Source organism: Kitasatospora sp. NPDC004723 (assembly GCF_040609255.1).
Classification (GTDB): domain Bacteria; phylum Actinomycetota; class Actinomycetes; order Streptomycetales; family Streptomycetaceae; genus Kitasatospora.
Map to the genome: position 1 here is coordinate 56,128 of NZ_JBEXJT010000018.1, position 49,910 is coordinate 106,037.

Annotated in this window: 51 protein-coding genes, 2 tRNA genes and 1 pseudogene (1 of these 54 running past the window's edge); 25 read left to right on the forward strand and 29 right to left on the reverse strand. The window is 72.4% G+C overall.

The window, feature by feature from the left end; genetic code table 11:
- From ABZW10_RS19295 to ABZW10_RS19305, 3 genes are all read right to left on the reverse strand, one after another.
- Window positions 1-320, reverse strand: partial view of an LCP family protein gene (locus ABZW10_RS19295; RefSeq protein ID WP_355366892.1) — the beginning only. The gene continues 1,462 nt to the left of window position 1, outside the view; the window shows 320 of its 1,782 coding nt (coding positions 1-320); the start codon lies at window positions 318-320; its stop codon lies off the left edge, out of view.
- Window positions 321-550: 230 nt separating this feature from the next.
- Window positions 551-2,071: a hypothetical protein gene (locus ABZW10_RS19300; protein WP_355366895.1), complete on the reverse strand. Its 1,521-nt coding sequence runs from the start codon at window positions 2,069-2,071 to the stop codon at window positions 551-553.
- A gap of 34 nt (window positions 2,072-2,105) precedes the next feature.
- Window positions 2,106-2,942: a hypothetical protein gene (locus tag ABZW10_RS19305; RefSeq protein WP_355366898.1), complete on the reverse strand. Its 837-nt coding sequence runs from the start codon at window positions 2,940-2,942 to the stop codon at window positions 2,106-2,108.
- A 203-nt stretch (window positions 2,943-3,145) separates the two neighbouring features.
- On the opposite strand from ABZW10_RS19305, the gene ABZW10_RS19310 reads away from it, so the two are divergent.
- Window positions 3,146-3,427 (forward strand): hypothetical protein, encoded by a 282-nt coding sequence (locus ABZW10_RS19310; protein ID WP_355366901.1) that lies wholly within the window; start codon window positions 3,146-3,148, stop codon window positions 3,425-3,427.
- A gap of 73 nt (window positions 3,428-3,500) precedes the next feature.
- On the opposite strand, the gene ABZW10_RS19315 is transcribed toward ABZW10_RS19310, so the two are convergent.
- Window positions 3,501-3,573, reverse strand: a tRNA-Lys gene (locus ABZW10_RS19315).
- A gap of 401 nt (window positions 3,574-3,974) precedes the next feature.
- On the opposite strand from ABZW10_RS19315, the gene ABZW10_RS19320 reads away from it, so the two are divergent.
- The 7 genes from ABZW10_RS19320 (at window position 3,975) to ABZW10_RS19350 (ending at window position 11,600) form a co-directional block, all read left to right on the forward strand.
- A complete protein-coding gene (locus ABZW10_RS19320; RefSeq protein WP_355366904.1) occupies window positions 3,975-4,886 on the forward strand; it encodes an aromatic prenyltransferase in 912 nt (303 codons plus the stop codon).
- Window positions 4,887-5,029: 143 nt separating this feature from the next.
- Window positions 5,030-6,067, forward strand: a complete 1,038-nt coding sequence (mvk, locus tag ABZW10_RS19325) for a mevalonate kinase (protein WP_355366907.1) — start codon at window positions 5,030-5,032, stop codon at window positions 6,065-6,067.
- Complete coding sequence (gene mvaD, locus ABZW10_RS19330) at window positions 6,057-7,115, forward strand: diphosphomevalonate decarboxylase (protein ID WP_355366910.1); 1,059 nt, start codon at window positions 6,057-6,059, stop codon at window positions 7,113-7,115. The genes mvk and mvaD overlap by 11 nt, the downstream gene beginning before the upstream one ends.
- Window positions 7,112-8,266 carry a phosphomevalonate kinase gene (locus ABZW10_RS19335; protein ID WP_355366913.1) on the forward strand — a complete coding sequence of 385 codons (1,155 nt, stop codon included), beginning with the start codon at window positions 7,112-7,114 and terminating at the stop codon, window positions 8,264-8,266. The genes mvaD and ABZW10_RS19335 overlap by 4 nt, the downstream gene beginning before the upstream one ends.
- Window positions 8,263-9,354 (forward strand): type 2 isopentenyl-diphosphate Delta-isomerase, encoded by a 1,092-nt coding sequence (fni, locus tag ABZW10_RS19340; RefSeq protein ID WP_355366916.1) that lies wholly within the window; start codon window positions 8,263-8,265, stop codon window positions 9,352-9,354. Before ABZW10_RS19335 ends, fni begins: the two co-directional genes overlap by 4 nt.
- Window positions 9,351-10,412 (forward strand): hydroxymethylglutaryl-CoA reductase, encoded by a 1,062-nt coding sequence (locus tag ABZW10_RS19345; RefSeq protein WP_355366919.1) that lies wholly within the window; start codon window positions 9,351-9,353, stop codon window positions 10,410-10,412. The genes fni and ABZW10_RS19345 overlap by 4 nt, the downstream gene beginning before the upstream one ends.
- Window positions 10,413-10,415: 3 nt before the next feature.
- On the forward strand, window positions 10,416-11,600 hold the full coding sequence (locus ABZW10_RS19350) for a hydroxymethylglutaryl-CoA synthase (RefSeq protein WP_355366922.1): 1,185 nt from the start codon (window positions 10,416-10,418) through the stop codon (window positions 11,598-11,600).
- A 133-nt stretch (window positions 11,601-11,733) separates the two neighbouring features.
- On the opposite strand, the gene ABZW10_RS19355 is transcribed toward ABZW10_RS19350, so the two are convergent.
- The 12 genes from ABZW10_RS19355 to ABZW10_RS19410 all read right to left on the reverse strand — a co-directional run bounded on the left by ABZW10_RS19355 (window position 11,734) and on the right by ABZW10_RS19410 (window position 22,348).
- On the reverse strand, window positions 11,734-11,931 hold the full coding sequence (locus ABZW10_RS19355) for a hypothetical protein (RefSeq protein ID WP_355367116.1): 198 nt from the start codon (window positions 11,929-11,931) through the stop codon (window positions 11,734-11,736).
- Complete coding sequence (locus ABZW10_RS19360; protein WP_355366924.1) at window positions 11,928-12,599, reverse strand: hypothetical protein; 672 nt, start codon at window positions 12,597-12,599, stop codon at window positions 11,928-11,930. The genes ABZW10_RS19355 and ABZW10_RS19360 overlap by 4 nt, the downstream gene beginning before the upstream one ends.
- Window positions 12,600-12,650: 51 nt before the next feature.
- Window positions 12,651-13,133: a PhzA/PhzB family protein gene (locus ABZW10_RS19365; RefSeq protein ID WP_355366927.1), complete on the reverse strand. Its 483-nt coding sequence runs from the start codon at window positions 13,131-13,133 to the stop codon at window positions 12,651-12,653.
- Between the two features lie 53 nt (window positions 13,134-13,186).
- On the reverse strand, window positions 13,187-13,840 hold the full coding sequence (gene phzG / locus ABZW10_RS19370; RefSeq protein WP_355366930.1) for a phenazine biosynthesis FMN-dependent oxidase PhzG: 654 nt from the start codon (window positions 13,838-13,840) through the stop codon (window positions 13,187-13,189).
- Window positions 13,833-14,669: a PhzF family phenazine biosynthesis isomerase gene (locus ABZW10_RS19375; protein WP_355366933.1), complete on the reverse strand. Its 837-nt coding sequence runs from the start codon at window positions 14,667-14,669 to the stop codon at window positions 13,833-13,835. The genes phzG and ABZW10_RS19375 overlap by 8 nt, the downstream gene beginning before the upstream one ends.
- Before the next feature lie 211 nt (window positions 14,670-14,880).
- The gene (locus tag ABZW10_RS19380; RefSeq protein ID WP_355366936.1) at window positions 14,881-16,836 is read right to left on the reverse strand and encodes an anthranilate synthase family protein; all 1,956 of its coding nucleotides are present in this window, start codon (window positions 16,834-16,836) and stop codon (window positions 14,881-14,883) included.
- Window positions 16,833-17,456: an isochorismatase family protein gene (locus ABZW10_RS19385; protein ID WP_355366939.1), complete on the reverse strand. Its 624-nt coding sequence runs from the start codon at window positions 17,454-17,456 to the stop codon at window positions 16,833-16,835. The genes ABZW10_RS19380 and ABZW10_RS19385 overlap by 4 nt, the downstream gene beginning before the upstream one ends.
- 103 nt (window positions 17,457-17,559) lie before the next feature.
- Complete coding sequence (locus tag ABZW10_RS19390) at window positions 17,560-18,735, reverse strand: 3-deoxy-7-phosphoheptulonate synthase (protein ID WP_355366942.1); 1,176 nt, start codon at window positions 18,733-18,735, stop codon at window positions 17,560-17,562.
- Window positions 18,736-18,771: 36 nt separating this feature from the next.
- Complete coding sequence (locus tag ABZW10_RS19395; RefSeq protein WP_355366944.1) at window positions 18,772-19,260, reverse strand: PhzA/PhzB family protein; 489 nt, start codon at window positions 19,258-19,260, stop codon at window positions 18,772-18,774.
- A gap of 299 nt (window positions 19,261-19,559) precedes the next feature.
- Window positions 19,560-20,855 (reverse strand): FAD/NAD(P)-binding oxidoreductase, encoded by a 1,296-nt coding sequence (locus ABZW10_RS19400; RefSeq protein ID WP_355366946.1) that lies wholly within the window; start codon window positions 20,853-20,855, stop codon window positions 19,560-19,562.
- Window positions 20,855-21,178: a 2Fe-2S iron-sulfur cluster-binding protein gene (locus ABZW10_RS19405; RefSeq protein ID WP_355366948.1), complete on the reverse strand. Its 324-nt coding sequence runs from the start codon at window positions 21,176-21,178 to the stop codon at window positions 20,855-20,857. Before ABZW10_RS19405 ends, ABZW10_RS19400 begins: the two co-directional genes overlap by 1 nt.
- A gap of 246 nt (window positions 21,179-21,424) precedes the next feature.
- Window positions 21,425-22,348 carry a LysR substrate-binding domain-containing protein gene (locus tag ABZW10_RS19410; RefSeq protein ID WP_355366951.1) on the reverse strand — a complete coding sequence of 308 codons (924 nt, stop codon included), beginning with the start codon at window positions 22,346-22,348 and terminating at the stop codon, window positions 21,425-21,427.
- Between the two features lie 242 nt (window positions 22,349-22,590).
- Between ABZW10_RS19410 and ABZW10_RS19415 the strand changes: the two genes are divergently transcribed.
- From ABZW10_RS19415 to cydC, 4 genes are all read left to right on the forward strand, one after another.
- On the forward strand, window positions 22,591-23,886 hold the full coding sequence (locus ABZW10_RS19415) for a cytochrome ubiquinol oxidase subunit I (RefSeq protein WP_355366954.1): 1,296 nt from the start codon (window positions 22,591-22,593) through the stop codon (window positions 23,884-23,886).
- 60 nt (window positions 23,887-23,946) lie between these two features.
- Window positions 23,947-24,993: a cytochrome d ubiquinol oxidase subunit II gene (gene cydB, locus ABZW10_RS19420; RefSeq protein ID WP_355366957.1), complete on the forward strand. Its 1,047-nt coding sequence runs from the start codon at window positions 23,947-23,949 to the stop codon at window positions 24,991-24,993.
- Between the two features lie 149 nt (window positions 24,994-25,142).
- Entirely contained in the window at window positions 25,143-26,828 is a 1,686-nt protein-coding gene (gene cydD, locus ABZW10_RS19425) for a thiol reductant ABC exporter subunit CydD (protein ID WP_355366960.1), read from the forward strand.
- Entirely contained in the window at window positions 26,825-28,507 is a 1,683-nt protein-coding gene (gene cydC / locus ABZW10_RS19430; protein WP_355366963.1) for a thiol reductant ABC exporter subunit CydC, read from the forward strand. Before cydD ends, cydC begins: the two co-directional genes overlap by 4 nt.
- A gap of 51 nt (window positions 28,508-28,558) precedes the next feature.
- Here cydC and ABZW10_RS19435 read toward each other — a convergent pair whose 3' ends face one another.
- Complete coding sequence (locus tag ABZW10_RS19435; protein ID WP_355366966.1) at window positions 28,559-29,152, reverse strand: TetR/AcrR family transcriptional regulator; 594 nt, start codon at window positions 29,150-29,152, stop codon at window positions 28,559-28,561.
- A 44-nt stretch (window positions 29,153-29,196) separates the two neighbouring features.
- On the opposite strand from ABZW10_RS19435, the gene ABZW10_RS19440 reads away from it, so the two are divergent.
- Window positions 29,197-29,568, forward strand: coding sequence for a hypothetical protein (locus ABZW10_RS19440; protein ID WP_355366969.1), 372 nt, complete (start codon window positions 29,197-29,199; stop codon window positions 29,566-29,568).
- Here ABZW10_RS19440 and ABZW10_RS19445 read toward each other — a convergent pair.
- Entirely contained in the window at window positions 29,535-29,987 is a 453-nt protein-coding gene (locus ABZW10_RS19445) for a MarR family transcriptional regulator (RefSeq protein ID WP_355366972.1), read from the reverse strand. The genes ABZW10_RS19440 and ABZW10_RS19445 overlap by 34 nt on opposite strands.
- Before the next feature lie 237 nt (window positions 29,988-30,224).
- Between ABZW10_RS19445 and ABZW10_RS19450 the strand changes: the two genes are divergently transcribed.
- The 3 genes from ABZW10_RS19450 (at window position 30,225) to ABZW10_RS19460 (ending at window position 32,083) form a co-directional block, all read left to right on the forward strand.
- Window positions 30,225-30,833, forward strand: coding sequence for a hypothetical protein (locus tag ABZW10_RS19450; protein ID WP_355366975.1), 609 nt, complete (start codon window positions 30,225-30,227; stop codon window positions 30,831-30,833).
- A complete protein-coding gene (locus tag ABZW10_RS19455) occupies window positions 30,785-31,219 on the forward strand; it encodes a BBE domain-containing protein (protein ID WP_355366978.1) in 435 nt (144 codons plus the stop codon). Before ABZW10_RS19450 ends, ABZW10_RS19455 begins: the two co-directional genes overlap by 49 nt.
- Before the next feature lie 120 nt (window positions 31,220-31,339).
- Complete coding sequence (locus ABZW10_RS19460) at window positions 31,340-32,083, forward strand: SDR family oxidoreductase (RefSeq protein ID WP_355366981.1); 744 nt, start codon at window positions 31,340-31,342, stop codon at window positions 32,081-32,083.
- 374 nt (window positions 32,084-32,457) lie between these two features.
- On the opposite strand, the gene ABZW10_RS19465 is transcribed toward ABZW10_RS19460, so the two are convergent.
- From ABZW10_RS19465 to ABZW10_RS19495, 7 genes are all read right to left on the reverse strand, one after another.
- Window positions 32,458-32,895, reverse strand: coding sequence for a hypothetical protein (locus ABZW10_RS19465; protein WP_355366984.1), 438 nt, complete (start codon window positions 32,893-32,895; stop codon window positions 32,458-32,460).
- 429 nt (window positions 32,896-33,324) lie between these two features.
- Window positions 33,325-36,072, reverse strand: a complete 2,748-nt coding sequence (locus ABZW10_RS19470; RefSeq protein WP_355366987.1) for an ATP-dependent RecD-like DNA helicase — start codon at window positions 36,070-36,072, stop codon at window positions 33,325-33,327.
- A gap of 350 nt (window positions 36,073-36,422) precedes the next feature.
- Window positions 36,423-37,139, reverse strand: coding sequence for a hypothetical protein (locus tag ABZW10_RS19475; RefSeq protein WP_355366990.1), 717 nt, complete (start codon window positions 37,137-37,139; stop codon window positions 36,423-36,425).
- 22 nt (window positions 37,140-37,161) lie between these two features.
- Entirely contained in the window at window positions 37,162-37,848 is a 687-nt protein-coding gene (locus ABZW10_RS19480; protein WP_355366993.1) for a pentapeptide repeat-containing protein, read from the reverse strand.
- 76 nt (window positions 37,849-37,924) lie between these two features.
- On the reverse strand, window positions 37,925-38,095 hold the full coding sequence (gene amcA / locus ABZW10_RS19485) for a multiple cyclophane-containing RiPP AmcA (protein WP_355366996.1): 171 nt from the start codon (window positions 38,093-38,095) through the stop codon (window positions 37,925-37,927).
- Window positions 38,092-39,234: a cyclophane-forming radical SAM peptide maturase AmcB gene (amcB, locus tag ABZW10_RS19490; protein WP_355366999.1), complete on the reverse strand. Its 1,143-nt coding sequence runs from the start codon at window positions 39,232-39,234 to the stop codon at window positions 38,092-38,094. Before amcB ends, amcA begins: the two co-directional genes overlap by 4 nt.
- 205 nt (window positions 39,235-39,439) lie before the next feature.
- Window positions 39,440-39,868 carry an ATP-binding protein gene (locus ABZW10_RS19495; protein WP_355367002.1) on the reverse strand — a complete coding sequence of 143 codons (429 nt, stop codon included), beginning with the start codon at window positions 39,866-39,868 and terminating at the stop codon, window positions 39,440-39,442.
- 274 nt (window positions 39,869-40,142) lie between these two features.
- Between ABZW10_RS19495 and ABZW10_RS19500 the strand changes: the two genes are divergently transcribed.
- The 3 genes and pseudogenes from ABZW10_RS19500 to ABZW10_RS19510 form a co-directional block, all read left to right on the forward strand.
- The gene (locus ABZW10_RS19500) at window positions 40,143-41,408 is read left to right on the forward strand and encodes a helix-turn-helix transcriptional regulator (protein ID WP_355367005.1); all 1,266 of its coding nucleotides are present in this window, start codon (window positions 40,143-40,145) and stop codon (window positions 41,406-41,408) included.
- Entirely contained in the window at window positions 41,405-41,935 is a 531-nt protein-coding gene (locus ABZW10_RS19505) for a GNAT family N-acetyltransferase (protein WP_355367008.1), read from the forward strand. Before ABZW10_RS19500 ends, ABZW10_RS19505 begins: the two co-directional genes overlap by 4 nt.
- Before the next feature lie 153 nt (window positions 41,936-42,088).
- Window positions 42,089-42,445: pseudogene (locus tag ABZW10_RS19510) on the forward strand (tyrosine-type recombinase/integrase); the annotation flags it as partial.
- Between the two features lie 133 nt (window positions 42,446-42,578).
- On the opposite strand, the gene ABZW10_RS19515 reads toward ABZW10_RS19510, so the two are convergent.
- Both ABZW10_RS19515 and ABZW10_RS19520 read right to left on the reverse strand, forming a co-directional pair.
- A tRNA-Lys gene (locus tag ABZW10_RS19515) sits at window positions 42,579-42,651 on the reverse strand.
- A 55-nt stretch (window positions 42,652-42,706) separates the two neighbouring features.
- Entirely contained in the window at window positions 42,707-43,456 is a 750-nt protein-coding gene (locus ABZW10_RS19520; protein WP_355367011.1) for a nucleotidyltransferase domain-containing protein, read from the reverse strand.
- A gap of 154 nt (window positions 43,457-43,610) precedes the next feature.
- Between ABZW10_RS19520 and ABZW10_RS19525 the strand changes: the two genes are divergently transcribed.
- From ABZW10_RS19525 to ABZW10_RS19535, 3 genes are all read left to right on the forward strand, one after another.
- On the forward strand, window positions 43,611-44,381 hold the full coding sequence (locus ABZW10_RS19525; protein WP_355367014.1) for an SDR family oxidoreductase: 771 nt from the start codon (window positions 43,611-43,613) through the stop codon (window positions 44,379-44,381).
- An 89-nt stretch (window positions 44,382-44,470) separates the two neighbouring features.
- Window positions 44,471-45,178 carry a tyrosine-protein phosphatase gene (locus ABZW10_RS19530; RefSeq protein ID WP_355367017.1) on the forward strand — a complete coding sequence of 236 codons (708 nt, stop codon included), beginning with the start codon at window positions 44,471-44,473 and terminating at the stop codon, window positions 45,176-45,178.
- Between the two features lie 26 nt (window positions 45,179-45,204).
- Window positions 45,205-46,203, forward strand: a complete 999-nt coding sequence (locus ABZW10_RS19535; RefSeq protein ID WP_355367020.1) for a phosphorothioated DNA-binding restriction endonuclease — start codon at window positions 45,205-45,207, stop codon at window positions 46,201-46,203.
- A 14-nt stretch (window positions 46,204-46,217) separates the two neighbouring features.
- Here the strand turns inward: ABZW10_RS19535 and ABZW10_RS19540 are convergent, their stop codons facing one another.
- The gene (locus ABZW10_RS19540; protein WP_355367023.1) at window positions 46,218-46,670 is read right to left on the reverse strand and encodes an RICIN domain-containing protein; all 453 of its coding nucleotides are present in this window, start codon (window positions 46,668-46,670) and stop codon (window positions 46,218-46,220) included.
- A gap of 46 nt (window positions 46,671-46,716) precedes the next feature.
- Between ABZW10_RS19540 and ABZW10_RS19545 the strand changes: the two genes are divergently transcribed.
- Both ABZW10_RS19545 and ABZW10_RS19550 read left to right on the forward strand, forming a co-directional pair.
- Window positions 46,717-47,907 (forward strand): hypothetical protein, encoded by a 1,191-nt coding sequence (locus ABZW10_RS19545; protein ID WP_355367026.1) that lies wholly within the window; start codon window positions 46,717-46,719, stop codon window positions 47,905-47,907.
- Window positions 47,908-48,044: 137 nt separating this feature from the next.
- The gene (locus tag ABZW10_RS19550) at window positions 48,045-48,383 is read left to right on the forward strand and encodes a hypothetical protein (RefSeq protein WP_355367029.1); all 339 of its coding nucleotides are present in this window, start codon (window positions 48,045-48,047) and stop codon (window positions 48,381-48,383) included.
- Between the two features lie 53 nt (window positions 48,384-48,436).
- Here ABZW10_RS19550 and ABZW10_RS19555 read toward each other — a convergent pair whose 3' ends face one another.
- A complete protein-coding gene (locus ABZW10_RS19555) occupies window positions 48,437-49,258 on the reverse strand; it encodes a TIGR02452 family protein (RefSeq protein WP_355367032.1) in 822 nt (273 codons plus the stop codon).
- A gap of 313 nt (window positions 49,259-49,571) precedes the next feature.
- Between ABZW10_RS19555 and ABZW10_RS19560 the strand changes: the two genes are divergently transcribed.
- Window positions 49,572-49,910: hypothetical protein (locus ABZW10_RS19560; protein WP_355367035.1), on the forward strand; the 339-nt coding region annotated here is incomplete at its 3' end.

Sequence of the window (49,910 nt, forward strand, 5' to 3'; positions counted from 1 at the left end):
TTGATGTTGCCGTTCAGCTTGTAGTAGATCAGCCCGCCGGTGCCCGCCAGCAGGACGAGCACCCCGGCGGCGGACCAGGCCACGATCTTCTTGGCGCCCCACTTCGGCTTGCGCGCCGCCGCCCTGGCCGCCGCCCGGCCGCCGGGCGCCGCCGGGGGTGCGCCCTGGGCGGCACCGGCCTTGCCCTGGGCGGCGCGGCGGGCCTCGGCACGGCCGCCCGGCCGCGGCGCGGGCACCGCCGCGGAGTTCGCCCCGTCGGCCGTGGCCGCGCCGGACGCGTCGTCACCGCGAGCCGCACCCTCGCCCCACTGACCTGACATGCCTGCACCTTTCACCGCCGGGACGCCGCGCCCCCCTTGGTCCGGACGCGTTGCACACAGAGAGACGGTCGAGGCGGTTCTCGGGTTGCACATACGACGGTCGCAATAACCGACGAACTCCCCCGAAATAACGCCCCCACAGCCCCCCAGCCGGTCCGTCGTCCCCCAACAGACCCTCGTGGATCATACAAAGCGATGATTGCCCCCGGGTGATTCCCGCACCGGAGCGCTCAGCACTGTTCCTTGCCGATCCGGGCGCCGCCGGGGCCGGCAGCGGCGGCCGGCGACCACCGGTCGCGGGTCACGTGGGAGGTCGACCGGCGCAGCGGCGCCGGCGGTTGCGGTGGCCCCGGTGGAGCGGCGGGCTCTCGTGCCCCGGCGTCCGTGACCGGTGGCGGTCCCCCCGGTTCCAGGACCGCGCCGAGCCCCAACACCAGTCGGAACAGAGCCTGTTCGGCGTGGTCCGCGTCCACCCCCCGGCCGGAGTCGAGGAACTCGCTCCACAGCTGGGCGGCTTCGGAGGCCCGGCCGGACGCCTCGCGCAGGACGGCCGGCGCCGGGGAGCCGGTCAGGCCCGCCAGCAACCCGAGTCCCGTCGCGAGGTCCGCCGTCTCGGCGGCCAGGTCCTGCGGCACTCCGGACGGCCCCGCCTTCGGGGGCCGCCCCGCACCGGAACCCCCGACGGCCACCCGCACCTGGGCCAGCTCGCCCGCCAGTTCCCGTGCCAGATCGGCCATCTCCCGGAGCACGCGCTCCGGCAGGACGCCCGCGGGGACGGCCGCTTCGGGCGAACGCCACCACCGGCCCCCGACCTGGGGCTGGGTTCGTCCGGCCACGGCGGCCCGCGCGCCGCCGGGCCAGGGCGCCACCCGGTACGCGGGACGCTCCGGCCCGCCCTGGACCGACCTCCAGCGTTCGGGACCGATGCCCAGGACCCGGCCGTCCGCGTCGCCCAGGGCGGGGAACACCTCGGCGTCCACCACCACCAGGGGCCAGTCCGTGCGCAGCCTGCCGAGCGGAACCGGATCGGCGCCGCGCGACCACCCTCGGGAACGGGCGCGCAGCGGCGGCAGCCGGCTGCCCGCCGCTCGCCGGTCCCGCATCCACAGGGCCAGGCCCGACGAGGGCACGTGACGGGGAACCTCCGGCGCCAACAGACGGAACCAGCGGCCCACCGCCTCCGCGCGCGCCCCGACCGGCAGGGCGGTCACCACCCGGTCCCCCGTCCAGTCGTTGACCAGGTCGTCATCCCATCCGGTGAGCCGGGCAGCGGCGGTGATGACCGCCTCCAGGCGGCGGTGGAGCACCTCGCGCTCGGTCTCGCCGGTCGAGCCGGGACCGAAGTCGATCAGCAGGATGGCGTGCAGGCCGTCCGCGACGTGCGGCTCGGGCCGGTCGGAGCACCCCTCCGGACCGGTTCCCGGGGCGACCGCGTCGGACCCCTCGGACTCCTCGGTGTTGTCCCCGCCCCAGGCGTACTGCTCCGGCCCGACGGCCGGTTCGACGGCTTCCGGATCGAGGTCGGGCGAGAGCGAGGAGTCCGCCAGCGTGCCCAGGAAGCCCCGCAGCCCCGGGCTCAGCGCGCCGATGTCGACCACGGTGAGGCCGTCCCGTGGGGCGAGGGCTTCCAGCTCGGCCACCCAGGCGGTGGTCTCCTCGTCGGCGCCGCCCTCCGCGCACGCCGCCGAGAGTGTTTGCCGGACCCAACGGATCAGGTCGCCGGTGACGGCCTCGGGCATGGGATCGGTCATGAGTGCGTCCTCCTCCGTTCTGGTCTGTCGGGTCCTACTGGCCGGGGTCGAGTTCGGCACGGAAGCGGGCCATGCGCATGGACACGGCGTCCGCGGAGAGGCCGAGCAGCCGGCCGATCTCCGCGTCGGAGAGGCCGCACGACCGTCCGTAGACGATCTGGGCGAGCACGCGGCGCCGCTGCGGCCTCGTGTCCGGCCGCAGCCGGGCGATCAGCCCCTCGGCGACGGCCAGGCCGTGCTCGGCGTCGCCGAAGGCCTCGTCGGCCGCCGGGCCGGTGCCGTAGGCCGACTCGGACGGCTCCGCACCGACGAGCGGTTCGAGTTCCCCCAGCCGGTACTGGCGCAGCCAGCGGCGGTGGACCTCGGGGAAGGCGAGCAGGACGGCGCCGACGAAGTACGAGGCCAGCGTGGCGCCGCCGTCGCAGTTCCAGTCGCCGCCCACCAGGGCGTGCTCCCGGAAGCGGCGCCAGGCCAGCGCGACCGTCTCGCCGACCACCGACTCCCGCTCGTCGACGCGCTTGTGCAACGCGTCGCGCGCGGCCCGGTCGCCCTTGAGCGGCCGGCCGACGTCCAGGCAGCGGCGGTGGATCTCTCCGCTGACGATCCAGCGGTGCAGGGTCCGACGGCCGAGGTCGAGCAGCCGCGACTCCAGCGCCAGGTACTCGGGACCGGACCAGCCGCGGGCCGCGAGCCGGTCCACGAGGGCCTGGTCGGCCTTGCGTCGGGCCAGCCCGTCCACGATCGCCGCCGCCCGGGCGTCGCCGGCGTCCGGCGCGCACGGGTCGGGAGCCGCGGCGAGCCGCGGGGCGGCCTGCGGTATGGGGGGTGGCGTCGGTTGCGGCCGGGCACCGCTCCGCTCGACCTGCACCATCGACCCTCCTGACATCGAGCGCCGCACCGCGCTGCCCTCGACCGGCGTTATAGGCAACCGGCCCCGGTCCGCCAACGGTCCGCCAGAAACCTGTGGTTCCAACGGACTTGTCCGACATCGGCGTGGGTTCGGCGCCCTCCGCGCGCCTATGCCGGTGACGACCGGGTCCGCCGGACCCGGCACCACCGCGCAGGAGTACGACCATGCCGCACCAGCCGCACCCCGCCCCCGCCGCGCCCGGCCGGGCGCTCCCGACCGGCACCGCCGCCTCCGCCCCGACCGTCGAGTCCGTCCCGGCCATCGAGACCGCCCCGACCGTCGGGTCCGGGGCGCCGGAGGAGCCGGCCGCCGCTCCGGTGCTGGACCTGCGGGTCGGCGGGGTGCGCCTGATGCTCGAGGTGCCGGCCCGGCTCCACGTGCTGGCCTCCGGCCTGATCACCTCGGGGCTCGCGGCCGGCCTCGGCTACCTCTTCGCCCACCGCTGAGCACTCCCCGGGACGGCCCCGGGTACGACGAAGGCCCGGGTCGGAGGTGGTCCGACCCGGGCCTTCGCACCGGTGGGGCGCCAGGGGCTCGAACCCTGAACCTACGGATTAAAAGTCCGCTGCTCTACCCATTGAGCTAGCACCCCTACACCGTGGACATCATGCCAGACCGGACCGTGCGGTGCGGCCGAATACGGGCCCGGGGACCGGCCGGCGGACGGGCCGCGGGCGGGCGTGACCCAGGTCACTTTTGCGCGGGCTTGGCCCGGAGCCGGGCGCGTGTCACTATTTCTGCACGCCCACCCTGCCCAAAACCCGTTTCGGGGGCGGGGGTTGAGTGTCACAGCCGCCGGTCCGCGCAGGTCGGACCAGGTCCGCGGCCGACACGAGCACTGGTTCCCCCTCGGTAGTCCGCCACCCGCCCGAGCCGCGGCGTGCGCGGGGGGAGGACCGCGCACGCGCCGCACTCGCACGTCCGCGCCGCCGCACGGCCCGCGACGCGCTGCGCCCCACACACGCACGCCACGACTGGACAGGTGGAGGAAGAATGTCGGAAAGCGCTTTCCTGGAGAACTTCTACACGGCCATCGAGGGAACCGCCCGCGTGGTGGAGGTGCCCTTCGAGCGCGACACGGTCTGGCCGGTCCTCACCGCCTACCAGGACGTGCTGGAGGAGTCGGTGATCTCCTTCCGGGTGCAGAACAGCCCGCGCGGCACCGATGACCTCGACTGCCGGTTCACCATGCTCCCCCGGGGCCTCGACCCCTACGCCGTCGCGCTGGCGAACGGCCTGACCGAGCCCACCGACCACCCCGTCGGCCGGCTGCTGGCCGAGGTGCACGGCGAGCTCCCGATCGACAGCTGCGGCGTCGACTTCGGGGTCCGCGCCGGCTTCACCAAGGCCTGGTCCTTCCCCACCATCGAGCGGCTGCTGACGGTCCGCGAGGTGATGGCGCTGCCGTCGGCGCCCGAGAGCATCGCGGCCCACCTCGACACCTTCGAGCGCTACGGGCTGGCCGACATCGTCAGCACGGTCGGCATCGACTACGGCAGCCGCACGGTCAACCTCTACTTCGGCGGCGGCGCCTCCGGCCGGGTGCCGCGGACGACCTTCGAGCCCGACGGCGTCCGTTCGCTGCTCGGCGGGCTCGGCCTGCCCGCGCCCAGCGACGAGCTGCTGGCGTTCAACGAGAAGGCGTTCGTCATGTACGCCACGCTGAGCTGGGACTCCCCGGAGATCTCGCGGATCACCTACTCGGTGATGACGCCCGAGCCGCTGGCGCTGCCGGTCACCGTCGCCCCGCAGATCGTGCGGCTGGTGAAGGAGGCCCCGTACAGCACCGAGGGCCGCAACTTCGTCTACGGCGTCACGGTCACGCCCAAGGGCGAATACCACAAGATCCAGTCGTACTACCAGTGGCGGCGCCCGGTCGAGAAGATGCTCGTCGCCGAGAAGTAGGACCCGCCGCGGCGGCGCCCGCCGAGGGCCCGCCGGGGACCGCTCCTCGGTCCCCGGCGGGCCCTTCGCCGTCCCGGCACGTGGCCGGGCGCCGGCTGCCGCCGGATCCACTTCCTCACGAGAACTCCGGATGAGCGATCTCCATGCAGAAACGACACGGGGAGCTGAGTTCGTTGTCCCTACCCGCCGCAGCCGAGGGGCTGTCGGAGCAGCGCGGGACCCGGCCGGTCGGCACCGGTCGGGCCCGCGCCAAGGCCATCGTGCTGGGCGAGCACGCGGTGGTCTACGGAGCCCCGGCGCTCGCCCTCCCGATGCCGCAGCCGGCCGTCACCGCCACCGCCGGGTACTCCGCGCAGTCGCCCGCCGACCCCGACGACTTCTCCCTCACCATGACCGGCGACCGGGCCCGGCCGAAGGCCACCCAGGCCTCCGACGGACTGCACCGGCTGACCGCCGAGTTCCGGGCCGTCATGGGCGTGCCCGACACCCTGCACCTCGATGTGATCATCGACTGCGCGATCCCGGTCGGCCGGGGGCTCGGCTCCAGCGCGGCCTGCGCACGGGCGGTGGTCCACGCGCTGGCCGACCTCTTCGGGCGCGAGGTGTCGCCGCAGCTGGCCTTCGACCTGGTGCAGACGGCCGAGAACGTGGCGCACGGGCGGGCCAGCGGCGTCGACGCGATGGCCGTCGGCGCGAAGGCCCCGCTGCTGTTCCAGGCGGGCCGGGCCGAGGAGTTGCCGATCGGCTGCGAGGGCCTGTTCATCGTCGCGGACAGCGGCGTCGCGGGCCGCACCAAGGACGCCGTCGAGCTGCTGCGCCGCGGCTTCGAGGACCGTCCGGGCTCCCGGGCGGCCTTCGTGCGCCGGGCCACCGAGCTCACCGAGACCGCCCGGCTGGCGCTCGCCGAGGGCCGGCCGGAGCAGCTCGGCGCCCAACTCACCGACTATCACGGACTGTTGAGGGACAGCGGGCTGAGCACCGAGCGGATCGACGGCATGGTCGAGGCCGCGCTGGCCGGCGGCGGCCTCGGCGCCAAGATCACCGGCGGCGGGATGGGCGGCTGCGTCATCGCGCTGGCCCGCGCGGAGCAGGCCGCCGAGGTCACCCGCCGGCTGCTGGCCGCCGGCGCCGTCCAGACCTGGTCCGTCCCGCTCGGGAAGCAGGCCGGCCATGGCAGTTGAGCAGCCCGTCGCCGTGCCCGACCACCCGGCCGCCGCCGGCGACGCCACCGCCGTCGCGCACCCGAACATCGCGCTGGTCAAGTACTGGGGCAAGCGGGACGAGCGGCTCGTCCTGCCGTGGACCGACAGCCTCTCGCTGACCCTGGACGTCTTCCCGACCACCACCCGGGTCCGGCTCGCCCCCGGCGCCGCGCACGACGCGGTCGCGCTCGACGGCGTGCCGCTGCGAGGCGAGCCGCTGCGCCGGGTGATCGCCTTCCTGGACCTGGTCCGCGAGCGCGCCGGACTGCCGCTGCGCGCCGTCGTGGAGACCGGCAACACCGTGCCCACCGGCGCCGGACTGGCCTCCTCGGCGAGCGGGTTCGCCGCGCTGGCCGCCGCCGCCGGCGCCGCCTACGGACTGGGCCTGGACGCCACCGGGCTGTCCCGGCTGGCCCGGCGCGGCTCCGGCTCGGCCTCGCGGTCGGTCTTCGGCGGCTTCGCCCTGTGGCACGCCGGACAGCCCGGCCACGCCGACCCCGACCTCGGCTCGTACGCCGAGCCGCTGCCGGTGCCGGTGCGCGCGCTGGACCCGGCGCTGGTGGTCGCGGTGGTCGACGCCGGGCCCAAGGCGGTGTCCAGCCGGGAGGCGATGCGGCGCACCGTCGACACCTCGCCGCTGTACCGGCCGTGGGCCGCGTCCAGCCAGGCCGACCTGGTCGAGATGCGGCAGGCGCTGGACCGCGCCGACCTCGACGCGGTGGGCGAGATCGCCGAGCGCAACGCGCTCGGGATGCACGCCACCATGCTGGCGGCGCGCCCGGCGGTGCGCTACCTCTCGGCGGCCACGCTGACCGTGCTGGACGCGGTGCAGGAGCTGCGGCGCGCCGGGGTGGCGGCGTACGCGACGATGGACGCCGGGCCGAACGTCAAGGTGCTCTGCCGGGGCGCGGACGCCGAGCGGGTGGCCGCGGCGGTGCGCGGGGCCGTCGGCAACGGTGCGGTGCACCTCGCCGGGCCGGGGCCGGGCGTCCGGCTGCTGGGCCCGAGCCCGGACGCGGACGCGTGAGCGGCGCCCGCCCGCCGGTGGTGCGGCGCGCGCCGGGCAAGCTGTTCGTCGCGGGCGAGTACGCGGTGGTGGAGCCGGGCGGCGCGGCGATCCTGGTGGCGGTCGACCGCCACATCACCGCCACCGTCACCGAGCCCGCCGCCGGCCCGGGCGTCCTGCTCTCCTCCGACCTCGCCGCCGCGCCGGTGCGCTGGCGGTGGCGGGAGGGCCGGCTCGACCCGGTCGGCGCGGCGGACCCGGCCCGGACCCGGCGCGAGCTGGCGCACGTCGTCGCCGCGGTCGAGACGGTCGCCCGGCTGCTGGCCGAACACGGCCGACCGGCGCCGGAGTTGGACCTCGCGATCAGCAGCCGGCTGCACCAGGACGGCGTCAAGTTCGGCCTGGGCTCCAGCGGCGCGGTGACCGTGGCGACCGTCGCGGCGGTGGCCGCGTACGCCGGCCTGGCGCTGTCGGCCGAGCAGCGGTACCGGCTGGCCCTGCTGGCCTCGGCCGGGCTCGACCCCAAGGGTTCCGGCGGCGACCTCGCCGCCAGCACCTGGGGCGGCTGGATCGCCTACCGGTCGCCCGACCGGGCCGCCGTGCTCGACCTGGCCCGCCGCCGGGGGGTGGCCGGGGCACTGGCCGAGCCCTGGCCCGGCTTCGCGGTGCGCCGGCTGCCGCCGGTCCCCGGGCTGGCCCTGGAGGTCGGCTGGACCGGCACCCCGGCCTCCACCGCGGACCTGGTGTCCGGCCTGCACCGGCGCGGCCCGCGCGGCACACCCGCCCACCGGCGGTACACGGCCGCCGCCGAGGACGTCGTACGGGCCGCCGCCGAGGCGTTCGAACAGGGTGACCGGCCGGGTCTGCTGGAGCAGATCCGGTGCGCCCGAAGGGAGTTGGCCCGGCTCGACGACGCGGTCGGGCTCGGCGTCTTCACCCCCGCCCTGACCGCCCTGTGCGAGGCCGCCGAGGCCGTGGGCGGAGCGGCCAAGCCCTCGGGCGCCGGGGGCGGCGACTGCGGCATCGCGCTGCTGGACACCGCGCACGGCGGGACCACGGACAGCGGGACCGCGGACGCGTCGCCCGACATCGACCAGCTACGGGAGCGGTGGGCCGCGGCCGGGGTACGACCCCTGGCCCTGCGTCCCGCCCTGGAAGGGAACGAGGAATGATCTCGCAACGCAAGGACGACCACGTCCGGCTCGCGGTCGAGCAGCAGCACGGCCACGTCGGGCGCAACCAGTTCGACGAGGTGTCGTTCGTCCACCACGCCCTGGCCGGCATCGACCGGCCCCGGGTGTCCCTGGCCACGACCTTCGCCGGCCTCTCCTGGCCGGTCCCGCTGTACATCAACGCGATGACCGGCGGCAGCGAGATGACCGGCCGGATCAACCGCGACCTCGCGATCGCCGCCCGGCGGACCGGGGTGCCGATCGCCTCCGGCTCGATGAGCGCGTACTTCAAGGACGAGTCCTGCGCCGGCACCTTCAGCGTGCTGCGCGAGGAGAACCCGGACGGCTTCGTGCTGGCCAACGTCAACGCCACCGCCTCGGTGGAGAAGGCGCGGCGCGCCGTCGACCTGCTGGCGGCCGACGCCCTGCAGATCCACGTCAACACCGTCCAGGAGACGGTCATGCCGGAGGGCGACCGCTCGTTCTCCGCCTGGGTACCGCAGATCGGCAAGATCGCGGCGGGCGTGGACGTCCCGGTGATCGTCAAGGAGGTCGGCTTCGGGCTCAGCCGGGAGACCGTCCTGACGCTGCGTGAGCTGGGCGTGCGGGTGGCCGACCTCGGCGGCCGGGGCGGCACCGACTTCGCCCGGATCGAGAACGGCCGGCGCGACCTGCGCGACTACACCTTCCTGGAGGGCTGGGGCCTGTCCACCGCCGCCTGCCTGCTGGACGCGCAGGGCGTGGACCTGCCCGTGCTGGCCTCCGGCGGCGTGCGCCACCCGCTCGACGTGGCCCGGGCGCTGGCGCTCGGCGCCCACGGCGTCGGGGCGTCCGGGACCTTCCTGCGCACCCTGATGGACGAGGGCGTGGACGCGCTGGTCGACCAGCTCACCACCTGGCTCGACCAGTTGGCGGCGCTGATGACCATGCTCGGCGCGGCCACCCCCGCCGACCTCACCCGTTGCGACCTGCTGATCCAGGGCTCGCTGCGGGAGTTCTGCGCCGACCGCGGCATCGACACCGGGTCGTTCGCCCGGCGCTCCGCCACCACCGCCGCCACCGATGACCTCACGGGAGGCACCCGATGACCGACGAACACGCCGTCGCCGGCGTCCCGATGCGCTGGGTGGGACCGGTGCGCATCTCCGGGAACGTCACCAGCACCGAGACGCACGTGCCGCTGGCCACCTACGAGTCCCCGCTGTGGCCCTCGGTGGGCCGCGGCGCGAAGGTCTCCATGCTCGCCGAGCGCGGCATCGTGGCGACCCTGGTCGACGAGCGGATGACCCGCTCGGTGCTGGTCGAGGCGACCGACGCGCAGACCGCGCTGGCCGCCGCCCGCTCCGTCGAGGCCCGCTTCGAGGAGCTGAAGGAGGTGGTGCGCGGCTGCAGCCGTTTCGCCGAACTCGTCGGCGTCCGGCACGAGATCAACGCCAACCTGCTGTTCGTCCGGTTCGAGTTCACCACCGGCGACGCCTCCGGGCACAACATGGCGACGCTCGCCTCCGACGTGCTGCTGCAGCACCTGCTGCGGACGGTCCCGGGCATCTCCTACGGCTCGATCTCGGGCAACTACTGCACGGACAAGAAGGCGACCGCCGTCAACGGCATCCTGGGCCGCGGCAAGAACGTGGTCACCGAGCTGCTGGTGCCGCGTGAGGTGGTCACCGGCGTGCTGCGCACCACGGCGGCGAAGGTCGTCCAGCTGAACGTCCGCAAGAACATGCTGGGCACCCTGCTGGCCGGCGGCATCCGCTCGGCCAACGCCCACTTCGCCAACATGCTGCTGGGCTTCTACCTGGCCACCGGGCAGGACGCGGCCAACATCGTCGAGGGCTCGCAGGGCGTGGTGATGGCCGAGGACCGCGACGGCGACCTGTACTTCGCCTGCACCCTGCCGAACCTGATCGTCGGCACGGTGGGCAACGGCAAGGGGCTCGACTTCGTGGAGAGCAACCTGGTCCGGCTCGGCTGCCGGGCCGACCGCGAGCCGGGGGAGAACGCCCGCCGGCTGGCCGTCATCGCGGCGGCGACCGTGCTCTGCGGCGAGCTCTCGCTGCTCGCGGCGCAGACCAACCCGGGCGAGCTGATGCGCGCCCACGTCCACCTGGAACGCGGCAAGGCGACGGAGAAGGTCGGGGTGTAGCGCGTGTCCACGAGTACCACCGCCACCGCGGTCGGCATCCACGACCTCTCGTTCGCCACCACCGAGTTCGTGCTGCCGCACACGGCGCTCGCCGAGCACAACGGCACACCGGTCGGCAAGTACCACGTGGGCATCGGCCAGCGGTCGATGAGCGTGCCGGCCGCCGACGAGGACATCGTCACCCTGGGCGCCGCGGCCGCCGCCCCGATCGTCGCCCGGCACGGCGCGGACGGGGTCCGCACCCTGGTGTTCGCCACCGAGTCCTCGATCGACCAGGCGAAGGCCGCCGGGGTGTACGTCCACTCGCTGCTCGGGCTGCCGTCGGCGACCCGGGTCGTCGAGCTCAAGCAGGCCTGCTACGGCGCCACCGCCGCCCTGCAGTTCGCCCTCGGCCTGATCCACCGCGACCCCTCCCAGAAGGTCCTGGTGGTGGCGAGCGACGTCTCCAAGTACGACCTGGACAGCCCCGGCGAGGCCACCCAGGGCGCCGCCGCGGTGGCCATGCTGGTCACCGCGGACCCGGCGCTGGTGCGGATCGAGCCGCCCTCGGGCCTGTTCACCGCGGACGTCATGGACTTCTGGCGGCCGAACTACCGGGACGCCGCGCTGGTCGACGGCCAGGAGTCGATCGGCGCCTACCTCCAGGCCGTGCAGGGCACCTGGAAGGACTACGCCGAGCAGGGCGGCCGGCCGCTGGAGGACTTCAGCGCCTTCTGCTACCACCAGCCGTTCACCAGAATGGCCTACAAGGCGCACCGCCACCTGCTGAACTCCGCCGGGTACGACACCGACGAGACGGCCGTCCAGGAGGCGCTGGGGCTGACCACCGCGTACAACGAGGTGATCGGCAACAGCTACACCGCCTCGGTGTACCTGGGCCTGGCCGCGCTGCTCGACCAGGCGGAGGAGCTCGACGGGCGTTCGGTGGGCTTCCTCAGCTACGGCTCGGGCAGCGTCGCGGAGTTCTTCGCCGGGACGGTCGTGCCGGGCTACCGGGCGCACCTGCGCACGGCGGAGCACCGGGCGGCGGTCGAGCGGCGCCGGCCGATCGGCTACGACCGCTACCGCGAGCTGCACCTGCGGTCCCTGCCGACGGACGGCGGCGACCATCCGACCCCGGAGCAGACCACCGGACCGTTCCGGCTGGCGGGGATCAGCGGGCACAAGCGCCGCTACGAGCGGCGCTGACGGCGCGTCTGGTCCCGACACGGAGCACCCGCGGATCCGTTGACGGGCGGTGTTGCCGCCCGCCCGGCAGCGGATCCGCGGGGTTGTCGGTGCTCAGGTGCTCAGGTGCTCAGGTGCCCCGGTGCCCCGGTGTTCAGCTGCTCAGCTGCCCGGGCCGGCGGCGCAGGGCGATCGCGGTGAGCTCCTCGATGTCGAACTCCGAGCGGCCCGGCGTCCCGTACCGGGTGATCTTCCCCCGGCTGACCCACTTGCGGATGGTCGCCTCCGAGACGCCCGCGGCGAGCGCGGCGACGTTCGTCGGCACCAGCCGGTGGCGGGGCGGACGGCTCAGACCGCCGCCTCTCGCCGCTGGTCCATGAGATGCCGTAGCGTGAGCCATTCGCGTATCCCCCATGAGTGTCCGGACGAGCAGCCGATGCTGCTCCGTCCCCCGGTGTGCTGCTGCGGTGAGGTGTCGATCGTCCCCGGGCAGCCGTCCACCACGCAGTCCCTGGTGGACGGCGCGGGGCGGTCGGCGGCCTCGGGGTCGATCGCGTTGAGCAGTTCGACCCGCAGCTCCTCGATCTCGTCGGCGAACTCGGCGGCCGGCGGCTGCGCGGTGAGCCAGTCCAGGTGACGGCCGAGGAACCGCGCCAGGTGCGGCACGGAGCGGATCCCCGTGGCGGCGCCGGGCGGCTGGGCGCCGAGGCGCTCGCTGCCCAGCCGCTCGGTGCCCAGCCGCTCGGCGGCGAATCCCGACCAGGACTCCAGGATCGCCACGATGTTGTTGCGGGCGTCGATCGCCGCCAGGTTCAGCCGGTCCCGGCGGCGGGTCCCGGAGACCCTGGTGGGGTTGCGCCGCCGGGGCTCCGACTGGATGTGGTGCAGGCACTCCCGGTGCAGCTCCGGGAGCGCCCGCAGGGTGCGTTCCAGCTGTCCGATGCACGGGGCGCAGAGGACGGAACCGGCGGCGGCGGGGATCGCCCGTCCGTGGTTCCTGGGACACGAGTGGAACTCCATCGAATCTCCTTGGTGCGTGCGTGCGACACCCGGATTCCCTTGGCCGGCCGGTCAGTCGGTGGGAATCCAGTCCCGCCGGATGTGCGGGGTCTCGATGCCGAGCGACTTCATGTGCTCGATCGGGTTGGTGTACTCGCGGCTGGCGGCGATCAGGCCGTCGCGCAGCGTGAAGCCGTGGATGAAGTGGTTGCGGTAGCGGCCCTCGGGATAGCCGGGGAACCGGATCGTCCCCTCGCCGTCGCACTCGACCATGATGAGGTCCGGGTCCTGGGTCTCGTAGAGCCGGACGTCGGACCACTGCCAGTCGGGCAGGACCTCGAGGGAGAGCTCGTTGTGGCGCTTCAGCTTCTCCCGGCCGGTGACCACGATGGGCCGGCCGATGTCGGTGTAGAAGAGGGCGGCGGTGCCGTCCTCGGTGTAGAGGGTGTACCGGCGCAGCCGGGCCTCGGGGCCGGTCTCCAGGTACTGCTCGACGGCCCGCCGGTTGCGGGCGCGCAGGTCGTGCCGGTCGGTGAAGATCTGTGGCGAGGTCATGACATCTCCGGGGCGGTGGGCGGGGTCGGCGCGGAGGGTGCTCCGCGCGGGGGTCACGGCTGGAGCCGGCTGATCCCCCAGCCGTCGGCGGTGCGGTCGTAGCGCAGCCGCTCGTGCAGCCGGTCGGTGCCGTCGGCCCAGAACTCCACGACGTCGGGCACCAGTTCGAATGCGGTGTAGGACGCGGGGCGGGGCAGCGGCTGCCGCGGGCGGCCGAGCTCCAGCGCCTTGGCCCGGATCTCCTCGAAGTGCTCGAGGTCCTCCACCGGCCGGCTCTGCTGCGAGACGGTGGTCATCGGGTGGGTGAACACCGCCCGGGCGGCCCACAGTTCCTCGGCGGTGGTGTCCGGCAGCTGCCGCACCGGCCCGGCCAGGATCACCTGCTGGCTGGTCTCCCGCCAGTACAGGACGCCGGAGGCCCAGGGGTTCTCCGCCAGCTCCCGGCCCTTCTGGCTGCCGGCGTGGGTGGCGAAGACGATCCCCCGCTCGGTGATCCGGTTGATCACCAGGATCCGGGACGAACTGCGGCCCCGGGCGTCGGCGGTGGCCAGCGCGAGGGCGCGCGGCTCCCGCACCCCGTGCCCGGCCGCGGCGGCCAGCCAGGAGTTCAGCAGGCCCATCGGCTCGGCCGGCGGGGTGCGGAACTCCGGGAAGTCGACGACGACCGTCCCGGTCAGCGACTCGGAACGCCTCGACAGGTCAGACATGCAGGACTCCTTCGATGGTGATGACGCCGTGGCCCGAGACCTCGACGCTGTCGACGCGGTCCCCCTCGCCGTGCACCAGGGCGCCCATCGGCGAGGGGCGGCCGATCTCGACGCCCTGGGTGATCTCGATGCGCTGCCCGTAGGCACCGAGACCGTGCCGGGCCAGGTGGATGGCGATCGGACCGGCGGCGGAGCCGGTCGCGGCGTCCTCCACCACCCCGTACGCGGGCGAGAACATCCGGTTGCGCCAGACGGTCCCGGCACCGGCGATGCAGTTGGTGGCCATGTCCGGGAACCGGGCCAGCGCCCGGTGGTCCGGGTCCACCTTGGACAGCGCCTCGACGCTCTCGAAGCCGACCAGGACGTGCCGCGGGCCGTTGCGGTAGATCTCCACCGGGAGCGTCGAGCCGCTCACCCCCAGCGCCCAGAGCAGTTCCTCGGCCCGGTCGAACGGCTCCCAGACCGGCACCGGCTGGCGCATGCTGGTCGCGACGGTCCGGCCGCCCTCCCGCTCCAGCTCGAACGGGATGACGCCCATCGCGGTCTCGATCCGCAGCGTTCCGGCCTCGGTGCGGTCGCCCAGGGCGATCGCGGTGCCGAGCAACGGGTGTCCGGCGAAGGGGAGTTCGTTCACCGGGGTGAAGATCCGCACATGGTGGTCCCCGCCCTCCCGGGGGGCGAGGACGAAGGTGGTCTCGGAGAGGTTCATCTCCCGGGCGATGCGCTGCATCTGGTCGGCGGACAGGTCGTCGGCCCCGAAGAAGACCGCCACCGGGTTGCCGGTGAGCGGCCGGCGCGCGAAGGCGTCGACGACGACGTACTGGTGCATGGGTCCTCCCACTCGTCATTGGGAACGCGGGGGCACCGCCGCGGCGGCCGTGCAGAGCGGGCGCGGCAGGCAGGGTGAAACCGGGCAGCGTGGAGCCGGCCATGGGTTGAGCCGGTCACGGGTTGAGCCGGTCACGGGTGGAACCGGGCAGCGTGGAGCCGGGCCGGCGCGCACGGGGGGGTGATGCGCCGGCCCGGCGGTCCCGGGCGGATCAGGCGGGGTCGGGGACCCTCGCCGGGCCGAGCAGTCCGGACAGGGCGGTGGCCACGATCCGCGGCCCCTCCCGGGTGAGGACGGACTCGGGGTGGAACTGGAGCGAGGCGAAGCCGGGCCCGCGCAGCGCGTGGACCTCCCCGGTCGCCGGGTCACGGCTGACCCGGACCCGGCCGACGCCATGGGCGGGGAACTCCTCCGCCGCGCTCAGCAGGGCGAAGGTGTTGTAGAAGCCGACCCGTTCGACGGTGCCGAAGAGGTCGATCTCCTTCTGCACCCCCTGGTTGGGCACCGTCCGGCGGCGGATCGGCAGCCCGAGCCGCAGCCCGAGCACCTGGTGGCTGAGGCAGACCGCGAGGAACGGCCGGCGCTCCGCCAGCAGCGTGTCGATCGCGCCGCGCAGATGGCGCATCTTGGGATGCGCGGCCTCCTGCGGGTCGCCCGGCCCGGGCCCCATCACCACCAGGTCGTGGCCCTCGAAGGAGTACTCCTCGTCGAACCGGCGGACCGTGACGCGCAGGCCCAGGGAACGCAGCTCCTGGTCGATCATCGAGGTGAAGGTGTCCTCGGCGTCGACCACCAGGACGCTGCGCCCGGCGAGTTCGGGCCGGGCCGAGGCGCGGTCCTCGGTGTCGGCGAGCCAGAAGCCGGCGATCGAGTCGTTGCGCGACTCCAGGGCTCGGAGCACGCTCGGATGGTCGGCGAAACGTTTTTTCGCACCGCCGTCGAGCGCGGCGACCAGGCCGGCCGCCTTGGCCCTGGTCTCCGCCGCCTCCGAGGCCGGGTCGGAGTGCCGCACGATGGTGGCGCCCACGCCGATGCCGATCCGCCCCCGCGGGGTGATGTCCGCGGTCCGGATGAGGATCGCGGAGTCCATCACCCGCTCCCCCGCCGCGTCCCGCCCGATCAGCGCGACGACGCCGCTGTAGTAGCCGCGGCCGCCCCGTTCGTAGCGGTGGATGATCCGGCAGGCGCTCTCCACCGGGCTGCCCGTCACGGTGGGGGCGAACATCGTTTCGCGCAGGACGTCCCGCACGTCGCGGTCGGTACGGCCCTCGATGAGGTACTCGGTGTGCGCGACCCGGGCCATCTCCTTGAGGTACGGGCCGACCACCCGCCCGCCCGTCCCGCAGATCCGGGACATCATCTTGAGCTCCTCGTCGAGCACCATGTAGAGCTCGTCGGTCTCCTTGCGGTCGCTGAGGAACTCCAGCACCCCCGAGAGGGTCGGGCCGGACGCCGGGTAGCGGTAGGTGCCGCTGATCGGGTTCATCACCGCGGTGCCGCCGCGGAGGCTGACGTGCCGCTCCGGGGAGGCGCCGACCAGGGTGCGGGTGCCGGTGTGGACCAGGAAGGTCCAGTAGGCCCCGGACTCCCGCTCCAGCAGCCGGCGGAACAGCGCGGGCGCGCTGAGCGGCCCGTAGTCGGTGATGTCGGCGACGAAGGTGCGCCGGATGACGAAGTTGGCGCCCTCGCCGGTGCCGATCATCTCCTCGACGATGCGGCTCACCACCTCGCCGTACGCCTCGTCGCCGACGTCGAACGCGCCGCCGGCGAGCGTGGTCGGCACGTCCGGGAGGCGGACCAGCGCGTCCGCCAGCGGCACCCGCTGCTGGCCGGTGACGGTCATCGCCACCAGCGGCGTCCCGTCGTCGGCGGCTGCGAAGCCGCGCTCGGCGAGCTGCCGGTAGGGGACCACCACGAGCACCTCGTGCCGCTCCCCGGCGCCGGGCTCCGGGGCCGCGGGCAGCGGGATGTCGGCGAGCACGGCGGGCAGGGCGACCGAGCCGGTCAGCACCTCCACCACCGGGCCGCCCTCGGCGGCGGTGCCCGGCCGGTGCAGCAGGGCGAAGGCCTCCGGACGACCCTCCAGCACCTCGCGGAGCAGGTCCGGAGCGCCGTGCTCGGCGCCCCGGCCGTGCGGGCTGTGCGGGCTGTGCGGGCTGTGCGTCATGCGAACAGCCCCTTGACGGTGGTGACGCGGGCGCAGCGCTCGGCGGCATAGGTGAGCGCCGAGCGGTGGTACTCCGCCGAGAAGTCGGCGGTGGCGTCGGCGACGAAGAACACCTGGATGTCGTTGGTGAAGGCCTCGACGGCGGTGGCCAGCACGCCCACGTGGGCGTAGACGCCGCAGAGCACGAGCTGGTCGCGGCCGGCGTCGCGCATCCGCTGGAGCAGGTCGGTGCGGAAGAAGGCGCTGTAGCGCCACTTGGTGAGCAGCCAGTCGTGCTCGGCGGGCGCCAGGGCGTCCACCACCTGGCGGTCCTCCGGGGCGGGGCGCATGCCGGGGCCCCAGAAGTCCTTGAGGAGTCCGCGCTCCTCGTCGGTCATGCCGCCCGGCTGGGCGGTGTAGGCGACCGGGACGCCCAGGGCGGCGCAGCGGTCGCGCAGCCGGGCCGCGTTGCGCACCAGTTCGGTGCGCGGGTCGTCGGGGAGCGGGTCGAGGAAGTACCGCTGCATGTCGTGGACGAGCAGGACCGCGCGGTGCGGCTCGGCGGTCCAGGACACGACGGCCGGCGGCAGGTCGCCCTCGGCCGGTAACGGGTAGGACGGAATGGGGGGTATGCCGGTCATGGCTCCGGTTCTTTGCGTGATGCGAGGGTCTGTGAGGGGGCGCGCGCAGAGCGGGGCGGTGGAGCTCGATGGGGTGACGTGGTGCCGTGCCGGGACGGACGGGTCAGGCGGTCCAGGCGGACACCACGGAGACGGCCTGGGCCGGGTTGAGGCGGGGGTCGCAGCAGGTCGTGTAGCGCTCGCCGACGGAGTCGAGGTCGGCCTCGGTGGACGCGCACTCGGTGACGTCGTCCGGGGTGGTCTCCAGGTGCAGACCGCCGGCGACGCCGCCCGAGCCGCGCACGGCCTCGACGAACCGGGCGACCTCCAGGGCGATGGTCCCCACCAGGCGGGTCTTGAGGCCACCGGGGGCCGTGAAGGTGTTGCCGTGCACCGGGTCGCTGAGCCACACCACCGGGTGGCCGGCGCCGCGGACGGCGTCGACGAGCTTCGGCAGCCGGTCCGCGACGGCCTCGGCGCCCATCCGGGCGATCAGGGTGAGGCGGCCGGGGTCGCGCCACGGGTCGAGCTTCTCGCACAGGGCGAGGAGTTCGTCGGGCTCCATGCCGGGGCCGACCTTGCAGGCCACCGGGTTGGCCACCTGGGACAGCAGGGCGACGTGGGCGCCCTCGACCTGGCGGGTGCGTTCGCCGATCCACGGCCAGTGGGTCGAGCCGAGGAACAGCCGGCCCTTGTCGTCGACGCGCAGCATCGGCGTCTCGTAGTCGAGCAGCAGCGCCTCGTGGCTGGTCCACACCAGGGGCTCGACCACGTCGCGGCCGGCCGCGCGGTCGCGCCAGCCGAGGTGCTCGACGATGTCACCGGCGGCCATGTAGCCGGTGAGGATGCGCAGCGGGTCGGGCCGGCGGGACTCCGCGTCCGGCTCCGGTCCGTTCACCATGTGCCCACGGAAGACCGGGAGTTCGATCCCCTCGACGACCTCGGTGGGCTTGGAGCGGGGCTTGGCGAACTGTCCGGCGATGCGGCCCGCGCGGACGACCGGCTTTCCGGTGCGCAATCCGAGCGTCCCGGCGAGCAGATCGAGCAGCGCCGACTTACGCGCCACATGTTGACGTGTACATTCCTGCGGATCCTCGGCGCAGTCCCCGGACTGCAGCACCAGCGCTTCGCCGGTCGCCACTTTTCCCAGGAGGGTGCGCAAGGTGGCCAGCTCGTCGGGCTGGACCAGGGCGGGACGCGAGGCCAGCGCCTCGCCCACCCGGCTGACCTGGAGGAGGTCGCTCCATTCGGGTTGATGCAACGCCCCGCGGATACGAATCTCCCGTATGACGTCTTCCACGACGTACTCCGATCCGGCGGTGGATTTCTTGAATTGTCAGGTGGGTATTCCGGTGCGCTTGATCTCCGGCACCGGGATTCCGAGCGCGCGCAGCTGCTGGAACGGGTTCATGAACTCGCGCTGCAGCTTGATCCGCCCGTTCTCCAATTCGAACGAGTGGAGGAAGTGATTCTCGTAGTAACCGTCCGGGTAGTCGCCGAAGAGGATCTTCCCGCGGCCGTCGCACTCGACCCAGAAGCGGTTCGGGTCCTGGGTCTCGAAGATCTCGACGTTGTACCACTCCCAGTCCGGGAAGCACTTCAGCGACCAGACGGCGTGCTCACCCAGGCGGTCCCGGCCGTGCGTGGCGACCGGGGAGCCGGTGTCGGTGGTCCAGAGGCCGCCGACGCCGTCCTCGGTGAAGAGCTCGTGACGGCGCAGCCGGTCCTGCCCGAGGGTGCGCATGTACCGCTCGACGGTGGCCCGGTTGAGGCGGCGCAGCTCGGTCTCGTCGGCGAATCCCTGCGGGCCGGCGGATTCAGGCACAGTCGTATCCCCTGTTTGTTATTCGGACGAGTGAATGAGCAAGCAAGCGATCTTGTTGAATCCTGCCTCACCGGCAGATGCTTCCGCAACAGCGACCTATGAACTAACTGTGAAGGTTCGATCGCCGCAACGCCGTCCGGGGGTGGCCGAAAACCGTCCGGCGATAAAAAAACGTTTGTTCTGCGACCTCACCTTTGAAAGGCGTGGGGCCAATGTTCTCGGAATCCGGTATTCCGTTGAACAGCGCCCGCCCCGGGGTTCGGGACGGGCGCCGGAGTGCGCGGAGGGGCTCTGGCCGGTCAGCCGACCGGCACGGCGGAGCCGCCGCGGTGGCTCGTGAGGTGGCCGCGGAGGGTGAAGCCGGGGGCGGTGGCATCGGCCGGATTCAGCACCATGCCCCGGTCAAGGAGCTGTCGCGCCGCCAGGTGGTCGGTCGGCCGGTTGACCGACTCCACCGCCTGCAGCTCACCGCCGCGGAACAGCAGTACCGAGAACGCGTCGGGGTCCTCGCCGAGCACCACCTCGGTGTCGTGCCCCTCGTCCAGGCCGGCGATCTGCACGGTGGTCGCGAACTGGTCGCTCCAGAACCACGGCAGTTCGGCGTAGCCGCGGCCGGTGCCGGTCAGTCGCGCGGCCACCGCCTCGGCGTGGCCGACGGCGTTCTGCACCGACTCCAGCCGCAGCCGGTTGCCCGAGCGCACCTGCGGGAACGCCGCGCAGTCGCCGATCGCGGAGATGTGCGGGTCGCTGGTCAGCAGGGAGGAGTCGACGGCGATGCCGCCGCTCACCCGCAGGCCGGCCGCCGCCGCCAGGCCGGTGCGCGGGATCACCCCGATCCCGGCCAGCACCAGATCGGCCGGCAGCCGGCTGCCGTCGGCCAGTTCCACCGAGGCGACCCGGCCCAGGTCGTCGCCGTGCAGCGCGGCCACCCCCTGGCCGAACAGCAGCCGGCTGCCCTCGCGCCGGTGCAGCCGGGTGAAGTGCTCGGCGGTGCGCGCGGAGAGCACCCGGGCCAGCGGACGGTCGAGGGCCTCGACCACCGTCACCTCGCAGCCCGCCCGCCGGGCGGCGGCGGCGAACTCCAGCCCGATGAATCCGGCGCCGACCACCACCACCCGCCGGGCCGCGCCGAGCGAGGACCGCAGGGCGGCGGCGTCCTGGGCGGTGCGCAGCGTGTGCACCCCGCGCAGCCCGGACCCCGGCACGCCGAGCGTGCGCGCGGTGGCCCCGGTGGCCAGCACCAGGTGGCCGTAGCCGAACACCGAGCCGTCGGCGAGGCGGACCGTGCGGGCGGCCGGGTCGACCGCCGTCACCGAGCCCGCGACCAGTTCGATCGACTGGCGCGCGTAGTAGCTCACCGGCCGCAGCCACAGCTGGGACTCGTCCACCTCCCCCTTGAGGTAGGCCTTCGACAACGGGGGTCTCTCGTAGGGGAGTTCGTCCTCCGCGTCGATGAGGACCAGTCTTCCCCCGAAGCCGTGCTCACGCAGCGAGGCGGCCGTCTGGTAGCCCCCCTGGCCGGCTCCGACGATGACGACCGACGAGGGGTGGCCGAGCGCGGGGCGCTCCGGCGAGGGGCCCGTCGCAAAGGCCATCACTTCTGCCGCTCGGGCAGGTGCACGATCAGGCCGTCCAGCGCCTCGGTCACCGTGAGCTGGCAGCTGAGCCGGCTGTTGGGGCGGCGCGGGCAGGCGGTGAAGTCCAGCATGTCGTTCTCGTCGGACCGGATCGGCTCCGGCTTGTCGAGCGTCGACTCGTCGACGTAGACGTGGCAGGTGGCGCACTGGAGGTTGCCGCCGCACTGGGCGACGATGCCGTCGACGTCGTTGAAGACGGCGCCGCGCATGACGCTGGTGCCGGCCGGTACGTCGACGGTGCGCTCCGTCGTGTCGACGGCGACGTAGGTGATCTTGGGCATGACGGGACTCCTCGGTGGCGCCCGGGCGCGCGCGAGGGCGCGCCGGAACAGGGCACCGGTCACGTGACGAAAGGGAGGAAGGACGGCGCCGCCGGTGGTCGGCGCGGAGCACGTCGCTCCCGCCAACCCGCCATCTCTTACCGGCCGTTCGGACACGCGAAGCCCTGGGCCAGGAACACGGCAGCGCGTTCGAGCGTAGCAAAGGACCCTGGCGCACGCCAGGATCGATCACCGGGGCCCGCGCCGTCAGGTCCGCGCCCGGAGCATCCTCGGATCCGGCCGCCGGTGCGTCATGAGCGGCCTGCTGACGGTGAACTCCCGGAACCGGCGGGCCGCCTCGGACTGGTAGGCCTCCCGGTTCCAGACCAGGGTGAGCACCCGGTAGCAGTTCGGGGCCTCCACGTGCACCCAGGCGACCGGCACGTGGGTGTCGGTGCCGGCCAGCCGGGACATCGCCGGGATCAGGCCGATGCCCAGGCCGGTGCTGATCATGTCCTGGCTGGCCCCCGGCTCGTCGCCCTCGCAGGACAGCCTCGGGGTGATCCCCTCGGTCGCGAACAGCCGCTCCAGCAGGGCGCGTTGCCAGTGGCCCCGCCGGGTGGTGACGAACGGCTCGTCGGCGATCTCGGCGATGGTCACGCTCTCCCGGCCGTCCAGCCAGTGCCCGCGCGGGACGGCCAGCAGCACCTCCTCGCGGAGCAGTTCGACGGACTCCAGGTCCGGGCCGGTCAGCGGTTGCGAGGCCACGCAGAAGTCGACCTCCCCGGCGCGCAGCTGACGGTCCATCTCCGCCACGGTGGACTGGAAGAGCCGCACCTCGGCGCCCGGGTAGGCGGCCCGGAAGCCGCCCATCAGATGGGTGACGGTCAGCAGCGTCTCGGAGGCGACGCCGACCCGGCCGAGCCCGGTCTCCCGGGCCTCCCGCAGCGCCCGGCGGCCGTCGTCGAGCTCGCTCAGCGCGCGGTCGACGTGGCGCAGGAACACCGCGCCGTACTCGTTGAGCCGGATCCGCCGGCCCTGCCGGTCGAAGAGCGGGGTGCCCAGCTCGGCCTCCAGCCTGGCGATGGTGCGGCTGAGCGAGGGCTGGGCGACGTTCAGCTCCTCGGCGGCGCGGCTGATGTGCTCAAAACGGGCGACGGTCCGGAAGTGACGCAGTTGCAGCAAATCCACGGTTCACCTCTGCTCATGCCTGACGGGCTATCGGCACATAGCAAAACCGGTCTTGGAACGCATAAGCAATCCCGCCTAACGTCATCGGTGGGGTTCGTCGCAGCGGGTGGCGGGCAGCGATGCCCGTCACCCGCACACGCGAGGCGAGGAACCCGTCCACTCCCTCCCCTTCCCTCCCGCTCCCCCGCCCCCTCATCCGTCCGCCGACCCGGAGGCCAACCGCCCCCCAGGAAGGTCGCATCATGAGCGCTGCGGATCTGGCCCGACTCCAGTTCGCGGCCACCACCAGCGTGCACTGGCTCTTCGTCATCCTCACCATGGGGCTGGTCCCCATGGTGGCGTTCATGCACACCCGGGCCGCGTACACCCGCGACCCCGCCACCCGCGCGGTGCGCGAACGCATGACCCGCTTCTGGGGCCAGCTGTACGTCATCAACTACGCGGTCGGCATCGTCACCGGCCTCGTCATGGAGTTCCAGTTCGGACTCAGCTGGAGCGGACTGAGCAAGTTCGCCGGCAACGTCTTCGGCGCCCCGCTGGCCCTGGAGACGCTGATCGCCTTCTTCGCCGAGTCCACCTTCCTCGGCATGTGGATCTTCGGCTGGGGCCGGATGCGCCGCAGCGTGCACGTGGCGCTGATCTGGCTGGTCGCCCTCACCGCGTACGCCTCGGCGTTCTGGATCCTGGTCGCCAACGGCTTCCTGCAGCACCCGGTCGGCTACGAGGTGCGCGACGGCGCCGCCTACCTGACCGACTTCGTCGCGCTGATCACCAACGCCAACGCCCTGGTCGCGCTCGGCCACATCGCGCTCGCCGCGCTCACCACCGGCGGCATCTTCGTCGCCGGCATCAGCGCCTGGCACTTCGCCAAGGGCACCCGGGAGACCGAGCTGTTCCGCAGCTCGCTGCGGCTGGGCGTCTGGGTGAGCATGCTCTCCTCGTTCTTCGTCATCATCGTCGGCAACCTGCAGGTCCCCGTGATCGAGCGGACCCAGCCGATGAAGGCCGCCATCCTCAAGGGCAGCGGCGTCGCCGAGGAGCAGGCCAGGCTGGTCGCCCAGCACGGCCCCGGGAACTACGTGCCCTGGGAAGGCTGGGTGAAGAACTCGATGGACCTGATGTCGATCCTCGGCAACACCGTCTCGACCATCACGTTCATCGCCGTCTTCCTGCTGCTGAAGGACCTGCTGGTGCGCAAGCGCTGGCTCGCCTACCTGATGACCGCGATCATCCCGCTGCCCTTCATCGCCTCCGTCGGCGGCTGGGTGGTGCGCGAGATCGGCCGCCAACCGTGGCTGGTCTACGGCGAGTTGACCGTCGACGACGCGCTCTCCAACGTCAGCACCGGAGCCCTGACGGTGTCCTGCACGCTGTTCATCGCCATCTTCGTCGGCCTCGCGGCGACCAACTGGACGCTGATCACCCGCTTCGCCCGGCGCGGCCCGGACGGCGCCCAGCTCGGCGCCGGCGATCCGCTCGGCGACGACCTGCCCGACGCGGGCGGCGCCGACGACAAGCAGCCGGTCCCGGCCTTCTGACCCCGGCGACGGATCCCGCACCGAGATGCACTCCCCTGACGTGACGGAAGGTTGGGCTACATGAGCCTGGAGACCCTCTGGCTGGCCCTCCTCGGCCTGCTGCTCGCCGGCTACTTCGTGCTCGGCGGCTACGACTACGGCGTCCAGATGCTGTCCCCGTTCCTCGGCGCACCGGCCGGCGCACCCGACGGCGCGCCGGCCCGGGCACCGGATCCCGCGGAACGGAACGCCGCGCTCGACGCGATCGCCCCGTTCTTCCTCGGCAACGAGGTGTGGCTGGTCGCCTTCGCCGGCGCGATGTTCGGCGCCTTCCCGCACCTGGAGGGCAGCCTGCTCTCCGGCCTCTACCCGCTGATCGTGGCGATCCTGGCCGCCCTGGTGCTCGGCAACGCCGCCGTCCAGCTGCGCGGCCGGTCCCGCGGCCCCCGGGCGCTGCGCTGGTGGAACGCCCTGGTGGTGCTCGGCGGCGTGGTGCCCGCCGTGTGCTGGGGCATCGTGGTCGGCCTGCTGCTGCACGGCGTGCCCCGCCGGGCGGACGGCTCCTTCCACATCGGCTTCGGCGAGGTGTTCGCGCCGTTCTCGCTGACCTGCGGGGTGGCCGTCGCGCTGCTCTTCGCCGGTCACGGCGCGGCCTTCATCGCGCTCCGCTCCGAGCCCGAACTCGCCGTGACCGCACGGCGGGTGGGCGCCACCCTGGTCGCCGCGGCCGGTGCCGCGAGCGCCCTCGGACTGCTGCTGTCGCTGTTCGGGGTGGGCGCTTCGATGACCAGGACCGCCACCTCGGTGGTCCTGTTCCTGCTCGTCGCCGCCGCCGTCGCGGCCGGCTGGTGGTTCCTCACCCGGGGCCGCGACGCGCCGGCCTTCACCGCCACCTGCGTCGCGACCGCGCTGCCGGTGCTGCTGATCGGGGCGGGCCAGTACCCGTACCTGCTGGCCGCCGAGTCCGGGGCGGGGATCACCGTCGACGACGCCGTGGCCGACGGGGCCACCCTGAAGCTGCTGATCGGCTTCGGCGTGGTGATCTTCCCGCTGATCCTCCTCTACCAGGCCTGGAGCTGGTGGGCGTTCCGCGGCCGGACCGGGCTGCGCCACCCCAGCTACTTCTGACCACCGCCACCGCCGGCCGGCAGCCCCCCGCTGCCGGCCGGCGGCCTTCCAGCCGGCTTCCGCGGCCCGGCCGCCACCCGACCGGCCCGGACGGGCCGCGGAAGCCCTCCGCACCGCACGCCGGGCACCGCCCCGGGAGGGAGCACGGGATGAAGCCGGCCGAACGCCGCCTGCGGCGCGAACTCCCGGTGGTGCGCCGCCACCTGACCACCTCCACCGCGCTCGCCCTGCTGGGCGCCGCACTCGTCGTCGGCCAGGCCGGCCTGCTCGCCGGCCTGCTCGCCGACGGCTTTGCGGGGCACCGCCCGGACACCACCGCCCTCGCCGCGCTCGCCGCCGTCCTCGCCCTGCGCGCCCTGCTCGCCTGGGCCCGCGGCGCCCTCGCCCAGCGCGCCGCCGCCGAGGCCAAACGCGCCCTGCGCGACCGCCTCACCGCCCGGCTCCGGGAGACCGGCCCACGCCGGCTGGCCGCCCGCCGGCACGGCGAGACGGCCACCCTGCTCACCCGCGGCCTCGACGCCCTCGACCCCTACCTCACCGGCTACCTGCCCACCATGGCCGCCACCGCCGTCGTCCCGCTCGTGGTCGTCGGCCGGCTCTGGTGGGCCGACTGGACCTCCGCGCTGATCATCGTGCTCACGCTGCCGCTGATCCCGGTGTTCGGCGCGCTGGTCGGGATGCACACCGCCCGCCGCACCGCCCGGCAGTGGCGGCTGCTCGCCCGGCTCGGCGGCCACTTCCTCGACGTCGTCGCCGGACTGCCGACGCTGCGCGCGTTCGGCCGCGAGCACCACCAGACCGGTGTGGTGCGGGAGATGGCCGACGCCCACCGGCGGGCCACCATGCGCACGCTGCGGGTGGCGTTCCTCTCCTCGCTCGTCCTGGAGACCGTCGCCACCCTGTCGGTCGCCCTGGTCGCCGTCCCGGTCGGCCTGCGGCTGCTGGCCGGCGAACTGGACCTGCGCACCGCCCTGGTCGTGCTCTTCCTCGCCCCCGAGGCCTACCTGCCACTGCGCGCGGCGGGCGCGGCGTTTCACGACAGCGCCGAGGGCATCACCGTGGCCGAACGGGTCTTCGCCGTCCTCGACGAGGAGGAGCCCGCGGCGGGACGCACCGCCGCCGCGCCGGTCCCCGACGCCCGGAGCGCGCGGCTGCGCCTCGACGGGGTCACCGTCCACCACCCCGACCGCGCCGCGCCCGCCCTCGACGCCGTCTCGCTCACCGTCCACCCCGGCGAGCACCTCGCCCTGGTGGGCCCGAGCGGCGCCGGGAAGTCCACCCTGCTCGCCCTGTTCCTCGGCTTCACCGCCCCCGGCGCCGGCCGGGTCCTGGTGGACGGCACCGACCTCGCCGCGCTCGACCCCGACGACTGGCTCGCCCAGGTCGCCTGGGTGCCGCAGCGCCCGCACCTGTTCGCCGCGACCGTCGCCGACAACATCCGCCTCGGCCGCCCCGACGCCACCGACGCCGAGGTCCGCGCGGCCGCCCGGGCCGCCTGCGCCGACGGCTTCGCCGAGGCGCTGCCGCAGGGCTACCACACCCTGCTCGGCGAACACGGCGCCGGGCTCTCCGCCGGACAGCGCCAACGCGTCGCCCTGGCCCGCGCGTTCCTCAAGGACGCGCCGATCCTGCTGCTGGACGAGCCGACCGCCCACCTCGACCCGGAGAGCGAGGCCGCCGTGACCAGGGCCACCGCCGAGCTGATGCGCGGGCGCACCGCGATCGTGGTCGCCCACCGCAGGAGCCTGCTGCCGCACGCCGACCGGATCGTCACCGTCCGGGCCGGCGCCCTCGAACCCGCCCCGGCCGCCGAAGAAGTGGTGCTCCTCCCATGACCAACCCCCCGGCCCACCGGCCCACCGTCCGGCTGCTGCGCCACCTGCTCCCGCACTGGCGCCGGCTGCTGCCCGCCGTCCTCGCCGCCGCCGGCAGCGAACTCAGCGGCGCCGCCCTGATGGCCACCGCCGCCTGGCTGATCACCCGCGCCGCCGAGCAGCCGCCGATCTCCGCCGTCGCCGTCGCCATCGTCGCCGTGCGCGCCCTCGCCCTCGGCCGCGGCACCCTGCGCTACGCCGACCGGCTGCTCGGCCACGACGGCGTGCTGCGCGCCGTCGCCGGCTTCCGCGCCCGGGTGTACGAGGCACTCGTCCCGCTCGCCCCGGCCGGCACCCCGGCGTTCCGCGGCGGCGACCTGCTGACCCGGCTGGTCGACGACGTCGACGCCGCCCAGGACCTGCTGCTGCGCGTCCTCGTCCCGGTCACCGCGGCCGGTCTGGTCGCCGCCACCGCCACCGGAACCACCCTGGTGCTGCTGCCCTCCGCCGGGCTGCTGATCGGGGTGCTGCTCGCCGTGGCCGGCCTGCTGGTGCCCGCCCTGGTGCTCGCGCTGTCCCGCCGCGCCGGGAGGGCGGAGAAGGCCGCGCGCGCCGAACTCACCGCGCTCACCGTCGACCTGACCGAGGGCGCCGCCGACCTCGCCGCGTACGGCGCCCGCGGTCGCGCCCACCGGCGGGCCGCCGAGGCCACCGCCCGGATCGCCGCCCTGGAGCGCCGCGCGGCGCTCACCACCTCGCTCGCCTCCGCCGCGGTCCTGCTGTTCCAGGGCGCCGCCACCGTCGGCGCCACCTGGCTCGGCCTGCGCGCCCACGCCGACGGCCGGCTGCCCGCCGTCCAGCTCACCGTCCTCGCGGTGCTCGCCCTGGTCTCCTTCGACGCGCTGGCCGCCCTGCCCGCCGCCGCCCGCCGGCTGGCCGACGTCTGGGCCTCCGCCCGCCGGCTCGCCGACCTCATGGACACCCCGCCCCCGGTCACCGACCCGGCCGACCCGGCCCCGCTGCCCACCGACGGCCCGCTCGGCGTCGAGATCACCGACCTGCGGGTACGCCACCGCCCCGACGGCCCCGCCGCCCTCGACGGCGTCAGCCTCCGCCTGCCGCCCGGCCGCCGGGTCGCCCTGCTCGGCGCCAGCGGCTCCGGCAAGTCCACGCTGATCGCCGCGCTGATGCGGTTCGTCCCCTACGAGAGCGGCAGCATCCGGGTCGCCGGCCGCGAACTGCGCGACTGCGCGGGCGCCGACGTCCGCCGGGTGATCACCGGCGTGACCCAGGACGCCCACGTCTTCCACACCACGATCCGGGCCAACCTGCGCCTGGCCCGCCCCGACGCCGCCGACGAGGACCTGCGCGAGGCCGCCCGCCGGGCCCGGCTGCTCGACTGGATCGAGTCCCTCCCCGACGGCTGGGAGACCATGCTCGGCGGCGACGGCGCCACCGTGTCCGGCGGCCAGCGCCAGCGCCTGCTGCTGGCCCGCGCCCTGCTCGCCGACCCGCCCGTCCTCGTCCTCGACGAACCCACCGAGGGCCTCGACCCGGACACCGCCGCCGCCGTCCTCGCCGACATCCTCGACGCGACCCGCGGCCGCACCACCCTCCTGGTCACCCACGACCACGCCGCCCTCACCGCCGCCGACGCCGTCCTCACCCTCACCGACGGCCGCCTCGCCCCCGTCGGCTGACCGCGGGCGGGGGCGCGAGCGGCAGGAGCGGCGGGTGCGGCGGGTGCGGCCTCAGCCGGCGGGCCAGGAGGCCATCGCCAGCTCGGCGACCGCCGCCAGGTCCGCCGCCGAGGCCCCGTCCCTGGCCTGCTGGGACATCCCCTGGACGACGGTGGCGTAGTAGACGGCCAGCGCGTGGGCGTCCGTCCCCGCGGGGAGGCGCCCGGCCGCGACGTCCGTCTCGACGCGTTCCCGGAAGCCGTCCAGGTTGGAGCGCCGCAGCTCCCGCATCGCGTCGGCCACGTCGTCGTCCTTCGGGGAGACGTTGGTGGTGGCACTGATCACCAGGCAGCCGGCCGGGTGCTCGGGATCGGTGTAGACGGCGGCCGCCTCGCGCAGGACCCGGGCGAAGGCCTCGCGGGCGGTCGCCTCCTCCTGGAGGGCGACCGCCACGAAGCTCCCGAAGCTCTGCCCGTACGTCTCGACGACCTCGTCGAAGAGCGCGCGCTTGTCCCCGAAGGCGGAGTACAGGCTCGGCGCGTTGATCCCCATCCGCTTCGTCAGCTCGGCGACCGAGGTGCCCTCGTAGCCGTACTGCCAGAACAGCATGGTGGCCTGCCGGAGCGCGGCCGCACGGTCGAAGGTGCGGGGTCTTCCTCGGGCCATGGTCGTCCACCTTTTTTGTACTGTTCGCTAAGGAAGGTAATGGCATGGTCGCACAGATGCTGCCCGCGCCGCCCGTGCGCAGTTGGTACGCCACGGTGCTCTGGTGGGACCTCACGGACTCCGCACAGACCGTCGAGTCGCTGCTCGGGCGGTTGCGCCAAGGCCAGGAGCCCTCGCCGGAGGGCGACGGCGCCGGCCGCTGGCTGTGGGACCGGGCGGGCAACCGGTGGGGACGCGTGGTGCTCTGGGACCCGCTGGAGGGACCGGCACGGCCCGACGGCTGCCCGGCCACCGAGCTGATCGGCTACCCGCCGACCGACTGCTGGTCCTTCGAGCTGGAGGCGGGCCCGTCCCTGGACGCGCCCGAGGGCCTCGCGGCCGGTCAGGAGGCCGGCGGCCGCTCGCCGGGGGTGTAGCGCAGCCGGGCGACCACGGTCGCCGTCCGCCCGTCGATCGAGGCCAGGTCCAGTGCCTGGCCCATCTCCCGGTCGAACAGGGCGCGGGCCTCCCGGGCGGTCTCCTTGCCCTGCTCGGTGATCCGGGCGAGCACGCCGCGCCGGTCGGTCTCCGAGACGCCCCGGCTCACCAGGCCCTGGCCCTGGAGCCGCCCCACCAGACGGCTGGCCGAGGACTGGTTCAGACCGAGCGCCTCCGCGAGCTGCTGGATGCGCAGCCCCTCGGGCTCCGCGGCGGCCAGTGCGTTGAGCGTCTGGAACTCGCTGAGGCTGATCCCGGCCTCACGGGTGAGCCTGCGGTCCACGGTGGTCCCCACCTCGGCGACGAGCACCGCCAGCTGGTTCCACAGCTCGATGTCGCTCTCGCGTCGCTGTCCCATCGACGACCTCTTACCTCTCCGGCGGCTCCGGTACGCCACTGGCGTACCGCTCCGCTGCGGGGCCGCCGTCCACCCTATGCATTCACATGCAGTTCCGAGGCAGCAGGAAACGGACATCAACAGTACTGCAGGACAACCGGCCGGTGCAGCCGACGGCCAGCCGATCGGGCTCTACCAGGTCTGGGCGGTCTACGCCCTCCCGCCGGTCCGGGCGCTGGACTTCGTCTCGGCATCGTCATGGCGCGGATCGTCCTCTCCGGCCGCTGGATCGCCATCGGCCCGCTGACCGCGGTGATCGCCTTCGTCGCCGCCTACGCACTGGCGATGCGGCTGCCGTACGTCTACGGGCTCGACGCGGCCACCCTCGTCCCGCTCGCCCTGATCGTTCCGGCCGTGGCGGCCGGCGACCTGGCCGGGAAGCGGACGATGCCGCACAGCCGCCCGGCGATCTGGCTCGGCGAGATCTCCTTCGTCTTCTACCTCCTGCACGTCCCGCTGCTGATCCGGCTCCGCGCCCGGCTCGGGACCAGGCTCTTCGACACCCCGCAGGCGCTCGCCCTGCTGCTCCTGGGCCTCGCGATCACCGTGGTGGCCTCCTGGCTGCTCCACCCCCTGGTCGAACAGCCGCAGTCTTGGGGGCCGGCGTCGGCGTCGCCCCGGTGGTCGTGGAGGAACGGCTCGTCCCCTGGCTGCACGCGACCCAGTGGGGCGGATTCACCGGGCCCGACCCGACCTACCGGTTCAAGGGCAAGCCCGGGTACCAGCGCAGGGCCTTCACGGCCGTCCAGATCGACGCGATGGACCGCAACCCGACCCGCACCGACTACTTCAACCCCGGTGCGCTGATGCTCATTTCGGCGTACGGCGACCAGGTGAACCGCTGGCCCTCCACCGACACCGCGGTGGCCCAGCGGGACTCGATCCCCAAGGTCCAGTGCGCGGCGCTGTGGACGGACCCCGCCCAGGACGGCGTCCACCTGGCCTGGCTGCGGCAGTTCTTCCGCGAGCTGTACGCCGAGACCGGCGGCGTGCCCGGCCTGAACGTGGCCACGGACGGCATGTTCATCAACTACGCGGACGCGGACGCCCGTGACCCGCAGTTGAACACCTCGGGCATCCCCTGGCAGCGCCTGGACTACAAGGACAACTACCCGCGGTTGCAGCAGGTCAAGGCCGTCTACGACCCGAGGAACGTGTTCCGGCACGGCCTTTCGGTCGAGCTGCCGGTCTGACCCCGGTCCGGCCGGGAGCCCGGGCTCCCGGCCGATCTTCCTCAACTTGCTTGCGATTGCATGTAGCGATCGCTACATTAATCACATCGCCCACCACGAACGGAAAGGCACCGAATCACCATGACCGCCACCAAGAAGCTCGCCGGCAAGACCGCCCTCGTCACCGCCTCCTCGCGCGGCATCGGCCGGGCGACCGCCCTGCGCCTGGCCGCCGACGGCGCCCAGGTCGCGGTCAACTACCACAGCGACGCCGAGTCCGCCCAGGCCGTCGTCACCGCGATCGAGTCGGCCGGCGGCCGGGCCATCGCGATCCAGGGCGACATCGGCGTCCCGGCCGACGTCGAGCGGGTCTTCAAGGAGACCGTCGCGGCCTTCGGCTCGCTGGACATCCTGGTCAACAACGCCGGCATCGGCGCCATCGGCGCGCTCGCCGAGGTCGGCTCGGACCTCCTCGACCGGGTCATCGACGTCAACTTCAAGGGCACGTTCTACGCGATCCAGCAGGCCGCCCGTCTGCTGAACGACGGCGGCCGGATCATCAACATCTCCACCGGCTACACCAAGCAGCCGTTCCCCGGCTTCGGCGTCTACTCCGCCACCAAGGCCGCCGTCGAGGCGCTCGGCCTGGCCGCGTCGAAGGAGCTCGGCGCCCGCCAGATCACCGTCAACTCGGTGCTGCCGGGCCTGGTCAACACCGACCAGACCGCCCCGATCCGCGACCAGTTCCCGGCCGTCGCCGGCATGACCCCGCTGGGCCGGGTCGGCGAGCCCGAGGACATCGCCGATGTCATCGCCTTCCTCGCCTCCGAGGACGCCCGCTGGATCACCGGCCAGGTCATCGCCGCCGCCGGCGGCCTCGCCTGACCGCTCCCCCGCAGCACCGGCACGCACCGCGGCCCGGTCCCCCGGAACCTCCGGGAGACCGGGCCGGTCGCATGCCCGGGGCGAGGGCGGGGGAACGCCGACCGTTCCGGCCTACGCCCGAGTGGGCCGCCAGGGGCTCGAACCCTGAACCTACGGATTAAAAGATCAATACGGATCGTGATCCGACGGAACGGAACTGACTACCTGCTGTTATCCCTGCAGCGTGTCGACATGCACAGTGACGCCCCATCCAGTGTCGGGCGGTCACTGCCGCGCAGTCCGCTCACGCATCACTCACAAAGGAGCGCACTCTCCACGAGCGGAGGAGGCCGGAGACCGACGCTCCCGGGCGGCCACTCGACGAGCCCGACTAGCTAGTCCTGCTGGGATTCCTCGGAACCATCCTCGCTCGTACCAGCGACCTTGCCGCCGACGAAGACCACGCCCAGTACGAGGGCGGCCGCGCCGGTGGCGGCCACCACCTTCATCCCCGTCCCCAGGAACTGCTTGCTCTCGCTGTCCTTCTCGTACACCTGCCCCACGTTCCGGTCGAGGCGGTCGTGAAGGGCCTCTCGCTGCTCCCAGCTGAGGTCGTCTCGACCGAGGTCAGCCCGCAAGGCGTCCCGCTGGTCCTGCGAGGCCTTGTAGAAGTGGTCCTGGCTGTTCTCGTTGGCCGCGAGCGTGGACTTGTGCGCCTCCTTGACCGCATCAATGTCGGCCTTGCCCAGGTCCTTGAAGGCGGGGAACTGCTCGATGAGCTTGAGCCGTACCTCGGTGGCCATCTCGGGCATCGCGGCCGCGAACTTGAGCACCTTGGCTTTGGAGAGGTTCCGCCAGGTTGGGATCCCCAACTTCCGCTTGACCGCTGCCTCATCCGTGCCGCCCATGACCTGACTCCGTCCACCGTCCCGTGACGCCTACCGGATACTAGCGGCGCGGTGCCAGGGGTACCCGAGTACTGCCGGGCAACCCCTGGCGGGATCTTGCCGTTCTTGGGGAACCCGGTGCCGTCAACGGCCCACACCTCTGGGCGCACCGCCTACGCGGCCGGCCGCGCCATGCGGATCCGCACATTCTCGACCGGCCAAGTCGGCAGGAGTGTTGCAAAGTCCCGTTCAGCGCATGAGTCGGCTGGTCACGGGACTTTGCAACAGACCTGGAGCCTTCAGGGCCCTCTGAACCGGAGATAACGCCGAGGGCCAGCAGCCGACTGTTGGCCTCGGGGCCTTCCAACCTGCTGTCTACGGCAGCTGGCGCGTCTTATGGCGCTTCGGCCGCTTCTCAACAGGGATCAAACCTCGGCGGACCTTCATCAGATGCTCGTCTTTCGTGTTTTCACGCACTGCGAGACGACTCAGGATTCGATGCTGTGTTTCTGGAGTCCAGAACACTTCGAGACGCTCCCGAGCGCGGGTGATCGCGGTGTAGAAGATACTGTGGGAGATGCTTTCCTCGTTGGCATCCGTGATAACAACCTTGACCGATTTGTACTCAACGCCCTGTGCTTTATGGATCGATACGGCGTAAGCGATCTGAAACGGCACCATGGTGGTGACCGAGTCGTCGTCATCGTCGCTGTTGCCGCGTTCGAATACATCGAACTGGACCATCGAGCCTTCCACCAAACGCAGACCTGAGAAAATCGCGTCGGGTTCACTGAAATCCCGCTCGAGGGTCACATCGAAAGTGATGCGGCCGGGAGCGCGATCGATCTTGACGATCTCGCCCTTCAGGTTATTGAAGATGACCGGGCTGAATCGATCTGATTCGTTGAAAAGTACGGGATCGCCAACCTTGTACGTAGACTCCCCCCAGGCCACAGCTGGATTCGGGTTTCTGGCCTGCAGGAACCGGTTAACATTGTTGATTCCGTATAGGCCATCATAGTTAAGGCAAAGCACGATCTCATCGTTGCTTCGACGCCGAAATAGTGAGTCTCCCAGAATCGTCGAGTAGCCATTCTTGGAGAGCGACTCTTCGATGCGGTCGTCCAGGTTCCGCACCCTGTCCCACAGCGTGAGAAGACTCTGGTCGGTCGTCCTAAAGGGCTGTGTAAGCTCGAAGACGGACTCGCTTGGGATGTATGACCGGATGATGCTGAACCAGTTGCCAAATTCGATCGACTCGATCTGATAGACATCGCCAACAAGCACGAGCAGATCGAAGGATGTCTTCTCAAGTACATCGAGCAGGCTTGCGTTGCTTACAGTGCTGCACTCGTCGATCACCAACACGTCGTACTTTGCTCCGAATGACGTACTGCTACGCACGTGCTTGTTGATCGTGCTGAACTCGACGTTCGGCGCTTGCACTCGCCTCTTCAGATTATCGACGGCCGGATTGGTATGCGCCAAGAAAAGCTTCCGTGCGCCAGCAAAGTAGTTTGCGATGTGGTTCACCATCGTCGATTTTCCCGTACCGGCTGCGCCGTACACGAGGGCGACCTTCGAGTGCTCAAACAATTCCGTCAGCGCCTCAGCCTTCAAAGGGTCATCGATGGCACCTGGGTTCGCATCAATCCATGCCTGCACATCACTGCTGTGTTGGGAGACGCCATTGGCAGAGATATTTCGGAGCCTGTTGATGATCGAGACCGTATCGTCCTCGTAACCGACGACGAACACGTGCCCATTTTCATGAGCCAGCTTCCGCCGCGCGTGCCGTTCAGTGGGTGGCAGCATCCGATTATGGCGCGCGATCATCTCATCGACGTCACCAAGGTCCTCCAGCTCGCCTGCCGGCGTGTAGATCACACCGTGCTGCTCGACATTGCCCTTGACTCGTCTGGCCAGCAGCTCGTAAGGCCGGGTCCTCGCATCCAGACTCTCGGCAAGGTCCCCAAAGGGCGGATTGTGTCCGCGCGGTGATGTACAGAACGGCATCGTGTCGAAGGGCCTGCAACTCCAGGAAACGCGAAGCCCGGAGAGGAAAGAACACCCGGCGGCATCGAACTGTGCCTTGATTACACGATTGTTCATCCGCAGCATGAGGTACCGCAGCAGACGAGAACCTGGCCGGTCGTGGCGAACGAGTGATCGCGCGCGGTCTAGAACAGGAAAGATAACCGCATCTCGCTGGGTTCCGCTCAGCACCCAAGAGCGGAACGCCCCGTATGCGGCGTCGGTCATATCCATGAGATCAAGCAGACTTGACCGTGTGATCGTAAGATATCGCATCAGATTTCGGTACTCGGAATTCGACGCCCTGACCTTTCCATACGAGGCGTCGAAGAGGCGTGCGAAGTTGTCGAACTCACACGGCCGGATTGACACCTCCCATGAGCGGATCAGCGTGATCGGCATTTTCTGCCCGAGGACCTCAATCTCGTCACTCGCCAACTCTAGACTGGCTGCATATTTGTCGGTGACGTCGATGTCGGTAAAGCCAATAATTCGATCAAACTTACTCGTCCGATTGTGGGCGAGGTAAAACGTCACCTCGTAATAGATGCGACCGGACACGAAGAAGGGGCGCGAGCTGTGAATGTAATATCGCTCGCGACGTTCATTTGAGTGTACCGCCGCTTGGGGATGCTCGATGCGGGCGGCGATCTTCTCGTAGTAATCGCGCAACGAAGGATCGAGATCGACCGGAAACTGTTCGAGATTGTGTAGGATTCTGATTCCGAGGAGATCCTGCGCCAGGACGCGCGTACGGAGAAGGTACTCGTAGTACTTCAGCATCAATCGCTCAGACGGATCGCGATCCAGCGTGTAGTGCGAGACGCTGGCCTGCAGCAAGCCGTGGAATCTGCTCAACAGCCTGAACTTGGCGATCCCCCTAACAGCATCCAGAGCTGGCCCGACCTGATTATAGTGAAACTCAGTCGAGTGATCCTTGACGTGTGCCCAGACGGCAAGTCCCTCGACGAGATTCCGGAGCTGCCCCAGCACGTTCTGCGAGAGGAAGCCCCGGTCGCCTACTGGATTGGCGAGATTCTGGCAGATCACGCTGTCGGCGCTCTTCACTTGCTGTTCTACTGATGCCATCGCTCTCGCTCTTCTTCCCCGAAGGCTCGCATGTCACCTTCGATCGGGCCGAGAACGCCTGCTCACGCCCCGAGTGCTGCCGAGGTGGACACGGCAGCATCCACGAAGGCTCTCTGGCTGCTGCCGAACAACGGACCTGGCCCCGGTCTGCATTCCAGGTAACCATGTAACCATTCAAGTAGCCCACAAGCAGGCCCTTTTTCGAGATTTTCCGGCCTGCCGTGCCGGCTCCTGGCCTGTCCTACACGTTCCCTGGTGAACACGAAGCTGCGGCCGCCCCCTCCGGGGCGCGGGTCACGGGTCCTGCACTCCACTCGCGTAGCAGAGTCCGGTGCGATCCGGGTGGGCAGTCAGGCTATGGTCGGTAGCACTCCGCGTGGCCAGTGGCCGAGCCAGAATGCGGCGGTTGACGGTTCCGGCCGGTCCTCGGTGGAGCCGTCGTGGGGCAGCAGTTCGGTGGGGGCGATGTAGCCCTCGCCGGGCTCCAAACGGATGCGGTACACGCTCAACCGGTGCCCGGCGGCGATGTAGGCGCGGAGGTCATCGGTGTGCGGGTAGCGGTTCTCGGGGTCGGGGTGGACGGTTCGGCAGATGGCCTGGATGTCGATGTCGCCGAGCAGGATGTACCGGGTGCCGGGCCCGAGGTTGATGCACAGGCGGCGCCGGCCCAGGTGCTTGGCGTGGTAGGCGAGCTTGTCCCAGTTGTCGACATGGAGGCCGATGCGCCGGCCGTCTCGGTAGTTCGGCGTGGTCGTGAGGGCCTTTGCGGGGTTCGCGGCCCGGCCGAGGTGGACGGCGTCCGGGTCGCCGAGTGGATCGGCCAGCGCGTCGAGGCTGACCGGCGCCAGCCCGTCGGGCAACCTCACCAGCTCGACCAGCGTGGTGTCTCGGGTGAGCGCGGTCGGTCGGAGCTGCCGGGCGAGGCCGGCGGTGAGGGGCTGCCAGGGACCGTCGGGAAGGACGGCTCCGTCCTCGTAGCCCGTTTCGCCGCACGCGATGCGGACGCCGGCGACGTCGCACCGTTCGGCGAGCGCGGCAGGGTCGTGGTGGGCGATGGCGAGGTTCATTCCGGGCTCCTCCCGGTTGGTCTCACCGGCGGTCGTCAAGGGTGTCCGCGAACGTGACGTCCAGCTCGGCGACCAGGGCTTCGGCGAGTTCGGCCTGCTGGGCCCGGTCGATGATGACCTTGCCGAGGTTGGCCGTGCCTCGGACGGTGCGCAGGTCGTTGCCGCGCAGGTCGAGGTCCTGGTACTTGCCCCGGCCGAACTCGGCCAGCCGCAGCCTGCAGGCGTCGAGGACGGCCCGACTGAGGTCGCTGCCGGTGAACGTCGCCTCGTTCAGGACGCACTTCGAGAAGACCAGCGGTCCGGCGGCCCGGACCTGCTCGAAACTGCTGTAGTCGAGCTTGCAGTTCTCGAACAGCACGTTGTCGAGGGTCACGCCGGTGAGCTGGGCGCCCATGATCTTGCAGTTGCGGAAGACGACACGGGAGAGCTTGGCGTCCGTGATGCGGGCGGTGGCGAGGTCGCAGGTGTCGAACTCGACGGAGTCGAGCCGGACCTTGTCGAGCCGAACGCGGTCGGCGCGAAGTCCGGTGACGCGGCCGGTGATGAGGCTGGTGTCGGTGAGGTCCAGGTCCCGCAGGTTGGCGTCGGTGTATTGGAAGTCCTGGACGATGCCCCGAGCGGAGTCGAGCGTGCTGACGTTGGACAGGTACAGGCCCGGCTCGTTCAGGCTGGGCAGGGTCACGGTGACGCGGCCGAAGGTGCTGTCCACGGGCTTGCTCCGCTCTCTCGGTTCGGGGGACCGGGCCCCCACCGCGCTGGTGCGGGCCCGGGTGGCTCAGGTAGTGCTACTTGCCCTTGTTCGACCAGTTGTCCCACGTCGGCCGGTTGTCGAACGACGATCCGGCGTTGTCCCAGGTGGGCCGGTTGTCGAACCCGGCGACGGCGACGGTTCGACCAGCGGTGAGGTCGGCGACCACCGGGGCGTCGGTGGCGGCCAGCAGTTCAAGGACGGTCATGCGGCTTGCTCCTCTCGGACGGTATCGGACAGTGCGGTGATGAGGGCCTGCCTGGAAACGCGGCAGTAGTTCGTCTCGGTGGTGTCCAGACGGCCGTTCTCGAAGTAGCGATTGCCGGCCTGCGCTCCCCGGCAGAAGCCGAAGAACTCGCAGGTGGCCTCGCACCCGTCCAGGCCGGTCAGGAACTCGCGCACGTACCGGAGTTCGTGCGCGCGGTCCAGCATGGAGCCGATGCTCAGCTCCATGACGTTCCCGGCCCGGAAGTCCTTGTATGCCGGATCACTGATCCCGGCGAGCTCGGGCGAGAGCAGGACGACGTCCCCAGCGGACGAGACGGTCGGAATCGGGTCGATCAGCAGCTCGTCCCACGCGGCTGCTCCGCCCGCGCGGACGGCCTGCAGGTAACTGCCGAGGCGGTCGACCTCGCGGATGGTCAGGCCGCGGTGCCGGCGCGACCATGCGATTGCCCGACGCCAGAACTCGCGGGCCTGTTCGGCGGTGGGCACCGCGCGGTCGGTGTTGACGCCCTCCAGCTCCTCCATGTTCAGGCCCACGGTGTGGCAGCCGAGGTAGGCCATGAAGTCGAGCAGGCCCTCGGGGTCGCCGATGCTCTCGGCGCTGACGACCGCGATCGTGGAGAACCGCACGCCGTGCTCGCGCAGACACGCGACGCCTTTCATGATCCGGTCGAAGGCGGGGCGTCCCGCCCAGTCCACACGCTGGTGGTTGAGCGCGGCCGGACCGTCGATGCTCACCCCGACCCGGAACCCGTAGTCGGTCAGGAACTCGCACCACGCCGGGGTGATCAGCACGGCGTTGGTCTGCACCGAGTGCTCGACCAGGCCGGCCTGCCGCAGTGGCTCGAACGGGGCCAGCAGCTCGGCGAACCGCCGACGGCCGATGGCCAGCGGCTCACCGGCGTGCCAGACGATCTCAACCGGTGCCGCCGAGGTGGTGCCGGCGAACTCTGCGACGGACCGGGCCACGGCCTCGGCGACCTCGACGGGCATCGGTGAGCGCCGGTCGCGGTCGGGCAGGTAACAATAGGTGCACTTGAGGTTGCAGAAGCCGTCCGGCTGCGCGACGACCACCTTCGGACGGCGGGCGATGCGGCTCCGGTAGCGGTCCAGGGTCTGCATCGTGCGGACTCCTTCGCGAGTCAGATTGAGGGTGCCAGCGGCTCGGTGTCGGGAGTGGAGGCCGCGATTCGGGGCAGCGGGTCGCCCGTGAGCTGGTGGTCGGTCAGGGCGCCGAGCAGGCCGAGCACGACGAGGTGACGGTGATCCAGACCGTCTGCAGGGCGGTACTGATCGGATCGCGCGCCGAGCCTCGGTGCTGGCCCCCTCACGGTTTCCCACCGACTCGCAGGTCGGCATGGACGGTCTTGCCGAGAGGTCCAAGGGATACTCCCCAGCGGCCGTGGGTGAGCTTGTGGACGAGTTCGAGCCCGCGGCCGGACTCGTCGCCGCTGCCCGCGTTGATCCGCACCGGCAGGACGCGGCAGCCGTCCGTCACCAGGATCCGCACCGAGGCGGCCGTCGTCCGGATGATCTGGAGCGTCATCGCCGTGTGGCAGCCGGTCTTCGCGGAGTTCGCGACCATCTCCGACGCCACGAGCACGGCGTCGTCGACCAGGTCGTCCAGACTCCACTCGGCCAACATCGTCCGAACCAGCGCTCGGGCCTGCGACGCCGCCTCCGGCCGGTAGGGAAGGTCGATGCTCGTCCCGGAGGTCGGTTCCTGTTCCTCAAGCGCGCTGATCGTGCCGGTCACGATGGCACACCTGGGTTGAGCCATGCGGTGGCCGGGGCTCGCCTGGGAAGACCAGAGGGGAACGGCATCGCGGGCTCCAGGGGTGAGGGCAGGGATGTGTCGGTGCCACTTCCGCGGGGGTTCCGGCGGCGGCCGCACACCCAGTAAACGACTGCCAACGCCTCGGTGGTGAGGCAAAGTTCGGTGCGGCCTGGCCCGACACCAACCGGAAAACTTGACGGTCCCATTACCCAAAGCCCTGCACAGCAGGTGACAACGCGGCTACGTTGACCGCATGGTGGCAAACGTCGCTCTCCGCCGCAGGATGGCCGAACGCCGCATGACCAAGGCCGAGTTAGCGCGCGAAGTGAATGCCGAGATCAGGACCCTGACTGGGAAGCCGGGCACCGTATCAGAGCGCACGGTCCACAACTGGCTCACCGGCGTGACCCGGTGGCCACCGGGAAAGATCCGCGTCGCACTGGGTGCAGTATTCGACTGCATGCCCGAACAGCTCGGCTTCGCCCCCACGGGCCGGGCCCGCACCACACCGGAGGCAGACGTGAGGCGACGCGACTTCATAGCGGCCGCCGGCAGCACTGCCGTGGCCACCCTCACCGGCACGGCTGCCGCCCCTGCACCGCGCCGCATCGGCGCCGCTGACATCCAGCTGCTGGAGGCCCGCTTCGCCGAGGTCATCGCCAGCGACCACAGGCACGGCGGCCGGGTCAGCATCGAGGCCAAGGCTGTCGCCCTCGCGGACGAGGCACTCGCCCTCCAGGAACACGGCACCGCAAGCCAGCGGATCCGGTCGTCCCTGTACGCCTGCGCGGCCTCCTTCATGTCGAGCGCGATGTGGGCGGCCATCGACGGCCGCCGATTCGACGCCGCTCTCCAGCATCACCAGAAGGCGGCCTCTATCGCGGCGATGTCCGGCGACTCCGCCATCCAGTTCCGCATCTGGTCGCACGCCGGGAGCCTCTACCGCCACCTCGGCCGCCCCGGCGACGCGCTCGCCGCCAACGACGTCGCCCGCGGCCTGCCGATCGCCCGCCGCGACCCGCTGTTCGCTTCCCTCGGCCACGCCCGGCACGCTGCCATCCACGGCCTCAGTGGCGACACCAACGCCGTCCGACGCTCCCTCGGCCATGCGCAGGACGCCCTCGACCGCGCCGATGCCGCAGCGTCCCGACCCGTGTGGATCACCGCGTTCTACGACCAGGCCGAACTCGACTCCCTCGCCCTCGCCGCTCACCTGGCCGCCGGCAACTGGGAAGACGCGGAAGCCCACGCTCACCGCAGCATGGCGCTTCGCCGTGGTGCGATGCAGCGCTCCCATGCGATCACCAGCGTCCGCCTCGCCCACGCCCAACTCGGCCAGGGCGACTTCGAACCCGCTGTCGCCACCGCGATGTCGGTGCCGGCCGCGGTCTCCACCCACCCTCGCGTCACCGGCATGCTGGCCTCGTTCGGCACCAAGCTGACCGCCCAAGCGGCCGACAGTGGCCCGGCGCTGACCTGGACAGAGTACGCCCACGACACCTGGAGGACCACCGCGTGACCGTCGAACTCCGCCACTACACCGATCTCACTCCCGATGCCCGCCAGGACCTCCTGGACGTCTACGCGGACGTCCGCGCCCCGCTGCTGCACCTGGCGAACTACCGCGTCGAGGCATTCGCCGAACGCCTCGACCGGCACGCGACCGAGCCCGGCTTCGAAGCCGTCATCGCGTACGACGGCACGGCGGCCATCGGGTACGCCTACGGGAACACGCTGACGGCCGACGACCGGTACTGGAAGCGCATGACTGAGCCGCTGCCCCATGGTTTCACCGAGGTCAGCACACTGGTGATCAAGGAGATCGGCCTTCGAACCCCATGGCGGGGCACGGGCATTGCACGGCGCATCCACGACGACCTCCTGGCTGGCCGCACAGAGGAGCGCGTCACCCTGATGGTCAACCCGCTCGCCGGAGACGGCAAGGTTCAGGCCCTGTACGAGTCGTGGGGATACGAGGCCATCAACAGCCAGCAGCCCTCGCCCGAGTCGCCCCTCCTCACGGCCATGCTCCGGGCGCGGAGCTGACAGGAGGACGAGCAAAGTCCTCTTACCGATCGGTGCAGCCCTACGAGAAGTCGGCCGCCTTGATGAGTCGATACCCAAACGGACGCGGGCTTCCGGGTCGTACCGCTCGACGAGCAGACCGTCCGCGCCCTCAGTGTCCACCGCGTCCGCCAGCAGACGGAGGCAGACAAGTGGGGACCGGCCTGGAAGGACACCGGCCGGGTATTCACCGCCGAGGACGGCGGCTGGCTGCACCCGGGCAAGGTCACCGACATGTTCGAGCGGCTCGTGGCCCTCTCCGGCCTTCCGCCGATCCGCCTGCACGACCTCCGACACGTCGCGGCGACGCTTCTCCTTGCGGCCGGCGCCGATCTCAAGGTGCTCCAGGAGCTGCTTGGCCACTCCTCCATCACCATCACGGCGGACATCTACGCCAGCGTCCTGCCCGAGCTGGCCTTCGCCCAGGCCGAGGCCGCCGCCGCGCTCGTCCCCCGGGCGAGGTCGCCGAAGGACGCCCAGTCCGCCGCCTGACCAGGCACTGACCTGCCGTCCGCTCACGCATCGCTCACGCAGACGGCCCGCAAACGCAGCAGCACCCCGACTACTCCAATTAGCCGGGGTGCTGCGCTGCAGGTCAGAGGGGGTGTAGCCCTCTCATCACACGTGGGCCGCCAGGGGCTCGAACCCTGAACCTACGGATTAAAAGTCCGCAGCTCTGCCAATTGAGCTAGCGGCCCGTGGCCCGGCCGGGATGGTGGCGGGCCGCCGTGATCCTACCCGGTGGGGTCGGGCTCACGCGTGGCTGTCCGGTGGGTGGTTCGTGCGGTGGGCGGTCGGTGGGCGGTCGGTCCAGTGGGCGGCGCGGACACGGCGGAGCCAGGCCTCGGCGGGGCGGTCGTCGGGGTGGTCGGGGAGGACGCCGGGGTGGTCGAGACGCTCGGTGGCGGCGGCGAGCAGGCCCTCGGCGCGGGCGGGGTCGTCGGCGATGCGCTCGCCGAGGTCGCGGACCCGCTCCGGGTCGGGCAGCCGGACCAGGTTGTGGCCGGCCTCGTGCAGGTGGACGGCCTGTTCGAGCAGCCGGACCAGGTGGCGGGCGTGCTTGGCGGCGCGGGCACGGGTGGCCGGATCGGCGGTGTCCCGGGTCCGCAGCTTGCGGAACTGCTGGGTGGCGTAGCCGAGGTAGGCGGTGCGCACGGCCCGGGCGCTCATGAAGGAGCGGCGGATCGCGATCAGCTCCTCGCCGAGCGGGGTGCGCACCTCGTAGAGGTCGTCGGGCAGCCAGACCAGTTCGGAGGCGGTCGGGTTGCAGCGCAGGGCCAGCCGGCACCACTTGGCGGCCTCGTGCAGGGTGCGGTCCGGGGCGGTGGTGACCTGGGACTCGACCGGGAGCCGCAGGCCGTGGAAGTCCTCGGTCGGGGCGGCGAACAGGCCGAGCCGGTCGAGGTCGGAGCCGGCGTGCGCCAGCCCGTAGGCGGTGGAGCCGACGATGCCGGAGAGCAGCACGGTGCCGGGGGTCGGCGCGGTGCCGGGCGGGGTGGACATGGCGGGGCTCCTCTCGTCGGACGGTCCGTCAGCAGGTCCGTCAGCCGGTCCGTCAGCCGGTCCGGAGGAGTGAGTCTGCCGGGCGGGGCCGCGCCGGGCGAGCGAATTCCCGGGGCCCCGACCCGGGACGCGGCGGGCGGGTAGGGTACGGAGCATGTCGACAACGAACGGTTCCGAGCAGCCCGACGTCGTTCTGATCACCGGTGCCGGGCGCGGCATCGGTGCCGCCACCGCACTGCTGGCCGGGCGGCGCGGCTACCGGGTGTGCGTCAACTACCGGGCGGACGAGGCCGCCGCCGCCTCGGTGGTGGACGCGATCCGGGCCGACGGCGGCACCGCGCTCGCCGTCCGGGCGGACGTCACCCGCAGCGCCGAGGTGGCCCGGCTGTTCGACACCGTCGACGCCGAACTCGGCCCGCTCACCGCCCTGGTGAACAACGCCGGCACGCTGGAACGGCAGGGCCGGCTGGAGGACATCGACGAGGAGCGGCTGAACCGGATCTGGGCCGCCAACATCACCGGCCCGTTCCTGTGCGCCGCGCAGGCCGTCCGCCGGATGTCCACCCGGCACGGCGGGCGCGGCGGTGCCATCGTCAACGTCTCCTCGGCGGCCTCGCGGCTCGGCTCGCCCAACGAGTACGTGGACTACGCGGCGGCGAAGGGGGCCGTCGACTCGATGACCCGCGGGCTGGCCCTGGAGGTCGCGGCCGAGGGCATCCGGGTCAACGCCGTGCGTCCGGGCCTGATCCACACCGACATCCACGCCCTCGGCGGCGAGCCCGGCCGGGTCGACCGGGTCGCACCCAATCTGCCGATGCGCCGCGGCGGGCGGCCCGAGGAGGTCGCGGAGGCGATCCTCTTCCTGCTGTCGCCGGCCTCCTCGTACTCCACCGGCGCGTTCCTGGACGTCTCCGGCGGCCGCTGAGCACCACGGGGAACAGGGCCCCCGGCGAAGATCGAAAGGGCCGGTCTCTTCCTTCCCCTGGCCCGGTCCGCGACCGTACGGTGGTGGCCATGACCGACGACGTGCAGTCCGCCTTCATCGACATCCCCGGCGTGCGCAACTTCCGTGACGCCGGGGGCGTCGGTGCCCTCCGCCGGGGCGTGCTGTTCCGCTCCGGCTCCTTCCACACCCTCACGCCCGAGGGCGCCCTGCGGCTCAAGGCCCTCGGCCTGCGCACCGTCATAGACCTGCGCAGCCGGCACGAACTGGACGCCTTCCCGGACCTGCGGCACGACCTCGACCACGAGGTGCTGCACCTGCCCACCCTGCCCGCCAAGCCGGAGGAGTCCGCGCGCCCCTGGCCGGAGGACCAGGTCGACCTCTACCCGTTCATGGCCTCCACCGCCGGCCCGTCGCTGGTCGCCGCGATCCGCCGGCTCGGCGCCCCCGGCACCCTGTCGGCCGTCGTCCACTGCGCCGTCGGCAAGGACCGCACCGGCCTCACCATCGCCGTCGTCCAGTCCCTGCTGGGCGCCTCCGAGGCCGACATCACCGCCGACTACCTGCTCTCCAACACCGGCCTGGGCCTGCTCGACGGCCCCACCCCGTACCTCGACGAGACCGGCGCCGAGCGGCTCTCCCGCCCGGTCTCGGCGGAGCTGCTCGTCTCCTCCTTCGCCTGGATCCACGACGAGCACGGCTCCGTCCCCGCCTACCTGCACGCCCACGGCGCCACCGAGGCCGACCTCGACGCCCTCCGCACCAACCTGTCGGCGTAGCGCGGGATCCGGGCGCGGGTGAAGCGATGAAGCGGGGGGAACTGCTCGACGTCCTGGGCCGGCTCCGGCAGGCGAACACCGGCGGGGTCCGGGCCCCGCACAAGCCGCTGCTGCTGCTCTGGCTGCTCGGCCGGCACGCCCGGCTGGGCAGCAGCCTGGTCGGCTACGCGGAGGCCGAGGAACCGGTCAGCCGGCTGATCAACGACTTCGGGCCGGCCGTCGGCCGCGTGACGGCCGTGCAGCGGGCGGCGATGCCGTTCGTCCACCTGGAGCGGAGCCTCTGGTCGCTCCGCGACGCCACCGGGCGCGAACTCGACGCCAGGGACGTCCGGGAGAGCGGCGCGGCGCTGCGCGGGGTGGGCGCGGTGGGGCGGCTGCGGCCCGAGGTCGAGCGGCTGCTCACCGAGGACCCGTCGGCCGGGCCGATCGCCGTCCGGCTGCTGCTCGACCGGCACTTCACGCCCACCCTGGAGGCGGCGATCTGCGAGCAGGCGGATGTCGAGCTGCCGGACCTGGGCATCGCCGACCTGGGCGGCGGCGACCTCAGCGGCGGCGACCTCAGCGGCGGCGATCCGGACGCCGGTGCCGCCCCCGACCCGGTGTTCCGGCTGGTCCGACGGCGGGTGCGGGCCGCCGGGTTCGCCGCCGACGTGCTGCGGGCGTTCGACCACGCCTGCGCGTTCTGCGGGTACGACGGCCGGCTCGGCCGCCACCCGGTCGGCGTCGAGGCCGCGCACATCCGGTGGCACAGCCAGGGCGGCCCGGACGTCCTGGCCAACGCCTTCGCGCTCTGCTCGCTGCACCACGCGCTGTTCGACTTCGGCGTGCTCGGGGTGACCGAGGACCGCACCGTCCGGATCTCCCCGCACTTCCGGACCGACTCGCCCGCCGGCGAGGCGGTGCGGGCCCTGCACGACCGACCGGTGCCGCACCCGCACGGCCGACCGGCCGCACCGCGCGCCCACGACTTCCTGCGCTGGCACGACCGGTCGGTCTTCAAGCACGACGGGTACCGGCTGGACTGACCGGTCGGCCCGGGTCAGGGCCGCCGCTCCAGGCGCCACCACTGGGTCGGGGAGTCGACGTCCTCCCACTGGTGGACGGGGGCGGTGGGGTCGTCGGTCGGGGCGGTGAGGGGCTTGCCGCTGATGAAGCTGGTGAGGGTGCAGGTGCCGGGGTCGTCGACGTGGTGCTCGACCAGCCACTCCTGGGCACCGAAGGCGTTGGCGGACCACTGCTGGACCGGGACGCCGTCGTCGGTCGCGGCGCCGGTGACGTCCAGCCGCTTGCCGCCGGCGACGTTCTCGACGTGGAACAGCGCGCCGCCCGGGTGGACGGCGGTCAGCCGCCAGAGCTGGGCGTCCGAGCCGTCCTCGGCGGCGAGCAGCACCTTCACGCCGCTGCGCCGGCTGCCGCCGGGGACCTCCAGCAGCAGGCCGGTGGCGACGTTCCGGATCCGGTAGAGGCCGTCGGTGATCTCGTGCTCGGTCACCGGGCGAGTCTCTCACCCGGTACTGACAGCCCCTATGCTGCGGCGAATGGTGTTCGACCCTCACTCCGCGCAGGACAGCCGCCCCGGCGGGCCGTCGGGCCGTCAGCAGACCGCACTCGAACGGGCGGTGGGCGCCCTGGAGGCGGCCGTGGCCGGCCTGGCGGACGGCCCCGACGGGGGTGAGCGCTTCGATGCGGCGCTGCGCCGGGCGGGCGGACTGCTCGGGCCCGCCGGGGCGGCGGAGTCGGCGGCGGTCGGGCCCCGGCTGGCGGCGCTGCTCACGGACACCCCGGCGTTCCCCCGCGCGCACCTGGCGATGATGGTCGGCGCCTGCGTGGAGCGCGGCGCCGACCCGGCGGCCTGCGCCGACCGGGTGCTCGCCGGGCTGCGCGAGGCGCTGACCGGGGCGCTGCTGCTGATCGACCGGTGGGCCGACGGCGACGCGGAGGACCTGCCGGACCCCGACCGGGACGACCCGGGCCGGGCCCACGCCCGGCTCCTCGGGGACGGGCGGACGGACGGGCACACGGACGGGCGAACGGACGGGCACGGGCACGGGCGGATGGCCGGGTGGCACGCCCACCGGGCCGTGGCCGGCTGGTGGACCCTCGAGCTGTGGCAGCGGGCCGCGTTCGCGCTCTGCACGCACGCCGCCGTGCGCCGGGCGGCCCGGGCCGACGGCGTGACCGACGTGCTCGCCGAACTGATCGACCGGTACCGCGAGCGGTCCGAGCGGCACGACCTCAAGGGCCTGCGGTACCTGGCCGCCGCCCTCGACGACGAACCGCTCCTGGTGCTGCACCGCCCGAGCGGCACCGGCTACCTGCTGCGGATGGACGGCCTGACCGACAACTTCCAGTTGCACACGCTGCTCGCCGAGGCGCTGATCGGCGGCGGTCACCTGCCCGGCAGCCGCCCCGACCCGGAGGTGGTCGCGCTCAGCCGCACCCGGTGGCTGGACGGGCGCCGGTTCATCGCGACGGGCGCGTTCAACCTGGTGGCGCCGGACGGCGGTTGGATCTGGAACGAGGGCATGCCGGAGGACATCCCGGTGGTGGACGGCGTGCGGACCCTTGTCCTGGACCCGCAGCCGTACGAGCGGAGCTGGGCGGCCGGGCGGTTCGTCGAGCAGGTGCCCGGCGACCTGCGGCTGGAGCGGGTCCTGGCGCCGGAGGAGGCCGCGGCCCGGCTGGCGGCCGTCGCGCCCGCACTGCCCTTCGAACGGGCGGTGCGGTAGCGCGGGGGCGGCGGGGCCGGGGGCCGGGGCGGGCCGGCGCGGGCGGCGGGTTATCGTCGGAAGCCCCGGGGAAGCCCGGGGAAGCCCGAGAACCCGCCGCGGATCCGCACCGGATCCGCCGAGGAGTGGAGTCGACGATGGCGAGGATCCCGAACGCGCTCGCGAGCACCGCACCGGCCGCGCTGACCGCGGCGAGCGGTCTGCTCGGCGGCTACGGCGTCGCCCGGTGGACCGGGAAGCGACAGCTCGGCGGTGCCGTGCTGGCCGTGGCCGGCGCGGGTGCCGCCGCGCAGTGGCACCGGCGCTCGGGAGCGCCCGCCGCGGCGGCGCTGACCGGGCTGTACGTGGCGGCCTTCGGCGGCTCGCACCCGCTGGCGAAGAAGATGGGCGCCTGGCCGTCCGTCTTCGCCGTCACCGGGGTGGTGACGGCCGCCTCGGTGGTCACTTCGGCCCTGGTGACCCGAAAGCACCGGTGACCCGAAAGCACCGGTGATCCGAAGGGCCCGGTGACCCGCGAGCGCCCGGGACGTCAACCGCCGAACCGCTGCTCGAAGGCGGCCCGGTTCGGCGAGACCGGCGTCCGGTCCCAGACCGCGAAGACCACCCGGTCGAAGGCCGCGCCGTAGCGGGCCAGCGCGTGCTCGAAGGCCTCCGCGACCTCGGCCGGGTCGTTGCGGAACACCCCGCAGCCCCACGCCCCGAGCACCAGCGCGCGCACCTCGTGCCGGGCCGCCGCCGCGAGCACCCGCTCGGCCCGCTCGGCGAGCACGCCCCGCACGTCCACGCCGCCCGGGGTCCGCAGCGCCAGTTGGCCGGCGTTCGGCGCCGGCGAGGTCAGGAACGTGACGCCGTACGGGTGCGCCAGCAGCCCGCCGTCCTCGCCCCGGACCACCGGCACGTCGGGCGAGACGATCACCCGGTGGCTGTACCGGAGGTCGGTCGAGGCCCGGTGCGCCTCGTAGTAGTCCGGCGCCTCCCGCAGGCAGGTGTACAGCAGGGCGCTGCGGCAGAGGTCCTCCTCCTGGGCGCGGGCGCCGCGCAGGTAGCCGCCGCCGGGGTTCCGCGCGGAGGCGAAGTTGAGCACCCCGACCGGGCCGGCGCCCGCCTCGACCAGCCGGTGGGCCGCCTGGACGCTGCCCTCGGCCGTCACCTCGACGGCGGACGCCGCCACCGGACCGGGGCCGCCCGCCGCGACCAGGGCGTCCAGCCCGGCCGGGTCGTACGACACCGTGCCGGCCCGCGCCGCCGCCAACTGCTCCGTCAACTCGACGAGTTCGCCCCCGCTCGCACGGTAGCTCCCCCGCTCGGCGATGCCCTCGTTCACCACCGCCACCTGCGTTCTGCTGCTCATGCCGCCGACGGTAGGCCAGGGCGGGCACACCGCGCCACTGGTTATTCTCGGCCACAGAACAACCGGAAGGGGCGGGCGGGGCGGGCTGGCGAACAGCGGGGCGCGAACGGCGACGGGCCCGCCCCACCGAAGTGGAGCGGGCCCGTCGCGGGTGCGTCAGGGGCGACCCGACGTCAGGTACTGCGCGGCGTCAGTTCTTCCAGCGCGGCTTGCGGTCGTCGCGGTTGAAGCCGGAGTTGAAGCCACCGGAGCGGCCACCGCGGTCGTCACGGTCCCGGTTGAAGCCACCGGACTGCGGACGGCCGCCGGAGCGGTGGTCGTCACGGCGGGCGAACGGACGGTTGTTGCTGCCGCCACGCTCGTCGCGGTCGCGGTTGAACGAGCGGTCGCGGTCACCGAAGGAACGGGCCGGACGGTCGCCGAAGGAACGGCCGCCGCGGTCGTCGCGGTCGCGGTTGAACGAGCGGTCACGGTCACCGAACGAACGGCCACCACGCTCGTCGCGGTCACCACGGTTGAAGCCACGGTCACGGTCGCCGAAGGAACGGCCACCACGGTCGTCGCGGTCGCGGTTGAACGAGCGGTCACGGTCACCGAACGAACGGCCACCACGCTCGTCGCGGTCACCACGGTTGAAGCCACGGTCACGGTC

Excerpts from the sequence above, each read along its gene's own strand:
- ABZW10_RS19300 (WP_355366895.1), bottom strand. The coding sequence starts at position 2,071 with ATGACCGATCCCATGCCCGAGGCCGTCACCGGCGACCTGATCCGTTGG.
- ABZW10_RS19305 (WP_355366898.1), bottom strand. The coding sequence starts at position 2,942 with ATGGTGCAGGTCGAGCGGAGCGGTGCCCGGCCGCAACCGACGCCACCC.
- ABZW10_RS19310 (WP_355366901.1), top strand. The coding sequence starts at position 3,146 with ATGCCGCACCAGCCGCACCCCGCCCCCGCCGCGCCCGGCCGGGCGCTC.
- ABZW10_RS19320 (WP_355366904.1), top strand. The coding sequence starts at position 3,975 with ATGTCGGAAAGCGCTTTCCTGGAGAACTTCTACACGGCCATCGAGGGA.
- mvk (WP_355366907.1), top strand. The coding sequence starts at position 5,030 with ATGCAGAAACGACACGGGGAGCTGAGTTCGTTGTCCCTACCCGCCGCA.
- mvaD (WP_355366910.1), top strand. The coding sequence starts at position 6,057 with ATGGCAGTTGAGCAGCCCGTCGCCGTGCCCGACCACCCGGCCGCCGCC.
- fni (WP_355366916.1), top strand. The coding sequence starts at position 8,263 with ATGATCTCGCAACGCAAGGACGACCACGTCCGGCTCGCGGTCGAGCAG.
- ABZW10_RS19345 (WP_355366919.1), top strand. The coding sequence starts at position 9,351 with ATGACCGACGAACACGCCGTCGCCGGCGTCCCGATGCGCTGGGTGGGA.
- ABZW10_RS19360 (WP_355366924.1), bottom strand. The coding sequence starts at position 12,599 with ATGGAGTTCCACTCGTGTCCCAGGAACCACGGACGGGCGATCCCCGCC.
- ABZW10_RS19365 (WP_355366927.1), bottom strand. The coding sequence starts at position 13,133 with ATGACCTCGCCACAGATCTTCACCGACCGGCACGACCTGCGCGCCCGC.
- phzG (WP_355366930.1), bottom strand. The coding sequence starts at position 13,840 with ATGTCTGACCTGTCGAGGCGTTCCGAGTCGCTGACCGGGACGGTCGTC.
- ABZW10_RS19375 (WP_355366933.1), bottom strand. The coding sequence starts at position 14,669 with ATGCACCAGTACGTCGTCGTCGACGCCTTCGCGCGCCGGCCGCTCACC.
- ABZW10_RS19380 (WP_355366936.1), bottom strand. The coding sequence starts at position 16,836 with ATGACGCACAGCCCGCACAGCCCGCACAGCCCGCACGGCCGGGGCGCC.
- ABZW10_RS19385 (WP_355366939.1), bottom strand. The coding sequence starts at position 17,456 with ATGACCGGCATACCCCCCATTCCGTCCTACCCGTTACCGGCCGAGGGC.
- ABZW10_RS19400 (WP_355366946.1), bottom strand. The coding sequence starts at position 20,855 with ATGGCCTTTGCGACGGGCCCCTCGCCGGAGCGCCCCGCGCTCGGCCAC.
- ABZW10_RS19405 (WP_355366948.1), bottom strand. The coding sequence starts at position 21,178 with ATGCCCAAGATCACCTACGTCGCCGTCGACACGACGGAGCGCACCGTC.
- ABZW10_RS19415 (WP_355366954.1), top strand. The coding sequence starts at position 22,591 with ATGAGCGCTGCGGATCTGGCCCGACTCCAGTTCGCGGCCACCACCAGC.
- cydB (WP_355366957.1), top strand. The coding sequence starts at position 23,947 with ATGAGCCTGGAGACCCTCTGGCTGGCCCTCCTCGGCCTGCTGCTCGCC.
- cydD (WP_355366960.1), top strand. The coding sequence starts at position 25,143 with ATGAAGCCGGCCGAACGCCGCCTGCGGCGCGAACTCCCGGTGGTGCGC.
- cydC (WP_355366963.1), top strand. The coding sequence starts at position 26,825 with ATGACCAACCCCCCGGCCCACCGGCCCACCGTCCGGCTGCTGCGCCAC.
- ABZW10_RS19435 (WP_355366966.1), bottom strand. The coding sequence starts at position 29,152 with ATGGCCCGAGGAAGACCCCGCACCTTCGACCGTGCGGCCGCGCTCCGG.
- ABZW10_RS19440 (WP_355366969.1), top strand. The coding sequence starts at position 29,197 with ATGGTCGCACAGATGCTGCCCGCGCCGCCCGTGCGCAGTTGGTACGCC.
- ABZW10_RS19445 (WP_355366972.1), bottom strand. The coding sequence starts at position 29,987 with ATGGGACAGCGACGCGAGAGCGACATCGAGCTGTGGAACCAGCTGGCG.
- ABZW10_RS19450 (WP_355366975.1), top strand. The coding sequence starts at position 30,225 with ATGGCGCGGATCGTCCTCTCCGGCCGCTGGATCGCCATCGGCCCGCTG.
- ABZW10_RS19455 (WP_355366978.1), top strand. The coding sequence starts at position 30,785 with ATGGACCGCAACCCGACCCGCACCGACTACTTCAACCCCGGTGCGCTG.
- ABZW10_RS19460 (WP_355366981.1), top strand. The coding sequence starts at position 31,340 with ATGACCGCCACCAAGAAGCTCGCCGGCAAGACCGCCCTCGTCACCGCC.
- ABZW10_RS19470 (WP_355366987.1), bottom strand. The coding sequence starts at position 36,072 with ATGGCATCAGTAGAACAGCAAGTGAAGAGCGCCGACAGCGTGATCTGC.
- ABZW10_RS19475 (WP_355366990.1), bottom strand. The coding sequence starts at position 37,139 with ATGAACCTCGCCATCGCCCACCACGACCCTGCCGCGCTCGCCGAACGG.
- amcA (WP_355366996.1), bottom strand. The coding sequence starts at position 38,095 with ATGACCGTCCTTGAACTGCTGGCCGCCACCGACGCCCCGGTGGTCGCC.
- amcB (WP_355366999.1), bottom strand. The coding sequence starts at position 39,234 with ATGCAGACCCTGGACCGCTACCGGAGCCGCATCGCCCGCCGTCCGAAG.
- ABZW10_RS19500 (WP_355367005.1), top strand. The coding sequence starts at position 40,143 with ATGGTGGCAAACGTCGCTCTCCGCCGCAGGATGGCCGAACGCCGCATG.
- ABZW10_RS19520 (WP_355367011.1), bottom strand. The coding sequence starts at position 43,456 with ATGTCCACCCCGCCCGGCACCGCGCCGACCCCCGGCACCGTGCTGCTC.
- ABZW10_RS19525 (WP_355367014.1), top strand. The coding sequence starts at position 43,611 with ATGTCGACAACGAACGGTTCCGAGCAGCCCGACGTCGTTCTGATCACC.
- ABZW10_RS19530 (WP_355367017.1), top strand. The coding sequence starts at position 44,471 with ATGACCGACGACGTGCAGTCCGCCTTCATCGACATCCCCGGCGTGCGC.
- ABZW10_RS19535 (WP_355367020.1), top strand. The coding sequence starts at position 45,205 with ATGAAGCGGGGGGAACTGCTCGACGTCCTGGGCCGGCTCCGGCAGGCG.
- ABZW10_RS19545 (WP_355367026.1), top strand. The coding sequence starts at position 46,717 with ATGGTGTTCGACCCTCACTCCGCGCAGGACAGCCGCCCCGGCGGGCCG.
- ABZW10_RS19550 (WP_355367029.1), top strand. The coding sequence starts at position 48,045 with ATGGCGAGGATCCCGAACGCGCTCGCGAGCACCGCACCGGCCGCGCTG.
- ABZW10_RS19555 (WP_355367032.1), bottom strand. The coding sequence starts at position 49,258 with ATGAGCAGCAGAACGCAGGTGGCGGTGGTGAACGAGGGCATCGCCGAG.